The organism is Methanomethylovorans sp., from assembly GCF_041447285.1.
Lineage (GTDB): Archaea > Halobacteriota > Methanosarcinia > Methanosarcinales > Methanosarcinaceae > Methanomethylovorans.
In genome coordinates this window covers 1-57,671 of the sequence record NZ_JBGMEB010000021.1, presented here as the reverse complement: position 1 = coordinate 57,671, position 57,671 = coordinate 1, and the positions used below count along the sequence as shown (strand labels likewise).

Sequence of the window (57,671 nt, the reverse complement as noted above, 5' to 3'; positions counted from 1 at the left end):
TTTAAATCACTAACTATAAATGTGTGCAATTGCATAGTTCTATGCAATTGGTGATGTAATGAAAAGATTTACTATCTCTCTCCCTGATGAGCTTAAATTGGAAATTGATGCTTTCCCTGATATTAACTGGGCACAGGTCGCAAAGGAAAGTATTGAAAAGAAAGTACGCATGCTGGAACAGTTTGAGCGCTTTGAAAGGAGCCGTGAAAATTAATGTCTACTCTGACAATCCCCATTGATGATGAACTCTATGATCAGGTTCAGAAATTTTCATGGGTCAGGTGGTCTAAAGTTGTACAGGATGGAATAAGAAAAAGGAGAATACTTGAGACTTACATCAGAGAAAAAAGTATTTCAGAAGATGATGCAGCTTTTTGTGAAACTATCGACTGGCATCCTGTTGACGAGCTGTCTATAAGGCAAGAGGTCATCGATAAGCTCAAAAAGAGTGATAAGAGATCAGCTGTAGCAGTCACAGATGTGTCTGACATATTCCGGTGATCTGTGTGAGTTATGCGCTTTACATTGATCCATCCTGTAAAAAAGAGATCAAAAGGCTAACAAAGAAAAATCCTCAGCTACAAAGTATCCTCGAAAAGAAGGTTACTGAGATACTAGAAAATCCTACTCGTTATAAACCGCTGCGCAACGATCTTGCTGGTTATTATAGGGTACACATTATGACGAGGTTTGTATTGATTTTCACCGTAAATGTGGAAGAAAGAATTGTTTTACTGGTACATTTTTCTCACCATGATGATGCATATCAAAATTGAACATTGTCTAAGATCTTCATAATACAAATCAACAAAAGATAAATGGCATGAAGACAGAATAAGGATGTGATCATAATGATCCCGGATAGATGTAGTTTCTGTAAAGGTAAGCTTATAAAGGGGAAGCATGAGTTCGTTGTGAAGGTAGAGGAAAAAGTGCTTTCCATAAGGGACGTAGATGCTTTCATCTGTCAGGAGTGCGGAGAAGCTTATTACACGCCTGAAACTTCCAGAAAGATCGATAGGATCATGAGAAAATTCCATGATTCTACTTTGCTGGTGCATCCTCTTGCTGCCGGAGAGTTGAGTCTTAGTGAAGTGGAAACTTGAGATAAAAGATACATTCGATCTGGCACAGGTTATTAAAAAAACCACTAGTTATACGGGTCGGATAAGAGGATTACATAAGGAAGTATGGAAAAACACAGACACGGAAGAATATCTGAAAAATGAAAGAGATTCATGGAATTATAATGCTGAGGATTGAAGGTATTAAAAGGATCGGCATTGACTCAATGCTCAAAGACCATCCTTTAAGCTGCCAACTACCTTACCTTCCAGCCTTTGGCTATCGAGGAACAAAGAGGGAAAAATTCAGTAAATCTTTAGAAGTGCCTTAACTGCAGGACCAAAGGGCAGACGAATTAAAGGGTCAGTGGTTTGTCGGCACTGTCTTTATGTTCGATAGATGCAGGTTCTATAGGTCTAAATCAGCCAATAAACTCCCTATCACATGCTTTGATTCAGGGATACCTTCTTTTACACTGAGCCAGACAACTTCAAGGTCGACACCAAAATATGCGTGTATTAATTTGTCGCGTATGCCTGCCAGGTCTTTCCACGGAACAGAGGGATACTTTTGCCTTATGTCCTCAGGAACATTCTTTGCGGCCTCGCCGATTATCTCCAGAGCCCGGATCACTGCGTACTGTGTCTTGATATCCCCGATAAAGTCCTCAAATGTACAGTCACTGACAAAGTCCTCTGCTGCTTCCATGGCATTATATATGTCCCGGACATAGTCATTTATATCTCGAATCCTAATCCCTCAGACAGCTTCGACTTCTTTTAATATGTATTTCCCAATATTCGGTTTCAATGCATTTTTCATGACAAGGTCCACTTTGACTCCCAGGGAATCGGAAAGATAGTTTTCTAGATGGACGAACCTGAATATGGTGGGTGTCCTGCTGAATTCCACAAGTACGTCAAGGTCGCTTTCAGGAGTATTCTCCCCACGTACATAGGACCCGAACAGTCCGATGTAGCTGACATTATACTCTTTTTTCAACTCCGGTAGCATTTCGTGGAGTTTGCATCTGTAAGTTTCAACATCTGCATTATGTGGCATTTTCTTTTGATTTATATGTTCTTTTTCATATGTATGTTTTGTCTAGATTTATTCATCTGAAAACTATTCATTCATCAAAGATCTCTTCAGGATGAAAGAATGCTTTCCGCCAGAAAATGGACCTTTAAAGCCTAATTCCTTTAGCCTTGTACAAGGTTTCGCCAGGTAACTGGCACTAACTTAGGCAACTGCAATTTCCCCGGAGTCTTTTATTAGGTGATTACCTATTGGTGGAAGCATAAGGCCTCTCCTTAACCGGAAAACTATCCACTCATCAATAACCTCTTCAAGATTTCTCCTGCATTCTTCAAGGGTATTGCCTGTAGCCCAAACACCTTCTAGCTCCAGCACTTCACCATAAGAGGTTTCCTCATCTTCTATAATTTCGTATCTGGCCTTTTCAAGGGCTGCCTGGATATATTCGATGAGCATTCTTTAGCATCTCTTGAAGTTTGTTATAACATATAGTTAACAACGTATATATGTGTCTTCACCGGTAAGGACAAGGTCCTATTATAAAAGCAGTCGGAGGTGTTTTTTTATCTTTGATGGACTATATGTTCTGCCAATTAAAAAAGTAACTATTTATCAACGCAAGGACGCTAAGGCGCAAAGAAGTCAGAACAGGCTTTGCTTTTTCGTGATTATTGCGGCTTTGTGCTGCGGATGCCTTCACAGCAACTCATATGAACTAACCAGAGAGTACACGGAGAATGCACAGAGTAAAATATAAAAATCGTCTCCGTGTCCTCGTGATCTCTGTGATTAATATTGTAAAATAGCTTAGAGTTCAATACCTATTTTACCACAGAGTACACAGAGAGCACAGAGTACTTTGTAAGACCTCTCTCCGTGTCCTCTGTGATCTCTGTTGTTTATTAATATCGTAAAACAGCTTAGAGTTCAATACCTATTTTACCACAGAGTACACAGAGAGCGCAGAGTACCCTGTAAGACCTCTCTCCGTGTCCTCTGTGATCTATGTGGTTTATTAATATCGTAAAATAGCTTAGATCTCAATACCTATTTTACCACAGAGTACACAGAGAGCATAGAGTACCCTGTAAGCACTCTCTCCGTGTCCTCTGTGATCTCTGTGGTTTATTAATATCGTAAAATACCTTAGAGTTCAATACCTATTTTACCACAGAGTACACAGAGAATACGAGCAAGTCTTCGTACCCTCTGTGGTTTAGTCAGAATATAGAATGTACCCTGAAGTTCAATATCAATTCAACCACGCCGACCACCTTTAGCACAGATACTGCATATCTTCTACCCACCACAACCTGCAGTCCCCCTGCCTCTTTCCCATACAAAACCCTCGTCCTTTCCTCCAATTCATTTCAAAACACTTAAATATGTTCGCTATCTTATGTACAATCGTAAAAATCTCAGGTGCCGTTTAAAAGGTGAACGGATAGTACCGGGATCGTCAAAGCAAGTGCTCGTATGGGTTATTCGAGCTGAAAACGCCATGTCCTGGAGAAACATGGTCGGATTGCTGACGACCCGTGCAGTTTCATGCATACATGAACACCGGGATTTTGGAGAATGAGCAGCAAGGGGAACGTGTAGTTGTCAGAATAAAGAGAGGATATAAGTTGAAGATAGCGATCATCCTGGGTACCCGTCCTGAAATCATCAAAATGAGTCCTGTTATTCGGGAATGTGAAAAACGTGGTATTGAATATTACATTCTCCATACCGGCCAGCATTATAGCTACGAGATGGACAGGATATTCTTTGAGCAGCTTAAACTTCCGGCGGCAAAATACAACCTGGACGTGGGCTCCGGCCTGCACGGTGCACAGACCGGTAAGATGCTTGCTGGCATAGAGCAGATCCTCATGGAAGACACACCGGATGTGGTGCTGGTGCAGGGTGATACCAACACAGTCCTTGCAGGAGCCCTGGCGGCTTCCAAACTGCACATCAGGATTGGCCATGTGGAAGCGGGCCTGCGGAGTTTTGACAGAACCATGCCCGAAGAGATCAACCGTATCATGGCCGACCATATTTCCGATTACCTTTTTGCACCCACCGATACCTCAAAGCAATACCTGCTAAGCGAAGGCATTCCTGAAGACAAGATCTTTGTCACAGGCAACACCGTTGTGGATGCCGTGTACCAGAACCTTGAGATCTCTAAACAAACCGCAAATCCCCTTAAGGACATGGACCTTCAGGAAAAAGGCTACTTCCTCACAACCGTCCACCGGGCTGAGAACACTGACAACAAGGATCGCCTGTCCGGCATCCTCGATGGCTTCAGGCAGGTTTACGACGAGTTCCACTTACCCATCATCTTCCCGGCCCACCCCCGTACAGTCAAGATGATACATGAATTCGGCCTGCAAATCCCTGTAGGTGTTCGCATAACCGATCCCGTGGGCTATCTGGAATTTCTGCAGCTTGAAAGTGGTGCTCGCCTAATCCTCACCGATAGCGGTGGCCTCCAGGAAGAAGCCTGTATTTTAGGTGTGCCATGTGTTACATTGAGGGATAACACAGAGAGGCCGGAGACTGTGGATGTGGGGGCGAATGTGGTGGCTGGTACACATATCATAGAATGTACGAAGCAGATGATGCAGGCAGGGAATGGATGGCAGAATCCTTATGGGGATGGGGATGCAAGCAAGATAATGATTCAAGAATTATCTGTAACTTTATAATTTGGAGCTAAAAACATGGAGTTTATAAAAACAAAAATCAACGACCATTATATATGAAAAGGGGAGTGGCAAGAACAAGTTAGGATGCACCTAAGGAATCAACACATCTTAAATTAATTATTTTCAAGTTAAACAAGAATCGAGAGAACGCAAAAAAGTACATCTAATATAATGGAAATCTAAGGGGTCAAGTTGCTGGTTCATATAGTTCAGGGATTCATTTCAAAACACTTAAATATATTTGCTATGTACCTACTGTATGAATATCATTTGTTTTAACGTTTTTCATTAAATCTGGAGGATCTATATGGGTGATGGTCAAATTTTTAGCAGAATAGTTGGATATATACAGTTTGATTTACTACATTTTGATTTGGTCGTTTTAGATATTTACTTAAAATTTATCTCTGAAAAATTGAAATCATATATTTATTCTGAACCGGATTTATCCTCTGAGAGTTTATATTGGAGAAGGTTTTTTCGTAAAAAAGCAATTGAAAGCTCAGATTTAAACATATTGACTTACAGGAAAGAACCGAAGCCGTCATTAATGACAGCAATGAAGGTTTTAAAAAATGAGTTTAATGAAACGATTATTTGTCTGGATATTGGCTGTGGTCCTATTTCAGAGTTTTATACAAAAGATTTCGCTGAAAATGATGAGATTAAAATAATTACAATCGATCCATTAGCTGATGTTTATCAGGAATTACACAAAAAATATTCTACCGGATATAACTTAACATGCATTAAAGGATATGGCGAAAAATTAAAAGAAATGTTTCCGAATAACATGTTGCACTGTGTTTATATACAAAATGCGCTTGATCATTCTCAAGATCCTGTGGAATTCCTTCAGAATACGTATCACATATTAAAACCTGGTGGGGTCTTAATATTGGATGGCTTTATTAAAGAAGGAACGGCTGCTCATTGGCTAGGATTACATAATTGGGATATTGAAACCGAAAAGGATGATTTATTACTTACAAATCGTAGCAAATCTATTTACAGGAAAAATATGACTCAACCACTTGGCCTAAAAATAATTAGCAATTCTGTTGATGGGAATGATGTAGGAGGAAAATATACAATGATCTACCAGAAATAATGATTGAGCTGGTTTCAAAACTCATTTTGCGTTCATTGGACCAAAGTTCTGTTGAATGAAATCATAGCACATAAAGAGTTCATTGTTTGCCTTTTGGTTCAAAAAGAAGAACAATGGGAGTTTTGAAACAGGCTCATAACTGATTACTTGTCCTTTGAGATTATTCTTTACGATTTTCTCTTTCAATAATATGTAATATATGATGTAACGACCATATATTCATACCGTACGAAAATACCTTTTCTGATCCATGTATAGTTATCATTTTTAAAGTTGGATAATTATTCAGCACATCTACAATATCTTTACTCCTCAAACATGAGGAGGGGATATACTGTTTATTTTGTTGTATTTTTATATAATATCTATAGAGGTGTCTACTAATTTTGAATGTTCCAACCATTTTAGATATATTCCTTAAGCCAAAATTAACAAAAACCTTAGCTGAAAGAGACCGAGATGGTTCTTTTCCCTTTTTAAGTTTTGTTGTACACTCAATATTACATAACTCTTCAAGAGATTCAGAAAACAAAATTTCAGAAGCATATTTTATGTAAAGATATTGTGCTATTTTGTATTTAAGTGGTATTTTTGTAAAAAAATCAATTAATTCTGGATCCCACAAAGGAAGTCGCCATGAATAATTAAAATACTCATACACTCTTACGGAATTGACAATATATTTTGATTGCCTTTCCTTAAAATTAAAGATTTCTAAAGCATTAATATATGACGTAACATCGTTAACAGTTATGGGATTAATAGTCTTTTTTATGTTAGCCTTAAATAAATCAATCAACTCAATTTGTTTCCAGTTCCATAATGAATAATGCTTCAATAGAATCTGTTTCGAGCATTCATCAAAATTATATATTGATCCGTGATTAACTGGCAACAATGGGATGTGACTTCCTGCTAACATATCACCACTATGCCCCGGAATAAAAACAGCATCTTCAGTTAAAATTCCTTTCTTTTTCATCATTTTAACTGCCAGATAATCCTGAATGTGTGCCATTGATACTAAATTGCAACCATAGCGTTGGTATTCAAGAATTTCAGTTGATTCTAAAATACCATTCCATTCAGAAAACGTATATTCGACAAAAACCCATTTATATCCAACAAACTTTGCAACCCTTTCACTTATCTTTACCTCAGTATCATTTTTATTGCCATATGTGAAACAGATTACATTAGTTACCCCAAGTCTTTTGAGCATTGCTACGATTATTCGCGAATCAAGTCCCCCACTTAAGGGAACAACAATCTGCATTCCTTTGTTTACTGTCGATTCAATCAACCTGTTGAATACATTCAGAAAACAAAAGTCTAGTTTGTCAAGTAATATATTTTCATCAACATCCAATGAATCATTGTTAATAAAGTGAAAGTAAGCAGAGGAAACAATATTATCTTTTGCTTTATCATAGATTAATATTTCACCTGCCTCAAGTTGTTTGATTTCATCACACAAAGTATTTTGACCGATTACGTATCCTGTCACCAAAAATTCAGCAGCATTTATTTCATCAATTTTTGATTTTAGTCTATTTTTTATGCAGTATGCATCATCAGAAATCACAAAATAACAGTCTGTTTTGGAATAGAACAAAGGAATGCTACGAACCCTATCAACTGCTGAAATAATGTAATTCTGAAATTCAATTACTATCGCGAATTCTCCTTTTAAACTTGCAATTACTTCGATAAGTTGGTGTAATTTATTTTCATTATTACTCATTAATAAAGGCGAAAATAAATCTATTAATCTAGATGAGTTTAAAATTTCCCTATCTAAGAAAATATTACCTTTAAAAGAGAACTTAATTTCATTGTAGTTAATATATTCCCAAGGATAATACTGATTAGTTAAATCAATACTGCAACTTATCATCGAGAATCTCTCCTTATCAAAAAGCGTAATGCGCCATACATAATTGGACGGATATTAACGTGAATTACATCCAAATATAACTTACCTACAAATAGTATAGGTAAAGCCAATGTACCATAACTTCTCCTTTTAGTATTAATGGTATTAGTTAGTGATGTTTTAGCCAATGATAGATTATTTGTTTCAACGATTAGTTTACTATCTAATTGATGATCAAGAAAATTATGAATCCCAAAATAAAGTCTAAATGCTTCTTTTTCCCAATTGTACATGTAATCCGAATCATCACTAAAAACCTGTAATAACTCCTCAAAAACTTCTACATTCATCATGGAAACTGATGAACAATCAATAAGGCCTATTTCATGATTTAAGCTATAGAATATTTTATCGAACAATATCTTTTTATCTTTTTGAAAAGCAAACCGTATTATAAATGATTTATCTGTATATGCCATATTTTTATGCGCAGTTATGTCAAAGCAAAAATTACCTAAACCATAGACTATAATACCATTTTTGTACTTTTCAATTCCTTGAGGGACGTGTGCGTGATGACCAATTACTACATCAACCCCAGATTCAATTATTTTCTTAAAAAAGCTTCTTCTACTTGGTTCTGGAATTATATTAAATTCTGTTCCACCATGATAATTATAAATTATATAGTCTGGATTTTCTTTGAATTTTATTTTCTCTATAATTGATTTTATCTGCTTTAGGTTAAAATTAAAAGGAGCTAAATCTTTTCCTTCCCATAAAGGTCCCTCATTGTGCACTGAAGCTATTAAAGCTATTTTCAATTGATCTTTTTCTAAGATAATATATTCATCATATCCTCCTATTCCATAAAATTCAATTTCATTTTTCCTGAGCAAAGAGATTGTATCTTTAAGCCCAATTATCCCACAATCCATGATATGATTATTTGCAAGAGTACAAATATTCACTCCATATGATTTCAAATATTCAGCAGTTTCAGGTGGTGCTTTTAAACAAATTCCTTTTTTATTTATAAAATCAGTATTAGTTATTGGATTTTCAAGATTTATATGTACATAGTCTGAATGCTTGAACACATCTAATATAGCAGCATCAAATATATTCTCTCGTGTTTGAATTTTTTTGTCGAATATTCCACTTGAGGAAAAATCACCTGTAAATATTATTTCCATAAAACACCTACCTTAAACTAATTCTTTAAGTGATTTCAATGACTAATTCTATCTATTATATTTTTTGAGAAATCGTGTATTAGTAAAGAATTCCTTTAATGTACTATCTTCAAAGATTATTACTATATAGTATATAAGTAATGCAATTGAAGCAACAAATAGGATAATATATGTCATTTGTGTAATATATTTTGTAATACATACGGGTATAAAAATTAGACCGGATATACACAGGAGTTTTGCAGCTACAAATAGTTCATCCTTACAACTAACATGAGATTTTTTTAATATAATATAATTCATAATACCGCAAAAAATTGCACCTGTAAGTGAGTACAAAAGAAGTGTGAAATATGGATTACCGTAAATACCACCAATGTATAAAACTATTAATCTTAAAAAAAGTAAACCCAAATCAAAAATCAAACCAACTTCTTGTATTTCTAATATACTAAACAAAGTCGTTAGTGGTGATGACAAGAACATTAAAAAAATCCATGGGATAAGTATTTTCGCGTAAACACCAGCAATCGTCCATTCAGGTCCAAATGTGAAACTAAATATATTGTCTCCGATTATTAATATAAGAATCATGGGACCAATTATAAGAGACATTAGTCGTTTATGAACTTCTGAAACTGTTTGTTTAACGTAACCGGTTCTATTTTTCTCTTCACTTGCTTTCTGAAAAAATACTTGACTAACTGCACTGCCTATCATGCTCATTGGTAAATTAACTGCTAGATATGCAAGAGAATAATAACCAACAACATTAGTACTATAAAAGAAAGCAAGCATAAAAGAAGGCACCTGTCTGGAAATTTCATTTGCAAAAGTTGACCATGATGTGTAAATGGGGAACTTTTTGTATCTAATAGCTAATTCTTTAATTTTCTTGATTGAAATATGTTTGAATAAGTACAATTCTTTTTTAATCTCACTTAGCATTATAATATTAGCTGCAGCATTGCCTAAAATGCTTCCTAAAATTAGCCCAAAGGGAGAGATACTTCCAGTTGTAGCTACTATTTGAACAAGTTTATTAAAAATAGTATTCGAAACACTAGCTGCTGCAATAACTCCAAATCTAATTCTTCTGGATAACCAATAATTCATTATAAGCAGTAATCCATTCAAAAAGACAGCAATCGGAATCAAAAATAAATAAGCTGAAAGTTGCGGCGAATTCAGAATTTCTGAAATTTGATTAGCAAAGACTAAAAAAATGATGCCTATTATTGTAGATGTAATTACAAGTAGGATTATACACAAACCAAAAATATTTACAGATTCTTCGTCATTTTTGGGAAGCATAATTGAAAGTTGATACGAGAAGCAAGCAATTATTGCAGCTATTCCAGATATAGAAGTGAAAAGCTGTAAGATTCCAAAGTCTTCTGGGCTGTAAAGCCTTGTAATCACTGGAATCAAACAAATTCCAAGTAATTGGGCAATTAAACTTCCTGAAACCAATTTCAGAACATTGTTTGAAAAGGTTGACATTTTTAATCCCTTCTATTCTAGTACATCACAAATTTTTCTACAAGCATTCCCACATCCAAAAACACTTCCTTTGATACCTATACCTTCAAATCCATCAATTGCATCAGTAATAGCTTCGTAATCCGCTCCAACCAACACATTCCATCCATCTTCTACAGTTTCTACCCATTCAGTGTTCTCACGCATGGTGATACAGGGTACATCCAGCATGTACGCTTCTTTCTGAACTCCACCGGAATCGGTAAGTATTTTTTTAGAATTTGCCATGAGACTTAGCATATCAAGGTATCCTACTGGAGAAATTACTTTTACGTTTTCACATAACTTGTTCCATAATCCATATTCTTTCAAGTACTTTTTAGTCCTGGGATGCATAGGAAATACAATTGGCCATCTAGAGTTACAGAGGGCATCAACTATTGAAGAAAGGTTCTTGCAGTTGTTTGTATTTGCAGGTCTGTGCAATGTTGCAACCAGATACTGTTTTTTTTCCAATTTTAAATCTGTTAGTATACTAGATTTTTCCTTAGATATATTCAAATTATAGTTCAATGCATCTACCATCACATCTCCTGTATTATATACTCCTGATGTTATTCCTTCTTTTTTTAGATTAATTACAGCAGCATCAGTTGGGCAAAAGAGAAGGTTCGACAAATGATCAGTAATTATTCTGTTAACCTCTTCAGGCATAGTACGGTCAAATGAGCGAAGTCCTGCTTCTACATGTGCAACCTTAATATTCAATTTGGAAGCTGCAAGTGCTCCAGCTAGAGTAGAATTTGTGTCTCCGTAAACAAGAACAAAATCTGGTTGCTCTTTAATAAGTAATTTTTCAATTTCGAAAAGCATCCTACCAGTTTGTTCACCATGTAAACCCGAACCTATGCCCAAATTGTAATCTGGTTCAGGGATATCCAATTCTCTAAAAAAGACATCAGACATGTTTGAATCATAATGCTGTCCGGTATGTAAAAGAATTTCTTCATGGTTCTGCCTCAACTTACGTGAAAGTGGGGCACACTTGATGAATTGAGGACGAGCTCCAATTATAGAAAGTATTTTCATATTATCTTGCCTTTAATACATCTTCGCAGACATCAAATACTTTTTTTGATACTGCGTTCCAGCTTTGGTATTTTTCGACATAATTACGCCCTTCTAAACCCATTTTATCCCTTAAATATGGATCAGAGAGCAATTTTATGGCAGCAGTACTGAATTCTACTGAGTTCTCTGGGTTAACCAATAAACCACCATTTATTTGCTCAAGTATTTCAAATCCATCAACTCTACTAGCAATAATAGGCTTCCCACAAGCCATGTACTCATAGAGTTTTAGAGGAGAATAACCGGATTTAAGTGGTTTTTTTGGAACTACACAAATATCGCTTGCATTTATATAATTTAGAACATTTTCGTAAGGGACGCCACCTGTAAAAATATAATTTTCAGTAACATTTAAACTATCTGCAAGTGCCATTAATTTTTCTTTCAGAATACCATCACCAACTATTAGAAATACAGTATTAGGATATTTTTTTAAAATAAGGGATGATGCTTGGATTAAATCTTCAACTCCTTGCCAAATAGCGAGATTTCCTACAAAACATATTATGTTTGAATTTAAATTTAAATTCAATAATTTTCGTGCCTCTTTTATATCCATTGGTTTAAATAAATCAGTATTAGCACCATTTTCTACTACGATAATTTTACTTTTTGGAATCGAATAGATGTTGCTAAGTTCATCTTTCAGTTTATGAGTAACAGCGATTATTCTATCACAATATTTATAGTTGAACTTTTCAGAAAGTATTGAGAAATAAAAGTAACATCTATCTATATACGACATTGTTGATGTTATTTTTATTTCTTCTTGAATTAACCCATTGATTTCAACAATAACAGGTATTCTAAATATTCTAGACAAAAAAACTGGAAAAAAAGACAGAGCATTTTGCCGTAAATATATAATACTTGGCTTACTAGTTATAAAATAATGTGTTAAGTAAAAAAACAAGACAAACTCATAAGATATACCTATAAGATTTTTTACTTTAAGTACAGGAACGTATTTTATATTAGAATGATTGTAATTTTTGGTTTTGCTCCCTGGTACAAATAAAATAACTTCTGCACGTTTATTTAAGTTAGTAAAAAGTTCGATTAAATGCGTATTTGAGCCATCGTTTACGTTTAGATAAGAATTATATAACATAAACATCGAAATTTTTCTTTTAAACTTCATCTGAATACCTCTTCTTCTATTTCTGTTGATTTATACTTGCAATATTTCTTTTAATCATCTGATATTAGTAGAGTTTATTATTTTATATATGCCTGAGAACGAGTAGGCATTTTGAATAGGTTCCACTTTATCCTACTAGTGTCCAGTTACCATATCGTATCAGAGTTTCGTATTAACATCTTTTAGTTTAATCATTTTTCAACATATTTAGCAACTTTTTGTTTTAAGTGACCCGTCTTTGAATCTACATAAATGTGAAAAATACTTCTTATCTCCAAATTTCAGAACCACCATTATTATATATTTTATATTTTTTTGCAAATGTAGAGTTAAATTCTGAAATGTCATGTGTTTTGGCCTTATGATCTAGTAATTTGCCTTTCACCACATTCCAATATCTTAAATATATATAGCTGGTACTTTTCGTTTTATCTCTTTGAAGTGAAAATATGTCAACTATAACATTGCTATTAATCAAAGATTGACTTAATAATCTATTACTACCAATAAAATCAGTATAAATATAAGTACTGTTCAGCTCAATTTGATCATGCAACCATATGGAAGCAGAGCTTTCCTGATCATGAACATAATTTTGATTATAATCATTTCCTTCTGAACTCAAAAAAATCGGTCCTTGAGTATTAAACAATTGATCCACAATACCTGTAGTGCATAAGAATAATGGTATTATAACTGCGAGAATTACTAATATCTCTCGATAGGGAATTGCAGGTAAGAAACGAGATATCCTTACACCACCAATTACTAAAAAAGGGGCTAATATTACAATTGTCATAAAGTAAAGTCTTTGAAGACCGTATCCTACTAATATATAAGGAATAATTATAGAAGATACTAAAATAAACGTGCATATCAATGTAATTACGAAATACTCAATATCTATTTTTGATTTCAGAATATTCGATTTATTACTATCAAGAACAGGAATATATAGCAGTGTTTTGTAGTTTATAGATGTACTTAATATTCCAACAGTGGTTAAGATTATTGAAAGCCAGTATACAATAAATTTAATCCACTGAGAAATAGATTCAATATTAGTACCTGTAGCTTCATTTACTTCCACTCCCCTAGATTCCAATAAAAAGAACTGATTGAATTGATTTAGAGTAGTGTATACAAAGTTTATGCCTGTCTTGAATGTTTCACCATTTGCTTGACTATACCAACAAAAAATGAAAACTATAAACATTAATATTAAGTTTATAGATATATTTTGGTTAGTTTTTCGCCAATCACGATCAAAAACTGAACATAAGCTCAATTTTTCTTTTATAATTGTAATATTCGCGAAATTTGATAGGATATACAATGCAAACCAAGTGGCAAGCAAGATTGATACAAATATATATGTAGTAGAATAATGTGATACTGCGCAGGAAAATAGAAATATAATACTAAATATTTTTCTATTTATTTTCTTAATGTCATTATGAAATGTAACCATGATTGTTAAGGCAAAAAAAAGAAGTGCCATATTAGAACGAGCAACACTTCCTGTATTCAAGAACAGAAGCTGTGACATGAAATAGAATGATGATAAGAATGCATAAAAATTACCAACATACTTCCTAGCGATAATATATATAATCAGAGGAGATATCGAAAAGAGTAAGGGAAATAAAGTTTTGAATAAAAATTCAGATGGGAGTCCTAGCAAAGAATGATATATAGCAGGCAACAGAGAGATACTGAGGCATGTGTCAAGTGTACTAGAATTGTTTATACTATAATATAGATTCTGTAAAGTAATACGGAAATAATAATATTCATGATGAGTATCTACTCCTATTATATGATTTGACCTTAATGAGGTCATTAACAAAAGAGATGTGCTAATCATAAATATAATAAGGGGGTACAATTGAGATGGGAATTTATTATTGTATAAAGCTATAGAAGCAACATAAACTACAATTAGAATTAACAGAAACATCAAGAAGATGTTGTTGTCTGTTGTGTTCATAATGTGCATTCCAAATACGCTTAATGCTGGAAGCACAACTGGAATGATCAAAAATGCTTTTTCTGCTGCACCTAAATTAAAGTTAGGTAATAAAATAGCTTCGTTGTTGACTTTGTATCCGATAATCAACAAAATAACTAATGCAATGCTAAATGAATTCAAAAGAAAGATGGTTGATAGTGGTCTACTATACCCAAGAGTTAGTGCTATATTATTGACGAACAAACCAAAAAACATCACAAATGAGATACTTAATCCAACAATCAGGATACATCTTTCGATCAAGCCAATTTTTATATTTAGTATTTGAAAGATAAGTAATCCTGGCAAAATGGTAAGAAATATAAATCCAAATACTGGCCTTATAACAGTTACATCTAAAATTATTCCAATATACGTCAGGCTTAAAATAACCAGTATTGCTAAATAGAAATACCTACTGTGGATCTTCTTTGGATCAGTTGCACTATTCCACATCTTTATAACATCCATTTATAAGTTTGATATATTTCAATATATTATTCTGTATGTTGTGTTCATTTTCTACATACTTTCTTCCATTAATACCCATTTTTTCTCTCAGCTTATCATTATTCAACATCATTTTTATATCTTCTAGCAATTGGTCGAAATTTTGCGAATGAACTCCAATATTGAATTTATCTAGTATTTTATCTGGGTTACTGTGAAGGCTTACTACTGGAGTATAGTTGATCCATGCTTGAATAAACGCGTTCGGAAATCCTTCAAACATAGAAGTATTGACCAAGAGTGATGCTTTGCGAAAATATTTATCGATTTCACTCAATGGAACTACACCTAAAAAGTCAAGGTTCAATATTTCCTCAGATTTTTTTTCCAAAGCTGTATATAGTTTCTGATCCCCCGAGTTTCCTCCAATCATTTGAAATCTTTGTTCTGGGAATCTCATTGCTAATTCAAGAAACAATTGTGGTTGTTTTACTTCAGCCATTGAGCCTACCCATAGTACTATCGGAGGCTTTTCTTTAAAAGGAATTCTGTCTCTAGGTATTTGAAATGGCATTTTTATAAGATAACTATCAACCCTAAAATTTGATTCCAAAGTATTCTTTTGGTAAAGAGTTTGTACAATAATTTTGTCTGCCAATTTTATGTCTACTAAATTCCCTATTCTTTCTAGAGATAAAATAGATTTGCTAAACTCTCTATTTTTTTTTATGATTATTTTCCTATTAACTTGAGCATCAGAAGCAATTTCATATATAAATTTCGTCCTTATTATTTTACTAAATATTGATATTATACCAGATCCACCACCAGCGTTATAAAATATGTGTGCTTTTGATTTGATCATAGCATTACATACGGCAAAAGCTTTCAGTAGCATATCGATGAATCTTAATTTATGAGTCTTATTGCATATTTGTATTACTTTTATTCCTTTAATATATTCTATTTGACAAAATTCATTTCCATAAACAATTATACTTACTTCGAATCCCTGATTCACCAACTCTTTTGCTAGAGTAACTTGATGAACATCTGGTCCAATTATATTTTTAGCATCCTTTCCCGTAAGCAAAGGATAAGCACCTAAAGCAATAAAACAAATGCTCACTTTTTCACTCATCAATATCTTCCTAAATTATTTTGGCCCGACTTCTTTATATAAGTTTAACAATCTTTGCTCCATAATTGTCCAACTATATCGATTATCATAGGCTATTTTTGCATTCTGGCTCAATTCACGGCACAATTCTGGATCATCTCTCATTTTTATTATCGCACTTCTTATTTCGGATACATCTTTTGCATCTACAACTATTCCACAATTCTCTTTATGAATTTTTTTTGCAGTGGATGTATCTTTATTGACTAAAATTGGTGTACCACACATCATAGCTTCTAATACTTTGCTGCCACAAGTGTACTTATTCACTAGGACAAGAGGATCCCTAAGTACGAATAGTAAATCTGCATTCATGCTTCTTTCCAATACTTCAGCATGGGTTATTTCACCCAAATATACTATTTTTTCGGGGAACTTCAATGATAAATTCTTTATTTCCTCTGCCATATCGCCATAGCCAGCAAAAACAAGGACGACGTTATCTATTTCCTTCACAGCTTCAATTATTTTGTCAAGATTCAACTTTTTTACTGAGAACAAAAGACCAGCATAAAATATAGTGAAAACTTTGTTTTCAGAGGAAGAAGGAGTTATTTTATATGTAGTATAAGGGGAATCATATATAGGAACAACCCTTGGATTCGGGACGCCTCCCATCTCTTCAATTTGCTCCTCATCTGCAAGTATAACTGCATCCACTAAGTGCATAATAATTTTGTCAATCCTTATACATAAATCCCTAACCTTTTTAGGAAGGGGAACAGTATCCTCATAAACATCTAGCAAATCATACAAAACTGGTTTATTTTTCAATTTACTAGCAAGTACAACGGGGGGAAGCGAGAGTACTTGAATTACATGTACAATGTCCCAATTTATTAACATTAATTTTAAAAATATGAATGTCCACCATACTGGAAGAAAAAAGAGAATTTTAATTCCCCACGGAGCTCGAAATTTTAGTTGAATTTCTTTATGAAATACTCCAGCCTCTTTACGCTCAGACCTCGAATTATTTTCCCCTCGGTTCCAACATAAAAAGGTTACTAAATAGTCGTTCTTTGTAAGAGTATTTATTATTTTAGTTGCTCTCGTTTCCCGATCTAAAAGATTCGCACTAATTATGACTACTTCTTTTTTAGACACAGTACACTGCCTCTATCTTTATATTGTATCTGAATTTTGTGATTTTATATCTGTAGCAACTCTTGTTATTCAAAGTTGCCACATATTTCCAGATTAAAATTCTGCATTATTTTCAATATATGTCCAGTTTGTATCAAACCATTCATAAACATTCTTTAATCCATCTTCGAATTTCATTTGTGGTTTGTAACCAAGGAGGTTCTCTGCTTTTTGCACACAGGAGAGAAGCCGAGTCTTAACATCCCAATCTCTGCGCTCTTTATACATGATACCAGCTTCATTACCGGTGAGCTTGTTAACAATGTTAGCCATTTCAATGACTTGATGTTCAGTAGCAGATCCAAGATTGAAAGCTTCTCCTATTGCTTCTTCTCGTATTCCCATTGCAAGCAGGCCATTAACAATGTCTCCAACATAAGTCCAGTCCCTCGTTTCAGTGCCCTCGCCTGTGATGGGAAGGGGTAGTCCTTTCATGGCCCAATAGAAGAAGTTGGGAATGACGTTTCGATATTTTCCTGGTACTTCGCCAGGTCCATATGAATTAAAAAAGCGAGCATTTACAATTGGAAGTGCATAGAGGTTGTGGAAATAATTAGCATAAAGTTCCCCAAGTAATTTAGTTACCTGATATGGGGTGTGTAGATGAATAGATACATCATGCTCTTCGAAAGGCATCTTTGATTCAAGTCCATATACACCACATCCTGACGAGGAATACACAAACCTTTTTACACCAACTAATTGTGCATATTGTAGAACTTTCAAGATTCCAATTCCATTGATCATGAGATCTTTCTCAGGATTATCAACAGAGTTTTGATTTGCAAAATGGGCTGCTAGATGGAACACATAATCAGGTTTTTCCTTAAATACTCTTTTAAGCATTTCATCATCGAGAATGTCTCCTTTTACAAAGGAAACATTGTTTGACTTTGGTATATTCCATTCATAAGCAGATGATAGATTATCAAGGATAATCACCTTCTTTGCATTAAACTGTGCGAGCTTCATGCAAAGATTTCCGCCTATAGCACCAGCTCCGCCAGTGACAAGTATTGTTTTACCTTCATAGTCAGATGAATAATCGTCCATGTTATTCACCAATCCTGTAGTATTGCTTCATCCATTCTACCGTTCTTTTAATTCCTTCTTCTGGGGAGACTTTAGGATTATGCTTCAAATCTCTAATCGCTTTAGAACAATCAATTGTTTTTACTTTTGTAGTAAATGACTCTGCTTTTTGATATGTAACAATTGAATCATCAACTCCAACGGCTTTGAGGACTATGTCCGAATATTCTTTAATTTCTTTTTCCCATTCTGGCTTTCCTGCAACGTTATATACTTCTCCGGGGATGAAGTTATCAACTATATTTGCCCATGTATTACAGGAATCGCTGACGAAATCGATTATGCGTTTATGACCATTATATACTGTGTAAGGTCTGTTGAACAATGCATGGTAGATAAATTTCGGAATAAAGCCTCTGTAGGGAGTATAATGTTCATAAGGGCCATAACAGTTCACTGGTCTTACTCTAACAGTTTCGGTACCAAACATGGTTGCCGAATTCATGCACATTAATTCACCTGCCCATTTAGTAATGGCATAATCATTCATCTGATAAGTCTGTTTTATGGGATTGTTTTCCATTACATCTTCAGTCATTATTCCGGTATAGTCACCATATACTTCAGCACTGGAATAGAAAATCATTCTGAACTTTAATTTTTCTTGCAAACGAAGCATGTGTTTTGTTCCAACGACATTTGTTTGCCAGAGGTTCTCATAATAATCTTCCCCATTCCAGCGACCATATTCCGCAGCTAAGTGATAAACATAATCAAACTTATTTTTTTCAAGAATGCGTTCAAGTTGTCTGTAATTTCGTACGTCTGCACGAATGTAGTTTTCTCTTTCATTATTACAAAGATCAACAGCCAGTACTTCATGACCTCGGCTTTTGAGCTCATTCACAAGGTTTGTGCCTATAAATCCTGCACCACCAGTAACTAATATGTTATCTGTTTCCATTTTTTATCATCTCACTACATATAATTTGTTTGTTTTATTTCGACTTGCTATTGCATCTAAATTTAAAGCAGTATAGAGTACTAATTATCCAAAAGTAAAATCATAGAACTAACTGGGCTACATTCAAAACTGAAGTTGTGTCTTAATTTTTGTTTGTATATTTCTATCGCATGCATGGTATGCTACCTTCAAATAACCAAATCGTTTCTCATTGTAACTATTTATTATAAATCCTTAAATAATCAATTTATCAAATTATAATTTACATCGTAGGCAATCTATGTATGTATCCTCTATACGATCTACTATTGTTTCCCAGGTGTAGTTTTGATTAATTGTATTGAAAGCATTAATCCCTAATATTTCTCGTTCTTCAGGATGGCTAATTAGACGATTTATTGCATCTGCAATCTCTTTAGAATTCATTTGTTCAACTAAAATACCATTATAATTATTTGTGATTAAATCTGAGTTTCCAGGAATATTCGATGCAATTATCGGTTTTTTATATGACATAGCTTCTAATAACACAGTAGGTAGGCCTTCTGAGAGAGATGGTAAGACTAACATATCTGCTTCCATGTATGCTTCTCTCAAAGTGCTTTCATTTACTCTTCCCATGAAAACAACATTACTGATATTTTTTTCAGAAAGTTTATCTAACAGTTGTTGTTTATAGCCTTGGTGGCCTTTTAATTCTCCACCCACAATTATTAGTGCTGAATTGTGACTTACATTTTGCATTGCATCAATTAAGTAGCTGATACCTTTTCTTGCAATCAATCCCCCAACATATAAAATTATAATTTTATTATTTAATCCGTATTTTTCTCTGAATTGATTGGTATTTCTATTTACATTGATATCTGCCAAGCTTATTCCATTAGGTATTACTTCTATTTTTTTAGCGCCGAATTTATGCAAGTTTTCCTTTTGAGAAGGAGTTAAAGCAATCACGGTATCTGCAGCAGATAAAGTCCATTTGCAAAGCGTTTTATTATATATTTTAGTTATAATTATCTTCCAATCGTCATATTGAGCATCACCAACAGTACCATGTAATGTGATTACCAATGGTATTTTATTTTTAAAAGTCGAAAATGCAGCAAAATTCGTTGTTAATTGTAAATATCCATGTGCATGTATGATGTCAAAATCATTTTCTTTGAGTAAGTGCTGCAAAATCCCAGGAGTTAATTGGTTATTAAGAGGTGACCATACACAGCCAAATCTATGAATTTCTACTCCGTCTATAACTTCATATTTTTTATTTTTTGGAATATTTGAAGTATACACAGTAACTTCATGTCCTTTTTTAACTAGATCACGGCTTAATTGATGTACATAATTCTCAATGCCACCAACATGAGGCGCATAAAGTGCTGCTATTTGGAGAATTTTCATAGTAAAATCCACATTGGTTTAAAAGACTTTTTTGACAATTTCTGTTGAGAAGCTTAATCCATGAACAAAATAATAATTTGATTCTGTACCCTCTACGGAGGTGTTTCCTCGAATTAAATTATTCTTTATATTTGGTTCAATTAAAGTCCTACATTTTCCAATTTCAAAAGGAAGGTGTGCATCACTACCTGCAGTAATTGGTTTTTTGTGTTTTTTAACTAACTCTAATGCCATCACGTTAAGCCCTTTCTTAGATCTTGCATTCAAGCCTTCAATTAAATCTATTCTTTCCAACAATTTTTCAGGAAAAGTAATACCTTTTCGATAAGGATGTGCTAATATCACTAAACCATCTTGATCTTTAATTTCTTCTGCTACTTCTATAAAAATTCTGGAAACTATTTCTTCTTGAAGGAATAAGCCTATTATGTCTCCATATTCGGTTTTAATTTCTGAACCAACAATTACTTCAAAATCCTTATCGTGATTCATCTTTTTTGTAACCATACCTCCCTTTATTGTTCCATGATCAGTTACTGCAACCCCATTTAAGCCTCTTTTTTTTGCCATTTTAATAATAGTCTCAGGTTTATTTAACGAGTCTTTAGAATATTTTGAATGAACGTGTAAATCCAATTTCATAAATCCAGCACCTCTCTAATAGGGGCAAACTTAAAACTGATTAGTAGATTTTCTACTTTTTTCAATGAGGATTTTATTCCATAGTAAGTGATTAGCTTCGAATATCGAGGCATTGGTACTACTGGTGTCATGGCACATGTTTCCCATGGGTGTATATACAAAACTACTGGTCTATTTTTATTTACTGTCTTTATAGCATTCTTTAGGAATAGTGTTGGAAATATGCGGAGATAAAATCCTCCTGCTATGGGAATGTTTTTACCGATTTTTAGTATACTTAGTGGATATTCTAGAATTAATCCAGAAGAATCATGTAAAGTGATATCCGTTTTAGAAGGTCTATATGGGCTTACAGGTGCATTCGGTACTCCATATAAATTTGTCTTTATTGGAAAAACACTTGAATCATATTTAAATCCATTTTTGATAAGTATATCAAAAGCCCATTTTGTTGAGTTATCTATAGAAAATGTTGGTGCTCTAAATCCAATTGGTGACTCGCCAGTAATTGATTTCAAAATATTGTTTGTTCTTTTTATTTCCCAATCAAATTTCTCCTTATCTAAGTCATATAAGGTTTTGTGTGAATATGAGTGAGAACCAATTTCGTGCCCCTTCTCATATATATATTTTACTAAATCGGGGTATTTTTCAGCTAAACTTCCAAGTACAAAAAATGTTGCTTTAGTATTGTATTTGTCCAATAAATCTAATAAAGGGATCACCGCATCAAGAACATAGTCTTCCCTATCTTCAGGTGCAAAGCGGCGGACAAGTTCTGCAGTATGCCAGTATTCCAAATCAATACTAAGTGCATTAATCATATTATCTTTCTTCTATAGGTTTTCTTATCATGAATTTCCACATGTTTCTGTCAAACATAAAGCGCCCTGCTGCTAACATAAACCCAAATGTAGGCCCAGGATCATTAAAAGATAAAATATCATCTTTCGTACTAAAATTAAGAAACTCTGGCAAGTTGCTCATTTTTGAGGGAGAACTAAAGTACCATAATATATCTCCTGGAAGTAACCACCGACATTTAATACCTTTTTTATAATCCATGACAGGTTCCACATCACCCTCTTTCATTAGTTTATATAATAAATATGGAAAATCGACGCCTGACAATATTGAAAGCTCAAGTGAACCCCAAAATCTGGGATTAATTTCCATTAATTTTGGGGTATTATCTCTTGAATCTATCCGGAATTCTACCATTGCTAATCCTGTCCAATTTAACGCCTTTAATAGTTTGAAGGCCATATCTATTAATTCTGGATTGTCTATTGTTTCTCTCAGGGTGCTGGGACCGCCCGATATTGGATAAGATCGTATACGCCTTTGAACAGAAACTGCTCTTGGTTCAGAATCGTGATTAAATAGGGTGTAAACGCCAACTTCATCTCTTTTTGGAACATACTCCTGTATTAGAGCAGGACCAAAATCTTGGACTATTTGCTGGAAACGTGGAATTACTTCATCAGGTGATTTACAAATAACAACTCCTCTGGAACCATAACTCACTCTAGGTTTAATTACAACAGGATAAGGCAGATTATTTTTAATATCTTCCAAATCTTCTATTTTTTCGATAAAAAAGGTTTTAGGGCAAGGAATACCATTTTCAACTGCTTTTTTAATTGTTTCTCCCTTATCTATTGCCTTTGATAATATATCGTAATCTGGAAAAGGAACCATTGTGTATTTTGAGAATTTTCTCTTGTTTTTAACAATAGGTAAGACGGTAGAATCGGTTATAGGAAACACGGCATCATACTCTTTTTCTTTTACTAGTTCAAGTATGAATTCCGCAAAATGATCTGGATTCTTAGGACTTGGATATATTAACTTATCACTACAGTATCTGGAAAACATTCCTGTTGAAAATCTGGTTTCATCTCCTGCAGTAACTTTAAATCCTTTTTTCCCCAGAGACCTAATAACTGCAAGAGAATTCCGCATCTGAGAATCTGTTACTAATACTTTTGGAGATGTAGCGCTTAATGAACTCATTTCTTCAACTCATCTAGTTTAAATCATTTGCTACATTCTTTGATTATTCTTGCAACTGCATGCAAATTCAAAGCCGTAAACACTGCCAGTAACCCCATAGTAAACAACAAAACCATAGATATAGCTGGCCCAAATGGTACAGGACTTCCGTTATTATAAGAATTCAAAACAAACCCTGCATTCACAACTCCTGCAAATAGAAGTAATAGTCCCGGAATTCCGATATAGTGCAATGGTTTTCTGTATTCAATTTCAGTAATTATACTAGTCAATACCTTCAGGCCATGCACTACAGGGTTATGTGTTGAAGTATCTTCAATATCGTAACGACAGGTAATGGGAACTTCTTTTGTGGTTAAGCCATGAGCTTTAATCTGCAACAGGATCTCTGAGCCAGCAGACATACCATTGTTGCCTATCTTTATTTTATTGATCGCGTTTGCGGAATAGGCGCGGAAACCGCTTTGAGTATCGGTAAAACTCACGCCTCCGGCCTGATTTGTGAAAACATCAAGGACTTTCATACCGACAGTGCGATAGAAAGGAATTTTGGCTTTATGGCCTTCTATGAATCTGGAACCAATGGAAACGTCGGCTTCATGATCTAAAACCGGTTGTAGAACCTGTGCTATCTCTGCAGGGTCGTGCTGGCCGTCAGCGTCTATGATAACCATTGCTCTGGCTTGCATTTTTCTTGCAGTCTCAAAGCAGGTGCGTATAGCAGCACCATAACCCATATTTTGTTCATGGTAAACAACAGTAGCACCGCAGGCAGTTGCGATCATTGCTGTGGCATCTGCACTGCCATCATTCACCACGATCACTTCTTCCACAAAGGGCTTGCATCCGAGGACAGTTTTTCCAATGAACTTTTCTTCATTGTAGGCAGGCATTGCAGCGATGATTTTTCCACGTTTTTCATTTCTTTCAGGCTCAGTAAGAGTATCAGCAATAATAGAATCTGCATCCGCAATAGTATCTGAAAACTCTTCAGAAGGAATTATGGGTCTTAAGAATGAGCCATTTCCACCATGATCGTCCTTCACCACCTGTTCAATGATCTCAGATGCCATGGCAGACCCTCCCTGAATGAATATGGATTAAGACAAGTATCGTCATAAGTACCACCCCTGCAAATTATCAAGGGATGGAAGCTTAACTTTTTGATACGGATTTCTCCTGAATGTACTCCCTACCACTTCGTGCATAACAACCTAAAATTACAAACATTGTAATGCAATATAAGTCTTTCGAAAATATCTATACAGTGATTTTTATATATAGCTTTTTAATCTTTGTATCTATTGTGAAATGTTCGCGGAGATGCATATTTATTTAAGTTGTTCAATAATTTAGAAACGGTCAAATGAAAGTGATTTTTATGTTTAATCATGCATCTGTATACGGATAAATTCAAGAAACATGATGAGTGTGTATTGTAATGAGGCTGGATGTGTCTGAAAATGTTTGTTCGGGGGCTTTTATAAGAAGAGTATTATGACGGTTGTTAACATGCGGCAACATCAGATGAAAGGGGTTTTGTAAATCTGTGTGAGTGTGTAGAAAGGGGGTTGCCGCACTTATGCCGGGCGTATGCGGTACAAGTGGTTTTGGTATTGAAAAAAAGTAAAAAAAGGGCTCTGTAGAAAACATGCACATTAAGTTTGAACCACTGAGTTCACAGAGAACACAGAGAATTTGAATAGTTATCCATCTCCGTGAACTCTGTGTTCTCTGTGGTTGCATCTGCCCACAATTGAGATTGTAACCTGACGATTTCTACAGAGCCAAAAAAAGAAAGAGTATTACCTTATCTCTTCCTCCTGTAATACTCAAAGCCGATGGAACACACTTCCACTACAGCAATGGCTATGACGAATGTCCATATAGTGTTCTTTTTCTCCTGTACTACCTGCTGTGTGGTTACTATTGCTGCTTTGGCAGCCTCTTTAACCGTCTCGGTGTTTATGGGGGAAGCAAGTGATTTTTCTGCCGTGATGGCAAACGGTGAGAAGCCAGGGGTTTGGGCGTCAAATACTACATAATCCGTTGTTTCACTGATAACTGTAGTCGGCAACACTTCCCAGGCTGTGCCGTTGTATCTCTGCAGCTTTACGTCAGCTGGCTTTATACCCATCTCCTCTATCCAGGAGGTTTTTACTTTAAACATAATATGCGGCTTATCTATGTTAGTTGCAGTGGCAAATCCGGCTTTACCCACCCAGATGTTGATATATTCATAAATATCGCCTTCAGGAGTGCTGTTTACCAGTTTTGACTGGTTCTTCAAAAGCTCTACAGTGGATGTGATCTCTCCTGAAGTCTTCAGGGAATAGAAACTCACTGACATTATGTCAATTCCATTCTTAGTAAACTCATAAGTTACGTTGGCATTTGCTGTGAGGTACTCGGTATCCGCATCTTTTAATGCAATATTCGCAAAGTCCTCGGAGCTGCCACCGCCTCCACTGCTACTGCTACCTCCACTGCTACTGCTACTGCTACCTCCTCCGCCGCTACTGCCGCCACTGCTGCCGGAAGACGTACTAAGGCTAACACTTACTGAGTTCCCTGCCAGGCCACTCTCATCGTATGGAATTAAAGTATAGCTGTAAGTTGTGCCAGTGCTCAGGTTACCATCTACATAAGTTGTGAGGCCACTCACATTGCCCAGGATACTTCCGTATCTGCTGATCTGTACTCGGGAGGTATCGCTGGAGGCTTCCCATGCCAGCGTGATAGAACTATTTGTGATATCTGTACCGCGCAGGTTGTATATCGTTGGCAGTTGCCCGGTAGTGGCCGAATCATTGACCCATGTAGAACTGATGTTTCCGGCAACATCTACAGTACGTATACTGATGGTGTAAGTAGTTCCGTTGGAAAGTCCCGTTGCATTGTAGGAATGAACAGATGGATCAGCTGAGGTATCTGCGACAAATGCGCCATTCATGTAAATCTGGACATAGCTAAAAGTCTCCTCAGTAGGATTTACCCAATTCCAGTTGATCCAGTCAGAACCTGTAGCTGTTTCTTCCAGTTTTGTTACATAAGAAAGTACTATATTTACTGTTGTTATTTTAGCCGTATCAAAAGTGGTTTTAGCTGCTTTAAGATTAGTAATTGCCTGAGACACTTCATCCTCAGTGGCAGTTGCATCATCTGCAATTTCCTGCGCTGCATCGATGGCTGTATTTAATGCATCAATTGCAGCTTGCGGATACTCTCCTACATGTGTTCCGGCTATTGCTGCTTCTGCTTTTTCAGTGGCTTCCTTAATAGATGCCGTTAATGTAGTCTTGTCCACTGTTGATATTTTAGCCGCGTCAAAAGCATTTACAGCTGCCTTAAGATCACTAGCTGCCTTCGCTACTTCACTTTCAGTTGCAGTTGCATCATCTGCAATTTCCTGTGCGGCAGCAATGGCCGCATTAAATGTATCAATTGCAGCTTGCGGATACTGTCCTACTCCAGTCCCCGCTACTGCTGCATCTGCCTTTTCATTGGCTTCCTCGATGGCTGTTGTCAATGTATCTTTATTCACTGTTGATATTTTGGCTGCATCGAACTTCTTTTGCGCTGCCTTAAGATCAGTAACCGCCTGAGTTACTTCATCCGCAGTTGCAGTCGTATCATCAGCAACTTTCTGTGCTGCACTGATATCAGTTTTGAATGCATCGATTGCAGACTGCGGATACTGTCCGATATCCGTTCCTGCCACAGCTGCTTTTACTTTTGTGTTGGCTGTCTTGATAGCCGCTGTTAATGCAGTCTTGTCTGCACCTGCTATTTTAGCTGCATCGAAATCCTCTATGGCTTCATTGAGAGCAGCAAGAGCTGCATCTATTTGAGGTTGTGTTGAACTTGAATCATCAGCAACCTTTTCTGCATCATCAATAGCATCATTTAATGCATCAATTGCAGACTGCGGATATTGGCCTACACCAGTTCCTGCTACTGCACTGTCTGCTTTTGCAGTAGCTGATGTGATAGCTGCATCCAATTCTTTTGTATCCGTAGTTGAATTGCCAGTAGCTCCTGTTGCTACATTCATTAGCAGAATAATAAGTATAACTCCAAAATACGTAAGTCTCTTCAAATTCATTTTCTATTGTACCCCTCATTACATTAATTAAGTGTTAGTTGACTTGCTTTGTACTATTTGGGATATGTTGGGGTTAACATTATTTAAATGTGTTTTACAAAATCAGTTCAGAAAGTTATAATACTAGTAATATAATATTCACTGGCGTTGTTATTGCATACGAGGAAAAATGGGAAAAAGAAGATTGCACAGGCTGAAATTAGACAAAACAGACTCAGATATCTAACATTGCCGGAAAGAATTAGTTACACTGACAGGCCGACCTGATAAATACGATATTTTCCGCAGTATTTGCCCCCATGTCCCTGGGTGCATGTGGCAGACTCCGAGTCTGCAAAACTGCATTTCCTATAGAACTTGCACTTCATGTCAGCAGTCACTCCTTATTGCATGTATCTATTAATACAATAGAATATTATTTAATAATATAAATATATGTGCTATTGTTCATTCATGGGCAAATGCAGGAGTGTATGGGTTTGACCAAAAATGTAACATGCACTACTTAGAGGTCTGCCCATGCTTCATCTTCTTCTGGAGTATCCCAAAGTTTTGCAAGAGATTTTTCCGAAGCTATAGCTGTACTCAGCTTATGCTCAACAATCGACATGATCTGCCCTCCAATTACTTCTATTCCTTTTCAAAGCTCGTCATTTCTGCTCAAAAGGCACGTACCTGGGACCAAATCCCAGGTATTTAAGGGATGCGTAATTCATAACCAGCACAATGGCAAAGGAGAAAACTCCTGCTGCAACTGCAAATGCATAGTTCAGAAAACCCATATTTGCAGGGTTTGTGTACAGGAAGGTGAACAGGCTAAATGGTTCATTGTACACCGGGTACAGGTATGTAATGACTCCATCGTCAAGGTCGTCCAGAAGCAAGTGGAACAGCGTGGTAGCCAGTGCAAATAATCCTAAGGCCAAAGCTTTGTTCTGTTGTTTGTACACCAGCATGCCTATCAGAGATCCGCTGACAATAGCAATGATACTGAACAATATTGAATGTGTAGGGAAAGACCCTATCATGCAATGTCCTCCCAATTTGCCGTACACCAGCAAGTTCCACACAGCAGATATATCCGGAAACAGCGAGAAAAATCCGCCTATGGCTAGTAATAGTAATAAATGTCCCCAGTCCTTGCGCTGCACTTTTCCCTGGCGGACAGCTTGTGCAAATCCATAGAGGGCTATCGGTACTAACAGCAATACAAAGAGTGTTAAATGTACAGGTGGGTATGGCATAGCATTATGATAATATTAGCTATATTTAATAATAATATCGGTCAATGCTTTTGAACACAAATACTATTTAATATAATAATGTCAGTGACGTGCTACTATTATTGCCTGTTTTCTGCACTATCAGCTTCTATTACTTTCATTCCATGTTCAGTTTCTGGTATATACGCTCCTCTGCGATTGCTTTCGGATACCACTACAGACCTATCGTATCCGAGCTTTGCATTTTTCTCTGCAAGAGGCCGATATTGTATCCCAAAGCCCAGGTAGTTAAGAGACACAAGTGTCATCAGCATCACACAGGAAACAAAAACAACGATCACCATGCCTGCAAGATTGTAGTACATGAAGTTTACCTTGGCCAGATCTACATTCGCATAAGAGAACAGGTTCATCGACGCGTTGTAGAAAGGATAAAAATAAGTAATAGCGCCATCCGCTACATCATCCAATAGTAGATGTGAGAGAGCTGCAGCCTCTGCAAATGTTCCAAGGGCTATGGCTTTGTCCCGGTTCCTGTACAGCAGTTGACCTAACAAAGCTACGCCTATGAATGCCAGGCTGCAGAATAATAAAGAGTGGGTAGGTACTGGTCCAATTCTTGTGTGTCCCAGGGTGCCATACAGCAGGTAATTCCACACCGCAGGTACATCCGGCAGCAGCGAGCAAAACCCGCCAATGGCTAATATTAATATCAGATACCACCAGTCTGTCCAGTGCACACCTTTCAAATAGGCAGTCTTTGCGAAACCGTATATCGCCGGTGAGGATAAGCAGAAAACAAAGAACATTAAGTGTACAACCGGATAGGGCATGCAGTATTAATGAGGTTAAAACATTTTATAATTCTGTCGCTCGATGCGTGCAATAACTACTCTTAGTATTTTCCAAGTATGTGCCAATGAGTACTAATATTCATCTTCTGCAATATCGGCATTCACTACCTGGATCTCTCTAATATCTCTTATGGTATGTTGTGAAGCAAAAGGAATTTGATTGCATGCTGTTTCTGCTTTGCTTCCGAGCGGTTCATACCTGAAACCAAAGCCCAGGTTATTCAATGCCATAAGAGCCATAAGCAGCACACAGAATATGAAGAAGACGGAAACCATGCCTGCAGTATTATATTCCTGGAAATCTATGCCAGAGTATTTTACATTTACGTAAGAGAACAAACTCATGGTTTCAGTGTGGAATGGATAAAGATAAGAGAGTCCCCCTTCTGCTATGTCGTCCAGAAGCAGATGGGAAAGAAATGCTGCCTCTGCATACATGCCCAGAGCCAATGCTTTGTCCCGGTGTCTGTACCCTATCAATCCTAATACAAAGGCGCTGCAGAATGCAACAACTCCAAACACTATAGAATGAGTTGGTACTGGTCCGGCCATGCCGTGATCCAGGTTTCCGTGCAAGACAAAGTTCCATACTGCCGGTATATCCGGCAACAATGAGAAGAATCCTCCTATGGAGAGTAATAATAGCAAATTCCACCAGTCCCGTCTGTACACTTCACCGCCAAGCGCAGTTTGTGCAAAACTAAACAGTCCGGGCAGGGATATGCAAAGCACAAAGAACATCATGTGTACAACAGGATAAGGCATGATGCAGTAATATAATTTTAATCAATATATATCTAATGACATAACTTCCTGGTATCATCTGCACAAGATAAAACAATCAAAATATTACTTGTTTGATTCCTGAAATCAAATTCAATAGAAGTAATTAGCTGTTTTTCGAATTACTATGTAAAATCAAAATATAAGGTCATAAAATAGAAAAAAACTTATAAAATAATAGAGTGGGAGGTTGTCAAACCTCCTTCATTAAAAGCCCAACCAGTTCAGAATTGCCTGTATAATACTCATTATACTGTTGGTACTTGCTGAAGCCGTTGAAGCTGTTCCGGATACATCAGCAACATCTTCAGGTCCGTAATCATTTGTATCGGGGACACTTTGCTGAACTGTTGCATTGACAGTTGCGTTTCCAATACTGCTGGTTCCAACACCGCTGCTTACTACTGCGTTTCCAGAACCTCCGCTGGAAGTAGTGGTGCTGCTTGTTGTATCGCCAGATACTGCATCCACAGTAGTTTTACCATCTTGTTTAGAACAATCTCTCAAGTTTACAACTCTGGTTTTGTCACCTATCTTGAGAGTGTACTTGCCTGGTGGCCTATTTGTGCAGCAGACTTGTTTAAAGTATCCATTTGCATCAGCTTTGACATCCATCTTTGCTACAAATGTGATGGCCACAGTCTTCACAGAGCCTTTGTCATCCTTTCCATTATTTCCATCATTGCAATTTGTAACAGCTTTTTTGTCTGCAGCATTACCACTTATTAACAAGGTGTAATTACCTGGAAGAATGAGTGGGGATGAAACAGACATACCTGCCTTGTTAGAACAAGCTTCCTGTGTCTTAGATATGGGAATAAATTTAAAGAGATTAGTAGTGATGGTCATATCCTTCACGCTTTCTGCAGTGATACTACAGAAAGTTGTACCTTTAGGAATTTGTACAATTCCTGGATCGTACTCATATTTACCATTCGTCACATCCACTTCCTTTACATAAGTGGTAGTTATCGTGACGATTTCGTTAGGGCCCACCTTACCTGTTATGGTAATATTACCATCATAAGCACACGGACTTTCTGGAGTTATTTTAAGTTCAGTCACAGGCCATGCAAGGACACAACTTGCGGATATCAACAAAATTAATAGTACACTGATCGATGCAATGGATGCGCGACCAAGCTTTTTGAAGCCTGAACTGCGCCTACCTGAAGCACTTAAATATTCGCTATTCAATAAACAACCTCCTACTCTAAATTGACAGTTTGATAATGTATTCTGACATTCTTCTATAACTTTACCTTTTACTTAAAGTTATCTATTCTATTACATGGATCGAATCTTAGCAAAGATCGTATATTTTTTATAAATCTTATTTTTAATCATATGGTATATTATAATGAATTAGCATTGTGTTTAATTCAACTCGTTTTCAAAATTAGCATTCTCCACTTCAGTATCAATTTTTATTCAAAATATGTCATATTCATGGCGTTAACGCCTAATTAAATTGTCAACTATCTAATTAAAGTGGAGATTCTTATCTATATATATTATAATGTGTTTTATTTTAAGCACATTTGAATAGATTTATATAGTGGAAAGTAGTTGACTTATTTACCATGTTGACTACAGCAGTATCTACGTCAGCTGTATCTACAGCGGCTACATCTACAGCGGCTGGGGCTATTTCAATGACAACAAATGTGGGGATTCCTGAATATGGAGTGCTGGCAGTCATTGGTTTAATAGCTTTTCTATCAGCAAAAGAGATTTTATCTGCTTGCAGCAAGTGGAACCGTAGTATAAGCAGTTTGCTGGACATCAGTATACTCCCACTGTTGGTTTCCTTTGCGGCAATAGTGGTATATAAAGTAGTAGAGATTATCTAAAATCAATACTCGCTACTTTATTTTTTTTTATGTATTGGGTGGTTCGATTATTTCATGCTTGGTACAAATAGAATACCGTCTGGCTGATTTTTCTTACTGCGTTTTTAGGGATGTTTCATTTTTTTTAATAATTGTCTCTATCGTCAATATCGATTAGATGAATGCCTTCTTAAAAAAACGATCAATATACTTTTTGATACTTCGATAAATGGCTATAACTGGAAGTTCAGAATAACTAGGTACTATGTACATTAGAAATAACATGATGTTCTCAAAAAAGAACACTAATATATTAGGGCAGGAGGTTGTTAGACCCCCCTTCATTAAAAGCCCAACCATTTCAGAATTGCCTTTATAATGTCTATTATACTATAGGAGGTATTTGCCGGAGGCTCTGCAGTGGTAGTTGTTTCGGCTACATCGGGAACATCTTCCGGTCCGTAATCTGTATCGGGAATACTTTGCAGAACTGACGCATTGACAGTTGCATTTCCAACTCCGCTTACTTTTGCGTATCCTGTACCGCCGCTCTTGGGTACTGTAGTGTTGCTTTTACCATCTTTTGAACAATCTCTTAAGTTTACAACTCTGGTTTCGTCACCTATCTTAAGAGTATAGTTACCTGCAGGCCTGTTGGTGCAGCAAACTTGCTCAAAGTATCCGTTTGCATCAGCTTTTACGTCCATCTTTGCAACAAAAGTGATTGCCACAGTCTTTACAGAGTCGTTATCATCTTGTTTATCTGCAGCATTACCACCTATTAACAAGCTGTATTCGCCTGGAAGGATAAATGGGGATGAAACGGACATGGATGCTTTATCCGAAGATGCTTCCTGTGTCCTGGATATAGGTAAGGGCAGGTATTTGGAGAGATTTGTGCTTATTGTTATATCCTCCACACTTTCCGCCGAAATACTGCAGAAAGTCGTACCTTCAGGTATGAGTACGATACCCGGATCATACTCATATTTACCATCCGTCACATTTACTTCCTTTACATAAGCAGTAGTTATCGTGACAATTTCGTTAGGATCTACCTTACCTGTTATAGTAATATTACCATCATAAGCACATGGACTTTCCGGAGTGATCTTAAGTTCAGTCACAGGCCCTGCAAGAACACAACTTGCGGACACCAATATTATTAACAGCACACTGATCGGTGCAATGGGCATACGGCTAAGTCCTTTAAAGTTTGAGCTATGCAATTTACCTGAAGCACTTGAAGAACTTTTACTCAATAGAAATCCCCTACGCTAAATTGACATTTTAATTATGTATTCTGACATTCTTCCTTTACTTAAAGTTTATCTTTTTATATTCAGATGAATAACAGAATACAGTGACTTCTTTTATTCAAAATAGAGAGCACAAACAATATCTAACATGGCTGCCAATTTCATCCCACCAAGTGGGGTATATTGTCAGGGCAACTTCCTGAAAATACCATAAAAGGTGATTAACATGGCAGGAGACAAACTGGAAAAAGGAGCAATTTTGCAGAGAGATAAGGAAACATATGCAATAGCACCGCAGATCCCTGGAGGTATAGTTACTCCCGATCTATTGCGCAAGATTGCAGATGTTGCAGAGAAATACAATGCTGCAGCAATGAAAATGACATCTGCGCAGAGAATTTGCATTGTAGGTATCAAGGAAGCTGACCTGGATAACATCTGGAAGGACCTGGATATGAAACCGGCAGCAGCAGTTGGGCTGTGTGTCAGGAGCATTAAGATATGCCCGGGTACGACCTTCTGTAAGCGCGGCCAGCAGGATGCCGTAGGTCTGGGTCTTAAACTGGACGAAAAGTACCACGGTATGCAATTGCCATCCAAGCTGAAGATAGCCGTTGCAGGATGCATGAACTCCTGTTCCGAACCTGCGATCAAGGACATAGGCATCCTGGGTACTCCCAAAGGATATATTGTCATGGTCGGTGGAAGTGCAGGCATTAAGCCAAGGCTTGCAGATGTAATTGCAGATGAACTGAACGATGAGGAAGTCCTCGCACTCGTTGACAGGATAATCAGCTATTATAAGAGCTGTAACACAAAACACAGGCTTGGCAGAATGATCGATGAGATCGGACTTGACAAGTTCAGAGAAGATATCGGGCTGTGAGCAGTCCATACATCTTTTTTTCTATTTTTACATCACTTGCTCCAATTATTAGTGTTTTGAAAAATGTGGCTGCTGATCGATATAAGTAATGAAAATCTTTAAATATAATCGACACAACAATCATCCAGACCAATACGGTTACTCGAGAGTAAATTAAATTTAATTTTTATAATAGTTACTTGTTTATACTAATATCAGGAGAAGATAAATATGGAGTATTTTGCAGGTGTATCCGAGGCATTAAGACTCACATTTGTGCAGATTATGATTATTTCTTTCCTTTCAGTTGGTATTTTTCTTGTAGGAATGTACATCAACTTAAAGAAATGGGGTATGGGCTCCACTGGGTATGGTCAGGCACCATCAAAAAGCATTATGGCTTTCCCTAAGACGCTCATGTATCAGATGAATGAGCATGCACATGTTCATAATCAGTCGGTTCTTACAACGTTTGTCCTTGACATTCTTTTTCAGAGAAGGATCCTGAGAAGAAGTCCTCTCAGATGGTTCATGCACTTCACTATTTTTGTCGGCTGGATGACTCTTTTTGCTATGTCCGGTGCTATGTTCTTTGTCGAAATGGTACACATGATCGGTGAAAAGGTAGGATATGCAGAGTCCCTTCCATGGTTCATGATCCCTGAGACATTCAGAGGACTACTCTCACTACCCAATGACATATTCAGTTACATACTACTCATAGGAATTATAATCGCTATCTACAGGAGACTGTTCGTTGCAAAGGCAAGAGAAGCAACCATTGCTTATGACTCCGTCCTTCTGATTGGTCTCACAGTTATTACAGTCACAGGTTTCATTGCAGACGGAATAAGGAACGGTACTTTCTGGGGCATGGGCCTTCACAATGAACTGGCACCACCGGCAGCACTCTTCCACGTTATTATCTCATTGCTGTTCTGTATCGCATACATCCCGTTCAGCAAATACATTCACATAATAGCAATACCACTAGCACTCCTTGCAAACAAGGGAGGAGAATAAAATGGCAAAACGTGAACCTTCAATTAATACAGAGAACTTTACAGCAGTACAGCTCATGGAATTAGACTCATGCAGCCGCTGTGGAGAATGTGTTAACTGGTGTCCGACATACGATGCATCCGGGCAGAACCCAGGTCTTGCACCCAGGGACAAGATCCTCAGATGGAAAGATTTCATGAACAAGTCCTATGGACTGCGTGCAAAGCTCTTTGGTCCCAAGGAGATCTCTGCAGAAGAGATAGAGCAGTTCAAGAACGATGTATACGGATGTACCACCTGTGGTATGTGTGCCACAGTCTGTGAATCTGCTATAAACACTGTCGAACTGTGGGAATCCATGCGTGCCAACCTTGTGAAGCGCGGTAACGGTCCATTCGGAAAGCAGGGTATGTTCCTGAAACTCATCGGAGAATACAAGAACCCATACATGGCAGACAACAAGGACAGAGTCAACTGGTTCCCTGCTGACATCAAGGTCGAAGATAAGGCTGAGATTCTCTATTTCGGAGGATGCACTGCAGAACTTAAGCAGAGAAAACTGGCCCTTGCAACTGCACGTGTACTCAACAAGCTTGGAATTAAGTTCACAATGCTTGGAGAAGATGAGATCTGCTGCGGTTCAGCACTTATCAGGACAGGTCAGTATTTCATAAATGACACTGCTAAGAAGAACGCACAGAAGAATATTGATAACATCAAGGCAAAAGGTGCAAAGACAGTATTGTATGCATGTGCCGGATGTTTCAGGGCTTCACTTATCGACTGGCCACGTCTGACAGGTAAGGAACTTCCATTTAAGGTAGTTCACATAACCCAGTTCCTTCAGGACCTTATCCAGAAAGGAGACATCAAGTGGGAGCAGTCCATTAACAAGAAGGTCACATATCATGACCCGTGCCACCTTGGACGTCACGTAGGTGTATTCGAGCCCCCAAGAGCTGTACTCAAGAGCATTCCTGGTATTGAGTTCATAGAAATGGAAAGGATCGAGGAGAACCAGCGCTGCTGTGGAGCAGGCGGCGGTGTAAAAGCCGGTATTCCTGACCTCGCGTTGGGTGTTGCAAGAACAAGAGTTGAAGATGCTCTGGCAACAAAGGCAGACCTCCTTTCAAGCGCATGTCCCTTCTGTAAGAGGAACCTTAGCGATGGAAGAGATGCTCTTGGTGTAAAAGAACTTGAAGTTGAAGACGTAGTAGTGCTTGTGGCAGAAGCCATGGGAATCGACCTGAGTGACACTCCTGCAGAGTGAAACTCAACATTCTCTTTTTTAGCACAATACATTTCAGATAAAAACCTGCAATAGAGATTAAAGATGCAGATTCCCTATGAAATACTGGGAAAGGTATTCATACTACTGGCTATTCTTGTCATTATAGGTATAGGTCTGGCTTTACTGCTGGGTGCTTACAGTTTTAGCCGTCACAAGATACTTTTTCCGGGTTTCGTACTTTTTATGTTATACCTGTTCTACGGTCCTGCTAAGTGGATATGCAGGAGGTTCTCTATTCGCGATACTATTGTTGATGAGATCCTTGTAGAGCTAAGAAATGCTCTGATGCTGGAAAAATTCCAGAAAACAAAAGGGCGTAAAGTCGTTTTTCTGCCTCAATGCTTAAGGCATCCTGATTGTAAAGCAAGATGTGATCCTATTGATGGATATCTATGCAAAAAATGTGGAAAATGCGATATTGGAACTATCTGCGAGGCCGCCGATAAATATGGTTTTAAGGTATTTGTGATTCCTGGCGGCAGTTTTGTAAAGAAGATACTTAAAGTTCACAAACCTGAAAGCTGCATTGGTGTTGCCTGCTACCCTGAGCTTTCAGAATCCATTCAGGGAGTTGCAGCCTACATGCCAGTACAGGGCATCTGTTTGCTTAAAGACGGATGTTTCAACACTGAAGCTAATGTGGAAGAAATCATCAGGAAAATGGAGGAATCCTGTGTATAAAATAATAGGTGAGATCGTTTTTGTTCTTATTCTTGCCTCTATTATACTTACTGCACTCGCTCTTTTTGTCAGTCGCATGAGTGTAAATCGTAATGTTTGGCTTGCAGGCTCTTTTGCAGAAATACTTGACTTCTTTTATTTGCCGATCAAGTACTTGTTCTACAAATTTTCTGACCCCAAGATACTAGATAAATGGATGGTCTCTTTAAAAAACACAGCTAGTAAAAACGATTTTAAACATACGAAAAAACGTATTATTCTCGCTCCTCACTGTATGCGTTCTATGGATTGTCCTGCACATTCCACAAAAGAAGGAATACAGTGCATGTCTTGTGGTAAGTGTGTCTATGAACAGCTCGGCAAGGACGCACAGAAATACGGATATAAATTGTACATAATCACAGGTTCTTCTTTTGTCAAACATATCCTGCGGGATGAAACTATAGACGGAGCTCTCTTGATTGCATGTGATTATGAACTTATCAAAGTGATGCAGGCCCTTAAAGGCACAAAAGTAGTTACTTATGGCATCTCAATGCTTAATGATGGGTGCTATAACACAGAAGTAGATTATGAAAAAGTAACGCGGGCTTTTGAGGAGTTTGGTTATACAGGACCTGTACAGCCTGTAACATAAGAAATATGTACCAGCCTATCTGAGGCTATAAACACCCCTTGATTTTTGAAAAAGATATTTACTGAAGGTAATAATTTGGATTACAAAAGTAATGTAACAACCACAGAGAATGAAGATACTGTAAAAAAAGGCATTGCATATAAATGGATTGCATTGTTCAACGTGGCACTCGCATCTCTAATGGGTACTATAAATGGTAGCATAATATTGATTTCTCTACCCGCTATTTTCACAGGCATTAAAATAAACCCTATGGCTCCGGATGCGTTCCAGTATCTTCTATGGATACTCATGGGTTACGGTCTGGTCACAGCCACACTGCTTCTTAGTATAGGACGACTGGCAGATATATACGGTAGAGTCAAACTGTTCAGACTAGGATTCTTTATTTTTACCGTTGGCTCGATTCTGCTCTATCTTACGCCTGACACCGGTAACACTGGTGCACTGGAGCTTATCATTTTCAGGCTCATACAGGCTGTGGGTGGTGCATTTACCATGGCAAACGGTGCAGCTATCATTACAGATGTATTTCCCACAAGTGAGAGGGGAAAGGCTCTTGGTATTAACATGGTAGCCATTATGTCAGGCCAGTTCATCGGTTTATTACTGGGTGGTGTACTGGCAACGTATAATTGGCGCTACGTATTCTTAGTGAACGTTCCTTTTGCTTTGCTTGGAACTGTCGTTTCTTACAGGAATATGAAAGAGCTCTCCTTCCAGGCAACGAAGACAAGTATTGATGTGCTTGGAAATATCTTATTCATTGGCGGGCTGACTTCACTTCTTGTTGGTGTTACCTATGGCCTGATGCCTTACGAGCACAATGGTATCACTGATGCTATGGGTTGGAATAGTCCTTTGGTGATGTCAACACTTGGCATAGGCATCGTAGCATTGATAATATTCCCATTTGTTGAACGTAAGGCAAAGAATCCCATGTTCAGGTTCGAATTCTTCAAGATCCGGTCTTTTGCTTATGCAAACCTTGCCAGTTTTACAGCAGCCATTGCAAGGGGAGGAATTATGTTCATGCTGATTTTGTTACTACAGGGTATCTGGCTTCCTCTGCATGGTTACCGCTTTGAGGATACGCCTTTATGGGCTGGAATATACATGCTGCCCATGACCCTGGGATTCATTATAATGGGACCTATATCAGGAATGCTTTCGGATAAATACGGGCCAAGGTGGATAGCTACCTCTGGTATGGTCATTGTGACACTGGTCTTTATAGGACTTGCATTACTTCCCTCAAATTTCGATTACTGGCAGCTTGGAATTCTCATATTCTTTATGGGGATTGGAAATGGTATGTTCAGTTCACCTAACAGTTCCTCCATTATGAACTCAGTACCAGCCCAGGATAGGGGAGTTGCTTCCGGAATGATGTCAACTCTGATCAACTCAGCTGCGACTTTGAGTATGGCTATTTTCTTTACCATCGTGATAGTCGGTATCCAGGGAGCGTTACCAGGTGCTATTCATGAATCATTTGCAAACCTTGGATCCAGTCCTGTTGTTCAAAATCTGGGGGACCAGCTGGCAGGTCTGCCACCTACCAATGCATTATTCTCTGCTTTCTTAGGGTACAATCCAATGGGATCGACTCTGGAAGCAATGGATCCGAATGTCGTTAGCGCGATTCCGCAATCTGTTGTGGATACCCTCAAGAGCACCTACTGGTTCCCTCAGACCTTGCAGCAGGCGTTCATGCCAGCACTACGAGTTTCATTCATCATAGGAGCTGTTCTCTCTGCAATAGCAGCTTTACTTTCAGCAATGAGGGGAGAGCGGTACGTGCATGAAGCATATGGATCTGAAGAAAAGGCTTAGGCAGGTATGAATGAAATCTCAGAACTAGTGCAATTCCGTATCTACTGATAACTTGCAGAAAAATACATATATTTAGCATGAATTCCTTCTCTGGTTTAAGTTGATACTGGAAATAAGGTTATGAATGGGTGAAGATTATGGATTATGATGTCATAGTTGTCGGGGGTGGACCCGGTGGTGCAATGGCTGCACGCACATGTGCAGAAAAAGGACTTAAAGTCCTCCTTTTGGAAAAAGAACAAGTACCACGCTATAAAGCCTGTGGAGGTGCTGTTTCCTCGAAAGCATTGCAGATTATAGGTCCAATTGACGAAGTTCAGCCTCAGTATCCATGCTATGGAGCTTCAATATACTCTCCGGGAATGCGTCATTTGTCACACAAACTTAAAGATCAGGCATCAATACTTGTTTTTCGCAGTTCTTTTGATCATTTTCTTTTAAAACAGGCGCAGCAAAAAGGAGCTGTCATTAATACCGAAGAAAAAGTGATCTCAGTAGACGTAAATAAGGAATATGTAAATGTTGTAACAACAAAAGCAGAGTACACTGCAAAGATTATTATCGGAGCTGATGGTGTTAACAGTGTTGTTGCAAGAGAAACAGGCCTAAGACTAAAATGGGAGCCAAAGGGCTATGGAATATGTATTGAAACTGAAGTAGAATTAAGCCCAGAAGATGCTAAGAAATGTGTTCTTGATAAAGAACTTATAGAGGCTTACTTTCTAAAAAGCAGGGGCTATGCCTGGGTGTTTCCTAAAGGCAATATTATGTCCATTGGTATCGGATTATGGAAACCCATCACCATTAAACCCGCAAAGGCTTTTGATGATTTCATATCCTTCCTTTCCCGGGAAAGGGGGATTGATCTTGCTGCACATATCAGGAAAAAGTATATCCACAGAGTACCGGTAGGCGGTATTGATCGCAAGACGTATGATCAAAGGGTACTTCTTGTTGGTGATGCTGCGGGTTTTGTGGATCCCTTTTTAGGTGAAGGCATCTACTATGCAGTTGCAAGCGGTGTTCTGGCAGGTGAGACAGCTGCTGAAGCTATCCACAATAATAATTCACTTTCTTCTTATGAGAAGAAATGTAATGAATTGTTTAACAACGATTTGCGCATGGCCTACAAATTCGGAAACGCATTTCACGACTATATAGAGAAAATATTCTATCTGTTTATTCATGACCCTGAACTTTTTGTAATGTATGTACTTACAGGAAAAGGAGTTTACAATTACAGAGAATATGTAACAAAATGCATTTTCAGAATGCCGATAACGCTTCTTAAAATACCTACTGGTATGGTTAAGGGGTTTTTAAAAAATTCCTAATATCCCCTTAAATGGACGTCCAAACCATTCTAATAACTTAGATTAACTATACTCTATTACAGCTACGGGATAAACTGCGAAAGTGCGCCGGGTGAATGCTTTTGTTACAGACAAAAACTGAAATCATAAATCGTCTTAAGAAAATCAGTTACTTGCTGCCAATTGTTATATTTGCGCTTGCATTGGTGACTTTAGACAAACAATTGCATCATATGCATTTAGCAGAAATTCATAATGTATTCTCGCACATATCTTCAGAGGATATTTTTTTAGTACTTGTTTTTACATTCCTGAGCTACATTATACTAAGCTGTTATGACATTTTAGCAGTGCATTATACGAATCATTGGATACCAATTGATAAAATAGTTAAATCGTCTTTTATCAGTACCTCTATAAGTTATAATATTGGATTTAATTTTCTGACAAGTGGATCCCTACGATATAGACTATATTCTCTTTATGGTCTGACACTTCTTGAAATAGGAAAGATAGTAACGTTCTGCGGTCTTACTTTTTGGGTTGGTATATCTTTTATTGGAGGAACATTACTAACCTTCGGTTCTCTTAAATTGCCGGAATCAATATCCATGCCTCCAATTTACTTAAAAGCGACAGGAGTTCTTTTACTTCTGATTTTATTCAGCTACTTTTTCTTCTGTCTGACACAAAGGTCATTTACGTTCAAAAAGCATGATATAACCTTTCCAAAGATCAATATAGCATTTTTACAGCTAGTCGTAGCAACACTGGATTATGTTCTTGTAGGATGCGTATTCTTCTTTTTACTTCCCGGATACGGGCATGTTAGTTATTTGTATGTACTCACAGTTTTCCTGATAGCACAGATGATCGGACTAATAAGCACCGTACCTGGAGGGCTTGGTGTATTTGAAACCATTATGCTTTTTATGCTCAGTCCATATTTTCATTCTGACGATATTCTTGGTACGCTTGTTGTGTTTCGTTTAGTGTATTATTTTGTACCTTTTATTGCAGGAATAGTATTACTTTCACATAATGAAATAAATGTAAGAAAGAAGATGCTCACACGCTCTCATAGGAGGGCCATTTCTAAATTATCTTCATTCACACCCCAAATATTTAGTGTACTGGTCTTTTTTGCTGGTATGGTTCTTCTTTTTTTTGAAGCTCTGCCACCCCAAATAGAAAACATGAGATTAATGGCTACTATAATTCCACTTTCTTTGATAGAATCATCCAGTCTGCTCAGTAGTATGGTAGGGGTTTTGCTTTTGATTGTTGCAAAAGGCCTGTGGAAAAGAATAGATGGAGCGTATCTGCTATCGCTTATAGTATTGTTTTTAGGTGCTGTTTTGTCCATCCTGAAAAGTTTCAATTACATAGAAGCATTAATTTTATTCCTAACATTTCTAGCCCTGCTTCCTAACAGGAAATATTTCTACAGAAAATCATCTCTAATGAATCAGTTATTCAGTAAAGATAATGTCATTTCAATATCCTTCGTTGTCTTAAGTTTTATCTGGCTTGGCTTTTTCTTTCACAGGCATGCTGATTACTCTCATGAAACATTATGGCAATTTGGCATTGACTCTCATATATCAAGATTTTTAAGGTCAGCTGTGGGATCAATATTCATTTTGGTAGTTGTTGGTATATTGAAACTTCTTGGCAGTTCAAGCAAAGATATAAGATTGCCGAATAAAGATGATATGGACCTTGCTTTACAGATCATTCAGAAAAGCACAGATACAAATGGAAACCTTGCATTGCTTAAAGATAAATATCTGATTTTCGATGAAAGAAAAGAAGCATTCATAATGTATGGTATATCTGGAAAAAGCTGGATCTGTATGGGTGATCCCATAGGTAACGATGAGAGCATAAAGGATCTGATTTGGGATTTCCATGAAACTGCAAACTTGCACCAAGGATGGGCTGTGTTCTATGAAGTCAGTGAAAAATTTATTCCCTATTACATAGACATAGGTCTGAAATTGATGAAGATTGGAGAAGAGGCAAAGGTCAAACTTCCTGAATTCAATATTGAAGGAAGTGCTGGAAAGGATTTTCGATATTCCATAAAACGTATGGAAAAAGCTGGATATCATTTCGAAGTAATGCCTGATGAATATGTTTTGGATCATGAGAAAGAATTGAAATTAATTTCAGACGCATGGTTGGAAATAAAACACACTCATGAAAAGAAATTCTCAATGGGTTTTTTTGATATTACTTATCTAAGCAATTTTCCGTTAGCTGTTGTCAAGAAAGAAGACAAAATCGTTTCTTTTGCAAACATATGGCTTGGAGCCAAAAAAGAAGAACTTACCATTGATTTGATGCGTTACGACCCTGCAATTGCAGATAGAACTATGGAATATCTTTTTGTGAAGCTCATGTTATGGGGTAAAGAGAATGGATATGAATATTTCTCTCTTGGAATGTCACCCCTTTCTGGCCTGGAAGATCGAAATCTTGCACCGTTATGGACAAAAATTGGTGCAGCTATTTACAAGCACGGTGAATATTTCTATAATTTCAAAGGCTTAAGAGCATACAAAAATAAATTTAATCCAGTCTGGGAGCCAAAATATGTAGCCTTACCCAGTAGTTTTAAACAAGTATCTGCTTTGAAGGATGTTGCACTTTTAATCTCAGGCGGAGCTAAAGAAATATTCCTCAAGTGACTGCTCCCACGACTAAAGTGCGTGGGCTATCTCTAACCCCACACCCCGTTAATCGTAAGTTAAGTACGCTAATTCATGCATCATTAAGGAATTTCAGAGGAGTGAGGAGAGTAAGCTCCCTTCTGTTACTGCAAAAATCCCGTTGCGCATGGCGCTAAAGAGACAGCCGGTGGCATTTGCAGCTGCGGCATTCAGCTAAGCGTCGTTAACTTCGGGGACGGTCTGAACTCCGTTTATCCCTACTTCTGACTTGCACCCACGAGGATTCACCGTTCCATCCACATTCCATACGACCTCAACCTTTCAGTATCATTGCATTGGCATGGAGTGGTATCGTTTCTGTGCCAGAGCCCTGGCTCTCGCCAGACACCCTTTACAAGTGTTCGTGTGTTCAGATGGTGGGGAGACTTTCCTCAGGCCATTGGCCCGGAAGCCGCCCTTCCTCTCTCCGATATCCTAGAAAGCTACATCAGATATAAATCTAATGAAAAAGAGCCTACTACTAGGTGTACAACAGTGATATTTTATCACGACATTGTATCAGCTAGTGATGCAGGTTAAAAAAAGTAAGTCAACTTGCTTAATCTAGAATGGTTTCAAAGCTCTTTGACTCCGCAACCACAACCACGGGTCAGGAGAAAATCCATTTTTGCACGTATTTCTTCCTGATGCATTTCAGACAGAATTTCAAACTCTTCTTTATGCTTTTCCAATATATGATCCATCATCTTCTTTTTTGCAGCTTCACGGTCCTGTTCAATAACAATAAAGTCATCATTGAAACCAAGATCTCTACATTTCATTATCTGCAGTTTGGCGATAGTAATCCCTCCAAACTAAAATAAGAATTCATAGTAATTAAGGCTTAAGCCAAAAAGAAAAAGTAGAATCTCATCCGAAATGTTAAAAGCCGGATGAGCATTTTTGTCTTATTTATTCTGGATATATTTTGCAACCATTTTTTGCATACTTGCAGCCATTCCTGCCAATTCCTGTGCATTCTTGGAAAGTTCCTGCATGGCTGCATTTTGTTGTTCCACACCAGCAGAAGCTTCCTGAGTTCCAGCGGCTGCTTCCTGCGAGATAGCTGCTACCTCCTCAACTGAAGATGTAATTTCTTCTATGGATGCGGATTGTTCTTCTGAAGCTGCTGCAATTTCCTGGACCATCAGAGCAATACTGTTACCAGCTTCGACCACATTCTTCATATTGTTCATAGCTTCGTTCAGAGCATTAGAACCATTGGTAACTTCTTCAGAGCTTTTATGGATAGAGCTTACTGCATTGCTTGTTCCCTTCTGCATTTCGTGAATGAGGCCTGAGATTTGTTTGGCGGCATGGCCAGAATCCTCTGCAAGCTTTCGTACTTCATCGGCAACTACTGCAAAACCTCTGCCATGTTCTCCTGCGCGTGCAGCTTCTATGGCAGCGTTAAGGGCTAGCAAGTTAGTCTGATCTGCGATGTTTGTGATCAGGCTTACTATTTCGCTTATCTGGCTGGATTTCTGGTCCAGATCTCTGATCACCTCTCCAGCATCAGCCTCAGCTTTTTGGATTGCTCCCATCTTTACGATTAGTTCTCCAGCTGATTTGCTCATTGACTGAATTATATCGCTGGATTGTGATGCAGTGTCTGCAGCTTTCTGTGAATTAGTAGCGACATCCTGGACGGTCTTGGTCATATCTGCCATTGCATGAGCAACTTCTTCCGTTTTGGAGGACTGGTTCTGTGAACCTTTTGCCAGTTCATTTACAGTTTGAGATATCTGTTCAGATGCAGCAGTCGTTTCCTCGATGGAGGCAGACATCGCTTCTGCAGTTATAGCTATATTATTCGCGTTGACACTGACCATACTGATGACATCTGTGAGGGATTTCAGGATCTCGTTCAGGCCGGTAGGTATAGCGACAAAATCCACACCCACGTCAGTACTTGCCCGGGTGTCGATCTTTCCTTCAAGTGCATCAGATGATATCTGCTTGAAGTCATTTACCATGCTATTAATACCGCCAGAAATTGATCTGTTGATCAGCAGGGCAAAAGCAGAACCCAGAATGATGAAAACAGCCACTACACCTATGATACCGTTACGAATAGCGACTACCGGGGCTTCAAATTCATCTATGTATGTACCGGATGCGATAATCCAGTCTGTAGGTTCATAGTAAGTGTAACTCATCATCTTGTCTCTGCCCTGCCAGTTATAGATGATCTCTCCTTCTTTATTTGCAATCATTTCCTGTGCAAAGTCTTCGGCAGCAAGGCTTTCCCTTTCTTTAGTGGGGTGAATTACGAGTTTTCCTGTGGAATCCATTGCATACATATATCCTGTTTCACCAAACTGGATTCCATTCATTTGCTCTTTGACAATGAGTCTGTAGTGCTCTTCCGGAAGACCAGCAAACATTATACCTATGATCTTTCCGGATACATCTTTTATTGGTGAGTAGATTCCTATATACGTCTCTCCCAGCACTTCAGATCTTCCTTCGTATGTTTCACCTTTGCCTACAACAGTATTATAAACTGTATCTGATAGACTCGTTCCCACAAGACGGTTTCCATTTGCATCGCGTATTGTTGTAGATACACGAGTTGCTGAACCATCTTTTACTTGAAAAACAGTTACTTCTCCGCTAGTTTCTTGTTTTATGTTATCAACGACATCGTAGTTGCCATTAACAGTATAATCTCCAAACATTAATTTGCCATCAGATATCGTTGGGTCACCAAGTAACTGGAATGTAGTGGTAGCTATCCCAATGTCAGCTTGAATGGTCTCTTTGCCAACTGAAAAAACAGCGTCAATATACTGTTTTTCCAATTTTACTTGCTCATGCAGTCTTTCATTAAGTTGTGTATGGATAGCGTTTGATGTCTTTTCATAAGCATAAAGTCCTACAATGGTTGCAGGTAATATAGTTAAAATCAGTGCCATCGCAATGATCTTGCGACTGATAGGTATGTTTTTGAAATCCATTTTTGTCCCTCATCTTTCTGTGGAATGTTAGTGTGTTCACGAATTATTCTGGGGGCGATAATCCAAATTAACTAATATTATATTTACAATTTTATCTACTCATATAATATATATCTATCTCTAAACAGGCACCATTTTATATGGCATTCTCAACATAAATAATACAATATCTTCCTATAATTTATTTTCATAGTGTGAAATGTTTGTATGTCTGGATATTTAGCAATGTTTAAGCGGGATCTTTTGTGCACATGTTCACTTTTCTTGACTAATTCGAAATGAAATACTTATATAATTAAAATTACATCCCAACTTGAGGGCTACTTAGGAGTATAGTAGTAAAGTGTTACCATTGTAGGAACGAGTTTTTCGTAATCCTGAAAAATCATGAAATCGTTCGTAGATGCCCTATTTGTTTTAAGCCTAACAAAATAAAAACTATTATTGGGGGCAAAGCTCAAGGTGAATACTTTGAGGATACGAAATGTGACCTGCAGTTTTCATGTTGAATTATTTTTTATCCTTGAACTCTTCTTTATTGTTCTTTCAACAAAAAAATGAATAATTTGATGCAAGCACTATAACTGAAAACTAAAAAGAAATATGCATATAAAATTCTCAAAGACCTAATTAGAAAAGTCAGGCACCTATCCCCTCTAGTTTTTGAGGTACCTGTTTTACATCATCTTTACTTTCTGATGTTATGGATTGCTACTGCAATCAGGGTCATCAGTATCAGGGCAATTCCTAATACTGCATACGAGCCTTTGTTGTTCACAGAGTTTAATGATTTAATATTAGATTCGCTGTTCTGTCCGATAATAGAATTAGTGATTGCAGTTGTTATCATAATTGGTTCAGTTTCTACAGGATGGGATCTTGCATCCAGTTCCAGAACATTCTCATTTTCTGCAATTGGAATTTCTGCAGCTTCAGTTTCATCAATAACTATCTGCTGAGTAGTGTTAGTAATGTTCATTGGAGGAACGGAGTATGCTTGAGCACCCGTACAAAAAGCTATTAGAACCAACAATGCTGCGAATATCTTCATTTTGTCATCCTTCTCTAAATATTTTCCCAATACACAACAAATTCTCTGTTTTGTACCACTGCGTCTTTTTCTATGTAAGACAGACAGAAGTCAGATCTTCGCATATTTAAACATAGTGAATATATTGAATATGTTAATACTCATAATGATGAGATTTGTAATAGCCAAAATATAGGCTATGCATGGGTTATGTGAAGAGCAAAAAATAATAAAAAAGTAATGCAGAAAAAACCTGCACGATAAGTGCAGGGGACAAAAATATCTTTACTTTTGTTTCTTCAAATATGTGTAACCAACTATAGCAAATCCTATCACAAGGATAACAGCTATGATTATCCACATAACAGATGATGATTGTGCTCCTGCCTTTTGATCACCATCTGTTTGATTAATGTTGCTTACAGGTACTTCATTTTCATTATTTGACTGCACATTCTCATTTGAAGCTATAGTGACTACTTTTTCAGCAGTTATAGCGAATGGAGAGAACCCCGGTGTTTGAGATTCAAATACTACATAATCTGTAGTGTTGCTTACTATAGTAGTAGGCAATACTTCCCATGCAGTTCCATTATATCTCTGCAGTTTCACATCTGAAGGACTTATTCCCATCTGCTGGATCCATGAAGCATTTACTCTGAACTGCACGCGTGCATCTTTAATGCTAGACGGTGTTGCAAATCCAGCCTTTCCTACCCACAAGTTGATATATTGGTATATAGAACCCTCTGGAGTGCTGTTGGCTAGCTTTGACCTATTATTCAGTACCTCTACGGTAGAAGTAATCTCTCCTGAGTTCTTAAGGGAATAGAAACTTATTGACTGTATAGGGTTTCCTTCCTTTGTGAACTGATAGGTTGCAGTTGTGTTGATTCTCAGGTAGGCATTTGCAACATCCTTCAGTGCCAGGTTAGTATAATCCTCTACTGAAACTGATCCACCACTACCTCCACTGCTGCTACTACTACTTCTGCTGCTTCCACCACTGCTACTGGATGTAGTTCTCGCGCTAACGCTTACTGCTTCACCTGCAAGACCATCCTGGTTGTACGGGGTCAGGGTATACGTATATGTAGTACCACTGGTCAGACTAGTGTCTACATAAGATATTGATCCGGTAACATTACCTATAACAACGTTGTTTCTGCTAATTTGTACTGTCGTAGTATCGTCAGAAGCTGTCCAGGTTAATGTAATCGAAGTCTTAGTGATGTTTGTTCCAGAAACACCGGAGACTACTGGATAATTTCTCGTGATGGCTGAGTCATTTACCATAGTCGAATTTATGTTCCCTGATGAGTCGACTGTCTTCAAACCTATAGTGTATGTAGCTCCTTCAGAAAGTCCTGTTGCATTGTAATAACTGATTGAACTGTCAGTTGTGTTTGTGATAAAGGTACCGTTCAGGTAGATCATCACATGGCTGAAGTCTGCATCGTCAGGATTTGTCCATGTCCAACTGATCCAGTCAGGATCTACATCAGTTTCTCCCAGGTTAGTTACAGATGCAGGTGGTATAATATCAGCTGATACTGTAGTGCTTGCTGAATCGTTAACCCATGTTGAGTTAATGTTTCCAGATGTGTCTACTGTTCTGGTACTAATTATATGAGTAGTTCCTTCAGACAGGCTAGTTAAATTGTAGTATCCTGTGGATGTGTTTGTGACAAATGCATTATCAATATATACTGTAGCATAGTTAAAATCCTCATCAGTGGGGTTTGTCCATGTCCAGTTGATCCAGCTAGATCCTACCCCGGCTTCGAGTTCTGTTACAGATGCTGGAGCTGTTGTGTCTGGTATAGTATCTACATGGAGGATTACCAGTCCATTATCAAAATCAGCTACATATACATAACTACCTGAAATTGTAACCCCGTATCCATAACCCACTGTATTGTAACTGTCTTCAAGTTCTGGTGATGCAGGGTTACTGATGTCTATAATTACAAGACCATGACTGTCATCTGCAATGTATGCATAATTACCTAATACTGCAATGCTCTGTGCAAAGTTAGTAGTCAGGTTTCCCTTATATGCTGGAGTTGCAGGATCTGTGATGTTTAGTATCACAAGGCCATCACTACCATCAGCTATGTAGGCATAATTATTCACTGCTGAAATGCCATATGCATGTCCACTGGTATCGTAACTGCCCTTAAGAGTTGGAGATGCTTTATTTGTGATATCTACAACTATAAGTCCACTGTCTCCATCTGCTACATATGCATAATTATCTACTATTGCAACAGTTTCGGCATTGCCAGGGGTATCGTAAATACCAATTTGGGCTGGCGCGGCTGGGTTGCTTATATCAATGATTACAAGACCTCCGGCACCATCTGCTACATACGCATAGTTTCCTGATAAGGTAACTCCCCATGCATGCCCGGAAGTATCACGACTACCTTTTACAGTTGGAGATGCTTTATTTGTAACATCCAAGATTACAAGACCACTATTTCCATCTGCTATATATGCATAATTTCCTGCTACAGCAACATCACGTGCGTATCCAGTGGTAATATAACTACCTGCAAGAGTTGGAGATTCTTTATTAGCAATATCTACAATTGCAAGTCCCATATATCCATAGGCTAAGTATGCATAATTGCCAGATACGGCAACACCGGATGCATATCCGGAAGCATCATATCTTCCTTCTGTGATAGGTGATTCGGGGTCAGTGATATCGACTACTGTAAGGCCACTTCTGGTAAATGCTGTGTATGCATAATTTCCTGCAATTGCAACATCATATGCATATCCTGCAGTACCAGTATATACTGCTGCAATAGTTGGTGAAGCTTTATTTGCAACGTTTACGACTACAAGACCACCATTATTGTTAGGTACATACGCATAGTTTCCTGATACTGCAACTGCAAGAGCAGTATCTCCTGTAGTAACATTTCCTGTAATTATCGGACTTGCTGGATTTGCAGTATCTATAATTACAAGCCCACTGCTATTATCAGCCACATATGTATAGTTTCCTGATATAGCAACATCTAATGCGCTTCCACTGGTGTCACATGTTCCTGCAATTGTCGGAGTTGCCGGGTTTGTGATGTCTATAACTACAAGGCCATCAGCCCCATCGGCTACATATGCATAATTGCCTGATAATATAACACTGGAAGAGTAACCGGCAGTATTACGTGTTCCTTCATGGCTTGGTACATCTGGATTTGATACATCTACAATTATAAGGCCATTGTAACCATCAGCTATGTATGTATAGTTGCCTGATACTGCAACACCATTAGCAGAATCAGTACTATAATTTCCTCTAATAGTAGGTGCTGTCTTATTTGTGATATCTACTATTTCAAGCCCATTTTCCCCATTGGCGATATATGCATAATTTCCTGATACTGCAATATTATTGACCAATGCCGGGGTTGTGACGCTTCCAACACTTGAAGGATTAGATGGATCACTGATATCGATCACTAACATGTCCTGTCCCTGTCCAACGTATGCATAATTTCCGGCAACTGCAACATTATACACACTTCCTCCATAGTGACCGGAAAAGTTCTGCGCCTGTGTTAACAGATCATTGGTTATGCTGTTATCGCTGTAAAGGTCATTGTACTGGCTGACAAAACTCACATCGAGTTTTTCAGCCGAGCTAACTCCTGTGATCATCATCAGACAAAATAATATCAGCCCAAAATAGATTGGACTATTAAGCTTTAGTAGCATTTTCTATCACCAGTCTACACAGATATTTTCACATTCATCGGATTTTGCATGCCTACGAACAGTCTAACAGTATCATTACTGCTGGAGCTATTACTAGTCAGGGGCAGAATTTTGTCCCTTTCTGAACTATAATACCCAAGACCGCTTGAAAGGATACATGATGCGATCCGAAGTATCAAATGAGTAGATATCTGTTTTTGCATGATCGATACCGTTGAATTGTTTTACCATTTCTCTTTTTTAAGAGAATGGAGTTCACTTCTATATTTATCTATATTAAAATATCTCTAAATTAATATGTGCTCATTATTATAATGATGAAATGCATTCAATGGCTTTAAATGCTTTCATCTAGAATTCAAATAAGACTCATTATGGAATGAATCTAAACAGGCAAAAGATAACTTTATTATGATTTCTTGAATTATTTATCCTTAACTTTATGTGGGTGTGTTATAGCGGCAATGATCAAGGTATCTTGTATTCAGATGAATATTGCACAATGTTCTAAAGAAACAAACGTTAAAAAAGCTCTTCTTATGGCAAAAAATGCAATCGATTCTGGTTCACAAATAATAGTGTTCCCTGAAGCTTTTTCAACTGGTTTTTGTTATAAAGATCTTGAATCGATAGCTGAAAGTTCTGCTTCTCAAAGAGTTGAAGAATACCCTACAGTAGCAGAGTTTTTGGACTTTTCGAAGATACATGATTGTGTGATTATAGGCTCTATTATCGAAAAAAAAGTTGAAAATTCTAGTGTGTATAAATACCATAATCTAGGTTTTTGCATTGAATCCGGGACTCTAAGTGGAGTTTATAGGAAAACTCATCTTTATGGAATGGAAAAAACACATTTCTCAAGGGGAGAACAAATATGTCCAATAAAACTTGAAAAGCTTGGAATTACTATTGGACTTCAGATTTGTTTTGAGATCCGATTCCCTGAGGTATCACGAAAATTAGTGCTTGCAGATGCTGATATATTGGTAACGGTTGCTGAATTCGCAAATCCCAAATTAACCCAATGGAAGGCTCTTGTAGCCGCAAGGGCCATAGAGAACCAGATCCCTCATATTGCTTGCAATCGTGTAGGTACAGCTCCATTATCTTCATACTTTGGTAATTCTATGATAGTCAATGCATGGGGCAATGTTAAAGTTGAAGCTGGAAATGAGGAGTGTTTTGTCGTGGGAGAGATTGATACCGATGAAACACAGAGGATTCGTGGTAAAGTCTCATTATTAGACAATAGGCAACTGGATTTATACTGAACCTGAGGTAGTAATGTATTAATAATATTGCATATTTTGGATGCTATTTGCAACCTGAGTTAAAACTACATTCAATTCTATTAAATGGATACCTCATTTGCTAAATTACTTGTAATCTCTCACGCTAAGTTTAATTTAATCATTTCTGCCAGTATAAATATTTATATTAATACTCAGTATTAACATTGATGTCTAGAATACAGGTTCTAGGCAATCAACCTTATATACAAATACACCAATTGTGGTGCATTCCATACATAATCCAACCAAAAACAGCTATCATCTGATGCATCAGGTCTAAAGGGAGGAAAGTTGGTGGCAGAGAATAAATACGTGTACTTTTTCGGCGGTAATAAGACAGAAGGAAGAAACAGTATGAAAGACCTGCTGGGTGGCAAAGGCGCAAACCTGGCAGAAATGGCAAATCTTGGCATTCCAGTGCCACCTGGCTTTACTATCACAGCTGAAGTCTGTGTTCAGTATCTCAAAGATAATGGTTATCCTGCAGGACTACTGGAGCAGATTGATGCTGCTATTTCAAGGCTTGAAGAGGTATCTGGGAAAACATTTGGTAATGACGGTAATCCATTGCTCGTGTCGGTACGTTCGGGTGCACGTGTTTCAATGCCAGGAATGATGGATACTGTTTTAAATCTTGGAATGAATGATGAATCTGTTCTTGGTCTTGCAAAGAGTACCAACAATTCAAGATTTGCTTATGACAGTTACAGGCGTTTCCTGACAATGTTTGGAGATGTCGTTCTGGGTATTGAGCATGACAAGTTCGAACATACATTGACTGAGAAAAAACACTCTTTAGGCGTTAGGCAGGACACAGAACTCGATGTAGCTGCCCTTAAGGAACTTGTGGAAGATTTTAAACAGATTATAGAAAACGAAACCGGTGGAAAGTTTCCACAGGATGCACGCAAACAGCTCATGATGGCTATAAATGCTGTTTTCGAGTCATGGAACAACCAGCGTGCCATAACATACCGTAAACTGAACAACATTCCTGCAGACTGGGGTACTGCAGTTAATGTGCAGTCAATGGTTTACGGAAACATGGGTGAAACATCTGGTACAGGTGTTGCTTTCACAAGAGATCCTGCAACCGGACAAAAACGCTTCTATGGAGAATATCTCATTAATGCTCAGGGAGAGGATGTTGTAGCAGGTATCAGGACACCTAGCCCGATTTCTACTCTAAAAGAGGTAATGCCTGATGCTTTCGAACAGCTTGAAGATATCTATTCCAAATTGGAGACTCATTTCTGCGACATGCAGGATATTGAGTTTACCATTGAGCAGGGCAAATTGTACATGTTGCAGACGCGTAATGGAAAACGCACTGCTGCTGCTGCAATAAAAATTGCAGTAGACATGGTTGAAGAAGGTCTAATTGACAAGAAAACTGCTCTTTTGAGGATAGATCCTAATCAGATTGACAAATTATTGCACCCGATGGTAGACCCGAATGCAAATCTTAAGGCAGCAGCAACAGGACTTCCTGCTTCTCCTGGCGCTGCAGTGGGTAAGGTTGTTTTCACTGCTGAGCATGCGGAAGAAATGGCAGAGGCTGGTGAAAAGGTAATCCTTGTACGTGCTGAAACCTCTCCTGAAGACATCGGTGGTATGAATGCAGCAGAAGGTATTCTTACCGTACGTGGTGGAATGACATCTCATGCTGCAGTGGTTGCCAGAGGTATGGGTAAACCATGTGTTGCAGGATGCGGCGATGTTGTAATCGATATTAAGAACCGTGTCTTCTATGCAGGTTATTGCATGGTAAATGAAGGTGATTATATCTCTATTGACGGTTCAACGGGCCGTCTCATTATAGGACAAGTCCCTCTTATTACACCTGAAGTGAGCGGAGAGCTTAGGACAGTTCTACAATGGGCAGATGAAGTGAGAACCCTGGGTGTAAGGACAAATGCCGATACTCCATATGATGCTAAAGTTGCCAGGGATTTCGGTGCCGAAGGAATTGGATTATGCCGTACAGAGCATATGTTCTTTGGTGAAAACCGGATTCCGGTTGTAAGAGAAATGATCATGGCCGACAGTGAAGCCTCAAGAAGAAGTGCTCTTGCAAAGCTTCTTCCTATGCAGAGAGAGGATTTTGTTGGCATATTCCGTGCTATGGACGGTTACCCTGTAACTATCCGTTTGCTTGACCCACCACTTCACGAATTCCTTCCAAATCATGAGGAAGCCAAAGAGAAATTAATGGAACTTGAGAGTAAAGGTGCTTCAGCAGAGGAGATTAACAGAGTTAAGAAAGTAATGGATAGGGTAGAATTCTTAAAAGAAATCAATCCGATGCTCGGTTTCAGGGGATGCAGACTTGGTGTTGTGTATCCTGAAATTTATGAAATGCAGGTACAGGCCATTATTGAAGCTGCTTGTGAGCTTGCCAACGACGGTATGTCCATTGTGCCAGAGATAATGATCCCTCTTGTATCTCACGTTAAAGAGCTGCAGATCGTCAAGAAGCAGGTTGTAAAAATAGCAAGCGATGTCATGGCAGAAAAAGGTGTAAAAATTAATTACAAGATAGGTACCATGATAGAACTTCCAAGGGCTGCACTTACTGCTGATAAGATAGCCCGTGAGGCAGAATTCTTCTCCTTTGGTACAAATGATCTTACGCAGACAACATTTGGTTTTAGCAGAGATGATGCGGGTAAGTTCCTGCCTGCTTATATAGAGCAGTCCATTCTGGAACACGATCCATTTGCTGTGCTTGACCAAAGCGGTGTAGGTGAACTTGTAAAAATAGGTATTGATAAAGGTAGATCCACCCGCCGCGATCTAAAGATAGGCATCTGTGGTGAGCACGGAGGCGAACCTAGCTCTGTCATTTTCGGACATAAAGTAGGTCTCAACTATGTAAGCTGCTCACCTTTCCGTGTACCTGTGGCCAGAATGGCAGCAGCACATGCAGCACTTCAAGAAGAAGAAATGAATAAAAAGTAAGTTTTTTCAACAGGGTCTTTTTGGACCCTGTTATTGATGTTTTTTAACTATCTGCATCTAAAGTTGTTTTCTCACGATCACTATCCAAAGGTAACTCGAAAATGAAAATTGAGCCTTTTCCAAGCTCACTTTCAAACCAGACCTTACCATTATGTAATTCTACGAACTTTTTTACAAGGGAAAGACCAAGTCCTGTTCCTTCATACCTATTATTTGTTGCAGAACTCAGTTGTGCAAAGGGGTGGAACAATTCTTTCTTATTTTCTTCCGATATTCCAATTCCATTATCCTTTACTGAAACTCTTAGCCTGTCAGAAACAAGCTCAGCAAAGGTATCTACCTTTCCATCTTTGGGAGTGAACTTGATAGCATTACTCAGCAGATTAAAGAGAATCTGTTTTAATTGTATCCTATCAGCATATACCTGTGTGATATTACTATCAGTTGAAAAATTAACCTTGATTGACTTTTTAATGGCAAGTGGTAATATCAATTCCTTAACTTCTGCAAACAAGCTTTCAATAAAAACAGGCTCCAAATTCAAATCAAACTTTCCAGCTTCTATCTTCGAAAGGTCCAGTATGTTATTAATAAGTGATAAAAGATGATGTCCACTTGCAGAAATGTAGCCTAAGTATTTCGATTGCTCATCATTGATCTCTCCTGTCATACCCTCTAGAATAATATCCGAAAACCCAATTATAGAATTGAGAGGTGTCCTTAGTTCATGGCTCATGTTTGCAAGGAAAGTACTTTTAGCACGATTTGCAGATTCTGCAATAATCTTTGCCTGGATTAATTCCTCTTCAGCACTTTTTACATTTGTCAGATCCATAAAACTTTCTATCAAATAGTCTTTTCCCGAAATTCTCACGGGTACGACAGATTTCAAAATTGGAATGGTTTTTCCATTCTTATTCAGGATCATCCGTTCCGATCTGTCAACAACAGAACCCAGGTCAGTGATCGGACACTTTCCTTTTTCAGCAGGGCAGACAAATTTATGGCAAACGTTCCCGATTATTTCTTCTTCCTTTAAGCCTATCAAGTTTGCAGCAACTGGATTTGTCTCGACTATAATATGAGTGTCAGCATCTATTATCAGAATTCCACAAATTGAATTTAAGAATGTCTTTTCAAATTTGATCTTGTTTTCCAGTTCGATCTGTTGAATCCTTTTTTCATTTTCTTCAAGTGACTCTAGCATGTGGTTTATGTTGTCTGCTAGTTCAGTTAGTTCGTCGTTTCCATCAATCTTTACTCGCGACGATAATGATCCATCAATAGTAATCTTTTTGAGATTCTTATTTAGTGAGTACATCCGGGATAACAAAGACCCTTCTACAGAGATCATAAGAACAATAAAATATGCCATCCCAATGTAGATCATTGCATAGAACATATACCTGAGAACAGAAACACCCTGCTGATGAATCGCCCTGGACATTTCAATATCTAAAAACTGTGCCGGATATCCATTGATATCAGTTAATATTTCAGTTCCGATCACTGTTGAATCATTAACATAATTTATACTTGAGTACTCAGTTCTTATGTCTGGACTAAATGATTCAAGAGATATTGTTAATTGGGCTCTGTAGAAAACCTACTTTAGATTTTATTTTCACCTAATAATTTAAAAAGGATAAGTCCCCTGAGTATTACTTCCTACAGAAAACACAAAGGGGATGATTGTGTTTTGTCTAATAAGTACTTA

51 protein-coding genes and 1 other RNA gene are annotated in these 57,671 nt (G+C 37.7%); 18 read left to right on the top strand and 34 right to left on the bottom strand.

Translation table 11 applies throughout. The features are described from left to right. Positions 1 to 58: 58 nt before the first annotated feature. The 5 genes from ACC612_RS12525 (at position 59) to ACC612_RS12505 (ending at position 1,263) form a co-directional block, all read left to right on the top strand. Positions 59 to 214 (top strand): hypothetical protein, encoded by a 156-nt coding sequence (locus ACC612_RS12525; protein WP_371854902.1) that lies wholly within the window; start codon positions 59 to 61, stop codon positions 212 to 214. Then, the gene (locus ACC612_RS12520) at positions 214 to 501 is read left to right on the top strand and encodes a hypothetical protein (RefSeq protein ID WP_371854901.1); all 288 of its coding nucleotides are present in this window, start codon (positions 214 to 216) and stop codon (positions 499 to 501) included. Before ACC612_RS12525 ends, ACC612_RS12520 begins: the two co-directional genes overlap by 1 nt. 5 nt (positions 502 to 506) lie before the next feature. Next, complete coding sequence (locus ACC612_RS12515; protein ID WP_371854900.1) at positions 507 to 776, top strand: type II toxin-antitoxin system RelE/ParE family toxin; 270 nt, start codon at positions 507 to 509, stop codon at positions 774 to 776. Positions 777 to 851: 75 nt separating this feature from the next. After that, positions 852 to 1,106 carry a type II toxin-antitoxin system MqsA family antitoxin gene (locus ACC612_RS12510; RefSeq protein ID WP_371854899.1) on the top strand — a complete coding sequence of 85 codons (255 nt, stop codon included), beginning with the start codon at positions 852 to 854 and terminating at the stop codon, positions 1,104 to 1,106. Then, entirely contained in the window at positions 1,090 to 1,263 is a 174-nt protein-coding gene (locus ACC612_RS12505; RefSeq protein ID WP_371854898.1) for a hypothetical protein, read from the top strand. The genes ACC612_RS12510 and ACC612_RS12505 overlap by 17 nt, the downstream gene beginning before the upstream one ends. 210 nt (positions 1,264 to 1,473) lie before the next feature. On the opposite strand, the gene ACC612_RS12500 is transcribed toward ACC612_RS12505, so the two are convergent. From ACC612_RS12500 to ACC612_RS12485, 4 genes are all read right to left on the bottom strand, one after another. Continuing rightward, positions 1,474 to 1,773: a DUF86 domain-containing protein gene (locus ACC612_RS12500; protein WP_371854897.1), complete on the bottom strand. Its 300-nt coding sequence runs from the start codon at positions 1,771 to 1,773 to the stop codon at positions 1,474 to 1,476. Between the two features lie 51 nt (positions 1,774 to 1,824). Continuing rightward, positions 1,825 to 2,127, bottom strand: coding sequence for a nucleotidyltransferase family protein (locus ACC612_RS12495; protein WP_371854895.1), 303 nt, complete (start codon positions 2,125 to 2,127; stop codon positions 1,825 to 1,827). A 180-nt stretch (positions 2,128 to 2,307) separates the two neighbouring features. Next, complete coding sequence (locus tag ACC612_RS12490; protein ID WP_371854894.1) at positions 2,308 to 2,559, bottom strand: type II toxin-antitoxin system HicB family antitoxin; 252 nt, start codon at positions 2,557 to 2,559, stop codon at positions 2,308 to 2,310. A 764-nt stretch (positions 2,560 to 3,323) separates the two neighbouring features. Beyond that, positions 3,324 to 3,446, bottom strand: coding sequence for a hypothetical protein (locus ACC612_RS12485; protein WP_371854893.1), 123 nt, complete (start codon positions 3,444 to 3,446; stop codon positions 3,324 to 3,326). A 56-nt stretch (positions 3,447 to 3,502) separates the two neighbouring features. Between ACC612_RS12485 and ACC612_RS12480 the strand changes: the two genes are divergently transcribed. From ACC612_RS12480 to ACC612_RS12470, 3 genes are all read left to right on the top strand, one after another. After that, positions 3,503 to 3,685 carry a hypothetical protein gene (locus ACC612_RS12480; RefSeq protein WP_371854892.1) on the top strand — a complete coding sequence of 61 codons (183 nt, stop codon included), beginning with the start codon at positions 3,503 to 3,505 and terminating at the stop codon, positions 3,683 to 3,685. Further along, entirely contained in the window at positions 3,660 to 4,802 is a 1,143-nt protein-coding gene (wecB, locus tag ACC612_RS12475; RefSeq protein WP_371854891.1) for a non-hydrolyzing UDP-N-acetylglucosamine 2-epimerase, read from the top strand. The genes ACC612_RS12480 and wecB (ACC612_RS12475) overlap by 26 nt, the downstream gene beginning before the upstream one ends. A 307-nt stretch (positions 4,803 to 5,109) precedes the next feature. Next, positions 5,110 to 5,913, top strand: a complete 804-nt coding sequence (locus tag ACC612_RS12470; RefSeq protein ID WP_371854890.1) for a class I SAM-dependent methyltransferase — start codon at positions 5,110 to 5,112, stop codon at positions 5,911 to 5,913. A 160-nt stretch (positions 5,914 to 6,073) separates the two neighbouring features. Here ACC612_RS12470 and ACC612_RS12465 read toward each other — a convergent pair whose 3' ends face one another. From ACC612_RS12465 to ACC612_RS12355, 23 genes are all read right to left on the bottom strand, one after another. Beyond that, complete coding sequence (locus ACC612_RS12465) at positions 6,074 to 7,810, bottom strand: asparagine synthase-related protein (protein WP_371854889.1); 1,737 nt, start codon at positions 7,808 to 7,810, stop codon at positions 6,074 to 6,076. After that, a complete protein-coding gene (locus ACC612_RS12460; RefSeq protein WP_371854888.1) occupies positions 7,807 to 8,985 on the bottom strand; it encodes a CapA family protein in 1,179 nt (392 codons plus the stop codon). The genes ACC612_RS12465 and ACC612_RS12460 overlap by 4 nt, the downstream gene beginning before the upstream one ends. A gap of 48 nt (positions 8,986 to 9,033) precedes the next feature. Beyond that, the gene (locus ACC612_RS12455) at positions 9,034 to 10,488 is read right to left on the bottom strand and encodes an oligosaccharide flippase family protein (RefSeq protein WP_371854887.1); all 1,455 of its coding nucleotides are present in this window, start codon (positions 10,486 to 10,488) and stop codon (positions 9,034 to 9,036) included. A gap of 12 nt (positions 10,489 to 10,500) precedes the next feature. Beyond that, positions 10,501 to 11,556 carry a non-hydrolyzing UDP-N-acetylglucosamine 2-epimerase gene (gene wecB / locus ACC612_RS12450; RefSeq protein WP_371854886.1) on the bottom strand — a complete coding sequence of 352 codons (1,056 nt, stop codon included), beginning with the start codon at positions 11,554 to 11,556 and terminating at the stop codon, positions 10,501 to 10,503. A 1-nt stretch (position 11,557) separates the two neighbouring features. Then, complete coding sequence (locus ACC612_RS12445) at positions 11,558 to 12,739, bottom strand: glycosyltransferase family 4 protein (RefSeq protein WP_371854884.1); 1,182 nt, start codon at positions 12,737 to 12,739, stop codon at positions 11,558 to 11,560. Between the two features lie 268 nt (positions 12,740 to 13,007). Then, positions 13,008 to 15,221 (bottom strand): DUF2206 domain-containing protein, encoded by a 2,214-nt coding sequence (locus ACC612_RS12440; RefSeq protein ID WP_371854883.1) that lies wholly within the window; start codon positions 15,219 to 15,221, stop codon positions 13,008 to 13,010. Beyond that, positions 15,196 to 16,341: a glycosyltransferase family 4 protein gene (locus ACC612_RS12435; protein WP_371854882.1), complete on the bottom strand. Its 1,146-nt coding sequence runs from the start codon at positions 16,339 to 16,341 to the stop codon at positions 15,196 to 15,198. The genes ACC612_RS12440 and ACC612_RS12435 overlap by 26 nt, the downstream gene beginning before the upstream one ends. 15 nt (positions 16,342 to 16,356) lie before the next feature. Next, positions 16,357 to 17,487, bottom strand: coding sequence for a glycosyltransferase family 4 protein (locus tag ACC612_RS12430; RefSeq protein ID WP_371854881.1), 1,131 nt, complete (start codon positions 17,485 to 17,487; stop codon positions 16,357 to 16,359). 93 nt (positions 17,488 to 17,580) lie between these two features. Next, entirely contained in the window at positions 17,581 to 18,579 is a 999-nt protein-coding gene (locus ACC612_RS12425) for an NAD-dependent epimerase/dehydratase family protein (RefSeq protein ID WP_371854880.1), read from the bottom strand. Between the two features lies 1 nt (position 18,580). Beyond that, positions 18,581 to 19,522 (bottom strand): NAD-dependent epimerase/dehydratase family protein, encoded by a 942-nt coding sequence (locus ACC612_RS12420; RefSeq protein WP_371854879.1) that lies wholly within the window; start codon positions 19,520 to 19,522, stop codon positions 18,581 to 18,583. A 255-nt stretch (positions 19,523 to 19,777) separates the two neighbouring features. Further along, positions 19,778 to 20,926: a glycosyltransferase family 4 protein gene (locus tag ACC612_RS12415; RefSeq protein WP_371854878.1), complete on the bottom strand. Its 1,149-nt coding sequence runs from the start codon at positions 20,924 to 20,926 to the stop codon at positions 19,778 to 19,780. Between the two features lie 18 nt (positions 20,927 to 20,944). Beyond that, positions 20,945 to 21,568, bottom strand: a complete 624-nt coding sequence (locus ACC612_RS12410) for a PHP domain-containing protein (protein ID WP_371854877.1) — start codon at positions 21,566 to 21,568, stop codon at positions 20,945 to 20,947. Continuing rightward, on the bottom strand, positions 21,565 to 22,392 hold the full coding sequence (locus ACC612_RS12405; RefSeq protein WP_371854876.1) for a polysaccharide deacetylase family protein: 828 nt from the start codon (positions 22,390 to 22,392) through the stop codon (positions 21,565 to 21,567). Before ACC612_RS12405 ends, ACC612_RS12410 begins: the two co-directional genes overlap by 4 nt. A gap of 1 nt (position 22,393) precedes the next feature. Then, positions 22,394 to 23,584, bottom strand: a complete 1,191-nt coding sequence (locus ACC612_RS12400) for an ATP-grasp domain-containing protein (protein ID WP_371854875.1) — start codon at positions 23,582 to 23,584, stop codon at positions 22,394 to 22,396. A gap of 23 nt (positions 23,585 to 23,607) precedes the next feature. Beyond that, positions 23,608 to 24,657, bottom strand: a complete 1,050-nt coding sequence (locus ACC612_RS12395; protein WP_371854874.1) for a glycosyltransferase family 2 protein — start codon at positions 24,655 to 24,657, stop codon at positions 23,608 to 23,610. Positions 24,658 to 25,394: 737 nt separating this feature from the next. Beyond that, positions 25,395 to 27,689: a PGF-pre-PGF domain-containing protein gene (locus tag ACC612_RS12390; protein ID WP_371854873.1), complete on the bottom strand. Its 2,295-nt coding sequence runs from the start codon at positions 27,687 to 27,689 to the stop codon at positions 25,395 to 25,397. A gap of 245 nt (positions 27,690 to 27,934) precedes the next feature. Next, positions 27,935 to 28,057 (bottom strand): hypothetical protein, encoded by a 123-nt coding sequence (locus tag ACC612_RS12385; RefSeq protein ID WP_371854872.1) that lies wholly within the window; start codon positions 28,055 to 28,057, stop codon positions 27,935 to 27,937. A gap of 282 nt (positions 28,058 to 28,339) precedes the next feature. Continuing rightward, the gene (locus tag ACC612_RS12380; RefSeq protein ID WP_371854871.1) at positions 28,340 to 28,933 is read right to left on the bottom strand and encodes a metal-dependent hydrolase; all 594 of its coding nucleotides are present in this window, start codon (positions 28,931 to 28,933) and stop codon (positions 28,340 to 28,342) included. A gap of 98 nt (positions 28,934 to 29,031) precedes the next feature. Next, on the bottom strand, positions 29,032 to 29,745 hold the full coding sequence (locus ACC612_RS12375) for a metal-dependent hydrolase (protein WP_371854870.1): 714 nt from the start codon (positions 29,743 to 29,745) through the stop codon (positions 29,032 to 29,034). Positions 29,746 to 29,838: 93 nt separating this feature from the next. Further along, complete coding sequence (locus ACC612_RS12370) at positions 29,839 to 30,531, bottom strand: metal-dependent hydrolase (RefSeq protein ID WP_371854869.1); 693 nt, start codon at positions 30,529 to 30,531, stop codon at positions 29,839 to 29,841. Positions 30,532 to 30,756: 225 nt separating this feature from the next. Continuing rightward, a complete protein-coding gene (locus tag ACC612_RS12365) occupies positions 30,757 to 31,746 on the bottom strand; it encodes a hypothetical protein (protein WP_371854868.1) in 990 nt (329 codons plus the stop codon). 334 nt (positions 31,747 to 32,080) lie between these two features. Beyond that, positions 32,081 to 32,335 (bottom strand): hypothetical protein, encoded by a 255-nt coding sequence (locus ACC612_RS12360; protein WP_371854867.1) that lies wholly within the window; start codon positions 32,333 to 32,335, stop codon positions 32,081 to 32,083. Positions 32,336 to 32,725: 390 nt separating this feature from the next. Further along, positions 32,726 to 33,643 (bottom strand): hypothetical protein, encoded by a 918-nt coding sequence (locus tag ACC612_RS12355; RefSeq protein ID WP_371854866.1) that lies wholly within the window; start codon positions 33,641 to 33,643, stop codon positions 32,726 to 32,728. A 223-nt stretch (positions 33,644 to 33,866) separates the two neighbouring features. On the opposite strand from ACC612_RS12355, the gene ACC612_RS12350 reads away from it, so the two are divergent. The 8 genes from ACC612_RS12350 to mprF all read left to right on the top strand — a co-directional run bounded on the left by ACC612_RS12350 (position 33,867) and on the right by mprF (position 43,958). Next, positions 33,867 to 34,526: an NAD(P)/FAD-dependent oxidoreductase gene (locus tag ACC612_RS12350; protein WP_371854865.1), complete on the top strand. Its 660-nt coding sequence runs from the start codon at positions 33,867 to 33,869 to the stop codon at positions 34,524 to 34,526. A 210-nt stretch (positions 34,527 to 34,736) separates the two neighbouring features. Then, on the top strand, positions 34,737 to 35,528 hold the full coding sequence (locus tag ACC612_RS12345; RefSeq protein WP_371854864.1) for a disulfide reductase: 792 nt from the start codon (positions 34,737 to 34,739) through the stop codon (positions 35,526 to 35,528). 1 nt (position 35,529) lies between these two features. Next, entirely contained in the window at positions 35,530 to 36,777 is a 1,248-nt protein-coding gene (locus ACC612_RS12340; protein ID WP_371854863.1) for a (Fe-S)-binding protein, read from the top strand. Positions 36,778 to 36,840: 63 nt separating this feature from the next. Next, positions 36,841 to 37,479, top strand: coding sequence for a DUF116 domain-containing protein (locus ACC612_RS12335; protein WP_371854862.1), 639 nt, complete (start codon positions 36,841 to 36,843; stop codon positions 37,477 to 37,479). Further along, positions 37,472 to 38,116, top strand: coding sequence for a DUF116 domain-containing protein (locus tag ACC612_RS12330; protein ID WP_371854861.1), 645 nt, complete (start codon positions 37,472 to 37,474; stop codon positions 38,114 to 38,116). The genes ACC612_RS12335 and ACC612_RS12330 overlap by 8 nt, the downstream gene beginning before the upstream one ends. A 75-nt stretch (positions 38,117 to 38,191) precedes the next feature. Next, the gene (locus tag ACC612_RS12325; protein ID WP_371854860.1) at positions 38,192 to 39,952 is read left to right on the top strand and encodes an MFS transporter; all 1,761 of its coding nucleotides are present in this window, start codon (positions 38,192 to 38,194) and stop codon (positions 39,950 to 39,952) included. A gap of 128 nt (positions 39,953 to 40,080) precedes the next feature. Beyond that, positions 40,081 to 41,286 (top strand): NAD(P)/FAD-dependent oxidoreductase, encoded by a 1,206-nt coding sequence (locus ACC612_RS12320; RefSeq protein ID WP_371854858.1) that lies wholly within the window; start codon positions 40,081 to 40,083, stop codon positions 41,284 to 41,286. Between the two features lie 101 nt (positions 41,287 to 41,387). Next, the gene (gene mprF, locus ACC612_RS12315) at positions 41,388 to 43,958 is read left to right on the top strand and encodes a bifunctional lysylphosphatidylglycerol flippase/synthetase MprF (protein WP_371854857.1); all 2,571 of its coding nucleotides are present in this window, start codon (positions 41,388 to 41,390) and stop codon (positions 43,956 to 43,958) included. Between the two features lie 99 nt (positions 43,959 to 44,057). On the opposite strand, the gene rnpB is transcribed toward mprF, so the two are convergent. The 6 genes from rnpB to ACC612_RS12285 all read right to left on the bottom strand — a co-directional run bounded on the left by rnpB (position 44,058) and on the right by ACC612_RS12285 (position 51,904). After that, positions 44,058 to 44,407, bottom strand: an RNA gene (gene rnpB / locus ACC612_RS12310) — RNase P RNA component. Positions 44,408 to 44,554: 147 nt separating this feature from the next. Further along, positions 44,555 to 44,761: a hypothetical protein gene (locus tag ACC612_RS12305; protein WP_371854856.1), complete on the bottom strand. Its 207-nt coding sequence runs from the start codon at positions 44,759 to 44,761 to the stop codon at positions 44,555 to 44,557. Positions 44,762 to 44,887: 126 nt separating this feature from the next. Continuing rightward, entirely contained in the window at positions 44,888 to 46,939 is a 2,052-nt protein-coding gene (locus ACC612_RS12300; RefSeq protein ID WP_371854855.1) for a methyl-accepting chemotaxis protein, read from the bottom strand. A gap of 688 nt (positions 46,940 to 47,627) precedes the next feature. Beyond that, positions 47,628 to 47,990: a hypothetical protein gene (locus ACC612_RS12295; RefSeq protein ID WP_371854853.1), complete on the bottom strand. Its 363-nt coding sequence runs from the start codon at positions 47,988 to 47,990 to the stop codon at positions 47,628 to 47,630. Positions 47,991 to 48,254: 264 nt separating this feature from the next. Beyond that, complete coding sequence (locus ACC612_RS12290) at positions 48,255 to 51,701, bottom strand: PGF-pre-PGF domain-containing protein (protein ID WP_371854852.1); 3,447 nt, start codon at positions 51,699 to 51,701, stop codon at positions 48,255 to 48,257. 14 nt (positions 51,702 to 51,715) lie between these two features. Beyond that, positions 51,716 to 51,904 carry a hypothetical protein gene (locus tag ACC612_RS12285; RefSeq protein WP_371854851.1) on the bottom strand — a complete coding sequence of 63 codons (189 nt, stop codon included), beginning with the start codon at positions 51,902 to 51,904 and terminating at the stop codon, positions 51,716 to 51,718. 261 nt (positions 51,905 to 52,165) lie between these two features. Between ACC612_RS12285 and ACC612_RS12280 the strand changes: the two genes are divergently transcribed. Next, positions 52,166 to 52,972, top strand: coding sequence for a nitrilase-related carbon-nitrogen hydrolase (locus ACC612_RS12280; RefSeq protein ID WP_371854850.1), 807 nt, complete (start codon positions 52,166 to 52,168; stop codon positions 52,970 to 52,972). 315 nt (positions 52,973 to 53,287) lie between these two features. Further along, positions 53,288 to 55,954, top strand: coding sequence for a pyruvate, phosphate dikinase (gene ppdK, locus ACC612_RS12275; protein ID WP_371854849.1), 2,667 nt, complete (start codon positions 53,288 to 53,290; stop codon positions 55,952 to 55,954). 43 nt (positions 55,955 to 55,997) lie between these two features. On the opposite strand, the gene ACC612_RS12270 is transcribed toward ppdK, so the two are convergent. Further along, entirely contained in the window at positions 55,998 to 57,464 is a 1,467-nt protein-coding gene (locus tag ACC612_RS12270) for an ATP-binding protein (protein WP_371854848.1), read from the bottom strand. Positions 57,465 to 57,671 lie beyond the last annotated feature (207 nt).

Coding starts and splice junctions, on each gene's coding strand:
- ACC612_RS12525 (WP_371854902.1), top strand. CDS start 59: ATGAAAAGATTTACTATCTCTCTCCCTGATGAGCTTAAATTGGAAATT.
- ACC612_RS12520 (WP_371854901.1), top strand. CDS start 214: ATGTCTACTCTGACAATCCCCATTGATGATGAACTCTATGATCAGGTT.
- ACC612_RS12510 (WP_371854899.1), top strand. CDS start 852: ATGATCCCGGATAGATGTAGTTTCTGTAAAGGTAAGCTTATAAAGGGG.
- ACC612_RS12500 (WP_371854897.1), bottom strand. CDS start 1,773: ATGGAAGCAGCAGAGGACTTTGTCAGTGACTGTACATTTGAGGACTTT.
- ACC612_RS12495 (WP_371854895.1), bottom strand. CDS start 2,127: ATGCCACATAATGCAGATGTTGAAACTTACAGATGCAAACTCCACGAA.
- ACC612_RS12490 (WP_371854894.1), bottom strand. CDS start 2,559: ATGCTCATCGAATATATCCAGGCAGCCCTTGAAAAGGCCAGATACGAA.
- ACC612_RS12480 (WP_371854892.1), top strand. CDS start 3,503: ATGTACAATCGTAAAAATCTCAGGTGCCGTTTAAAAGGTGAACGGATA.
- wecB (WP_371854891.1), top strand. CDS start 3,660: ATGAACACCGGGATTTTGGAGAATGAGCAGCAAGGGGAACGTGTAGTT.
- ACC612_RS12470 (WP_371854890.1), top strand. CDS start 5,110: ATGGGTGATGGTCAAATTTTTAGCAGAATAGTTGGATATATACAGTTT.
- ACC612_RS12465 (WP_371854889.1), bottom strand. CDS start 7,810: ATGATAAGTTGCAGTATTGATTTAACTAATCAGTATTATCCTTGGGAA.
- ACC612_RS12460 (WP_371854888.1), bottom strand. CDS start 8,985: ATGGAAATAATATTTACAGGTGATTTTTCCTCAAGTGGAATATTCGAC.
- ACC612_RS12455 (WP_371854887.1), bottom strand. CDS start 10,488: ATGTCAACCTTTTCAAACAATGTTCTGAAATTGGTTTCAGGAAGTTTA.
- wecB (WP_371854886.1), bottom strand. CDS start 11,556: ATGAAAATACTTTCTATAATTGGAGCTCGTCCTCAATTCATCAAGTGT.
- ACC612_RS12445 (WP_371854884.1), bottom strand. CDS start 12,739: ATGAAGTTTAAAAGAAAAATTTCGATGTTTATGTTATATAATTCTTAT.
- ACC612_RS12440 (WP_371854883.1), bottom strand. CDS start 15,221: ATGGATGTTATAAAGATGTGGAATAGTGCAACTGATCCAAAGAAGATC.
- ACC612_RS12435 (WP_371854882.1), bottom strand. CDS start 16,341: ATGAGTGAAAAAGTGAGCATTTGTTTTATTGCTTTAGGTGCTTATCCT.
- ACC612_RS12425 (WP_371854880.1), bottom strand. CDS start 18,579: ATGGACGATTATTCATCTGACTATGAAGGTAAAACAATACTTGTCACT.
- ACC612_RS12420 (WP_371854879.1), bottom strand. CDS start 19,522: ATGGAAACAGATAACATATTAGTTACTGGTGGTGCAGGATTTATAGGC.
- ACC612_RS12415 (WP_371854878.1), bottom strand. CDS start 20,926: ATGAAAATTCTCCAAATAGCAGCACTTTATGCGCCTCATGTTGGTGGC.
- ACC612_RS12410 (WP_371854877.1), bottom strand. CDS start 21,568: ATGAAATTGGATTTACACGTTCATTCAAAATATTCTAAAGACTCGTTA.
- ACC612_RS12405 (WP_371854876.1), bottom strand. CDS start 22,392: ATGATTAATGCACTTAGTATTGATTTGGAATACTGGCATACTGCAGAA.
- ACC612_RS12400 (WP_371854875.1), bottom strand. CDS start 23,584: ATGAGTTCATTAAGCGCTACATCTCCAAAAGTATTAGTAACAGATTCT.
- ACC612_RS12395 (WP_371854874.1), bottom strand. CDS start 24,657: ATGGCATCTGAGATCATTGAACAGGTGGTGAAGGACGATCATGGTGGA.
- ACC612_RS12390 (WP_371854873.1), bottom strand. CDS start 27,689: ATGAATTTGAAGAGACTTACGTATTTTGGAGTTATACTTATTATTCTG.
- ACC612_RS12385 (WP_371854872.1), bottom strand. CDS start 28,057: ATGAAGTGCAAGTTCTATAGGAAATGCAGTTTTGCAGACTCGGAGTCT.
- ACC612_RS12380 (WP_371854871.1), bottom strand. CDS start 28,933: ATGCCATACCCACCTGTACATTTAACACTCTTTGTATTGCTGTTAGTA.
- ACC612_RS12375 (WP_371854870.1), bottom strand. CDS start 29,745: ATGCCCTATCCGGTTGTACACTTAATGTTCTTTGTTTTCTGCTTATCC.
- ACC612_RS12370 (WP_371854869.1), bottom strand. CDS start 30,531: ATGCCTTATCCTGTTGTACACATGATGTTCTTTGTGCTTTGCATATCC.
- ACC612_RS12360 (WP_371854867.1), bottom strand. CDS start 32,335: ATGTCCAGCAAACTGCTTATACTACGGTTCCACTTGCTGCAAGCAGAT.
- ACC612_RS12350 (WP_371854865.1), top strand. CDS start 33,867: ATGGCAGGAGACAAACTGGAAAAAGGAGCAATTTTGCAGAGAGATAAG.
- ACC612_RS12345 (WP_371854864.1), top strand. CDS start 34,737: ATGGAGTATTTTGCAGGTGTATCCGAGGCATTAAGACTCACATTTGTG.
- ACC612_RS12340 (WP_371854863.1), top strand. CDS start 35,530: ATGGCAAAACGTGAACCTTCAATTAATACAGAGAACTTTACAGCAGTA.
- ACC612_RS12335 (WP_371854862.1), top strand. CDS start 36,841: ATGCAGATTCCCTATGAAATACTGGGAAAGGTATTCATACTACTGGCT.
- ACC612_RS12305 (WP_371854856.1), bottom strand. CDS start 44,761: ATGAAATGTAGAGATCTTGGTTTCAATGATGACTTTATTGTTATTGAA.
- ACC612_RS12300 (WP_371854855.1), bottom strand. CDS start 46,939: ATGGATTTCAAAAACATACCTATCAGTCGCAAGATCATTGCGATGGCA.
- ACC612_RS12295 (WP_371854853.1), bottom strand. CDS start 47,990: ATGAAGATATTCGCAGCATTGTTGGTTCTAATAGCTTTTTGTACGGGT.
- ACC612_RS12290 (WP_371854852.1), bottom strand. CDS start 51,701: ATGCTACTAAAGCTTAATAGTCCAATCTATTTTGGGCTGATATTATTT.
- ACC612_RS12285 (WP_371854851.1), bottom strand. CDS start 51,904: ATGCAAAAACAGATATCTACTCATTTGATACTTCGGATCGCATCATGT.
- ACC612_RS12280 (WP_371854850.1), top strand. CDS start 52,166: ATGATCAAGGTATCTTGTATTCAGATGAATATTGCACAATGTTCTAAA.